This is a genomic window from Streptomyces sp. SID4985, assembly GCF_009863025.1.
GTDB lineage: Bacteria > Actinomycetota > Actinomycetes > Streptomycetales > Streptomycetaceae > Streptomyces.
The window spans coordinates 1-40,575 of sequence record NZ_WWIR01000230.1 but is presented as its reverse complement, the minus strand read 5'-3'; the positions used below and the strand labels follow the sequence as shown (position 1 = coordinate 40,575).

Here is a 40,575-nt window from a genome sequence, read left to right as displayed (position 1 = left end):
AGAGGTCCTAACAGAAGCCGTTGATCATGTGACTTTCGGATTGGCTGGTCGTTGGTCCGATCGTGGGGAAACGTCAGTCGCGGCCCTGGATCGTCTCGGACGAACTGTGGTCGCTCATCGAGCCGTTGCTGCCCGTGCCGGGTCCGAAGCTGGTCGAGGGCAGACCGCGAGTCCCGGACCGGCAGGCGCTGTGCGGGATCCTGTTCGTCCTGCACACGGGCATCCAGTGGGAGTACCTGCCGCAGGAACTGGGCTTCGGCTCGGGCATGACCTGCTGGCGGCGCCTCGCCGCGTGGAACGAGGCCGGCGTGTGGGACGAACTGCACCTGGTGCTCCTGAAGAAGCTGCGGGCGGCGAACAAGCTGGACTGGTCCCGGGCGGTGATCGACTCCTCCCACGTCCGGGCCGCTCGACGGGGCCCAAAAGCGGTCCCAGCCCGGTCGATCGCGCACGGCCGGGCAGCAAGCACCACGTTCTCACCGACGGCCAGGGCATCCCGCTCGCGGTGTCGCTGACCGGTGGAAACCGCAACGACGTCACCCAGCTGATGCCCCTGCTCGACAAGATCCCGGCGGTTGCCGGCGTCGTCGGCCGCCCCAGACATCGACCCGACACGCTGCTTGCCGACCGCGGCTACGACCACGACAAATACCGGCGCCTACTGTGGCAGCGCGGCATCCGCCCGGTCATCGCTGAGCGAGGCGTGCAACACGGCTCTGGCCTGGGCATTTTCCGCTGGGTCGTCGAGCGCACCATCGCCTGGCTGCACGGCTTTCGCCGCCTGCGGATCCGCTGGGAGCGACGCGACGACATCCACGAGGCCTTCCTCGGTCTCGCCACCTGCCTGATCACTCACCGACACATCCAACGCCTTTGTTAGGACCTCTTAGGCATGCACGCTACGGGAGGGCACTGACACACCTGCCAGCACCGCAGTCAGGCCCGTCCGGCGCGGGTGACCGCGGCGACGTTCACAGCGGTGGCCGTCTCAACTCCAGCCGGAGACCGGGGCGGAGACCCCCCCCGGGGGACGTGAGGCTCGGCGGGTGTTCCGCGGCTGGGCCATGCGATGTCGTCCACGGCGAGAAAGGGCTCTTCGGCCACGGTCACGGGGGTCGCCCCGGTGAACGCCATGACGTCACGATGCAGGTGGGACTGGTCGGCGTAGCCCGCGTCGGCCGCGACTCGGGCCGTGCCGTCGCCCGCGACCAGGCGGTGGACGGCATGGTCGAAGCGGACCAGCTTCACGGCGCGCTTGGGCGGCAGGCCGAGCTGGGACCGGAAGCGGGACCAGAGCCGCTTACGGCTCCAGCCGACCTCGGCCGCGAGTGCGTCGACCCGGGTCAGGCCATGGCTGCGGGTGATCCGGTGCCAGGCCCAGGCCACCTCCGGGTCCACCGGTGGCCCCGCCGCGTGCCGACGGAGGAGCAGCGCGTCCGTCCACGCGAAGCGGTCCTGCCACGACGGGACTTCGCCGAGTCGCTCGCGGATGCGTGACGCTTCTCGGCCCCACAGGGCGTCCAGCGATACGACGGTGCCGTCGAGGTCGGCGGGGGAGGTGCCCAGCAGCGCGCGTGCGATCAACGGGGACAGGCGCACCTGGACGCACTCGACGTTCTCGCCCCGCGCCCGGACCGCGCCGCCGGAACCGAACCCGGGCCCGGCGACGACGCTTCCCTGCTGCCGCTGCCCGGCGGCCCAGTCGACGACGGGCGTCCCCGCGCCGAACTCCAGGAGCAGCGTCACGGCCGGGTGCGGGATCATCCGGAGCGCGTCCAGGTCACGGACACCGAATCCGGCCATGGTGACACCGGCAACCCGGCTCGGCCGCTGCGGACACGCGACGTCCCATACAGCCGAACCATGCATGAAAGTCCGCACCGTTCCATGGTAGTTGAGTCGGTTGAGGGGAACATTCATCCAATCCGTGGGTGGCCGACGGAGGCGACAGTGGGCCCATGACTGTCTCCGACGACGGACTCGCGAGCTCCCCGTTCCCGGGAGAGCCCCTGGACGACGCACGCGGTATGGCCCACCACTCGCTCACCCGCGACGATGCCGGGCGGGTGGAGCGCATGAGAAGGAAAGGCACCCCGCGGATTCTCGTCTCCGGCGCCAGCGTCGCGGGCCCGGTGCTTGCCTACTGGCTCACCAGGTACGGCTTCTCCGTCACCGTCGTCGAGCGCGCACCGGCTCTGCGCAAGACCGGTGGCCACGCGGTCGACCTGTTCCGGCCCGCGATGGACATCTCGGAGAAGATGGGTGTGCTCCCACGTGTCGAGGAGCGGGCCACCGCCACGAACTGGATGACCGTCTACCGGGAAGGCGCCCGGCGTCCCGTCCGGGCGGACCTCTCCAAGATCTTCGGCGCCGCCTCCGACCGGCACGTCGAGATCATGCGCGACGATCTGAGCGAGATCTACCACGACGCCACACGCGACGACGTCGAGTACGTCTTCGGCGACTCGATCACCGCCATCTCGCCCGACGGCGAGGTGCGGTTCGAGCAGGCCGCGCCGCGCCGCTTCGACCTCGTCGTCGGCGCGGACGGCCTGCACTCCAACGTGCGCCGCCTGACGTTCGGCGACGAGTCCCGCTTCAGCGCCTTCACCGGGGCCTACCTGGGGGTGCTGACCCTGCCGAACGTCTTCGCCCTCGACCGCGAGCTCCTCATGCACGTCGGCGTCGGCCGCACCGCCGGGATGTACGGCGCGCGGCACCTCGACGACGCGCGCGCGTTGTTCCTGTTCCGCAGCGAGCGCGAACTCGAGTACCACCACCATGACGAGCCCCGGCAGAAGGAGTTGCTGCGCGGTGCTTTCGCCGGCCTGCACGCCCATGTGGACCGCTGGCTGGACGAGCTCGACCGCACCCCGGCGTTCTACTTCGACTCGATCACCCAGCTGCGCATGGACACCTGGTCGCGGGGGAGAGTGACGCTCGTCGGCGACGCGGGCTACTGCCCCGGCCCGGCCGTCGGCGGCAGCACCAGCCTGGCCGTCGTCGGCGCGTACGTCCTCGCCGGGGAACTGGCACGGGCGGACGGCGACCACGAGCGCGCCTTCCCCGCCTACGAGCGCGCGATGGCGGAGCACGTGCGCGGCAGCCACGCGGCCGCACTCAGCGCGGCCAAGACCCTGATCCCCACCTCACGCCTCGGCGTGACGGGCCTGGCCCAGGGTGCCCGCCTGATCTCCGCCCTCCCCGCAGGGCTCAGCCGCCCCCTCCTGCGCCTCATCACCAAGAGCGCACGCCTCTACGACTCCATGACCGTCGACGAATACCCGCCGTCTCCCACGGCTTCGGTCTGACGAGCGGGGCCGGTGTCCGCGATCGTGCTGCGGATCGCGGCGGTTCCGCACGTTCCTCGGCCGAGGCTTTTCCGCAACCTTGATCTCGCGCGGTCGCACATGGGTACGCTGTTCTTGAACACGTTCAATTCTGCGATCGGTGGGATGTCCATGGACTTTCTGATCAGGCCTGCCGCTCCGGCCGCGCGCCGCGCCGGTGCGTCCAGTGCGGCCGGTGCAGCGCCTGGCGCGGATGCGCCCCCAGGCGGCGTAGTACGAGGATGGCAAGGAGTGTTGGCCCGCTGGGCTGTCGCCCTGGTGTGGTTCTACGAGGGCGTGTGGTGCAAGGTCTGGCCGGGGCGGGAGGACCAGCGGGCCATCGTCGGGGACGTTCCCCACATGCCGGCCTGGGCGGTCACGGCCGCGCTGATCGCCCTCGGGATCGCGGAGGCGGCCGTCGGTCTGTGGGTGCTCTCCGAGTGGTGGGCGCGGAGTGCCGCCGCCGTACAGACGGCGCTCGTGGTGGTGTTCAACGCGGGCGGGTTGCTGTTCGGCCTGGATCACATAGCGGAGCCGGGGCGGATGCTCACCCAGAATCTGGCGTTCCTGGCGCTGATCTGGCTGGTGGCGCGGATGTCGCCGAGAGCGGCGGTCCGGTGAGCGGTACACCATGGGCGCGAGGCCGGATCATCAGCGGGTCGGGCGGCCCCCGCATTCTGTTCGGGCGGATGTACGAGGACTACGGGGTCGAACTCCGCGTCCTGCCCGGCTCGGGGGCGCGGGTGCTGTGCATCGCCTCCGCGGGCGACACCGCCGCCGCTCTGTGGCAGGCCGGTCACGACGTGACGGCCGTCGACGTCAATCCGGTACAACTCGCCTACGCGCGTGACCGGCTCGCGGGCGGAGCCATCACGGAAGGCTCCGCGGAGACACTGATGCGGCTGGGCCGTGGAACGGCCGGTGCGCTGCTGCCGGCCTGGCGCGGGCCCGAGCTGCGCGCCTTCCTGGTGCTCGACGACCCGGCGGAACAGGATCGGCACTGGAGTACGGCCCTGGACGGCCTGGGGCTGGCACGGCTGACACGGCTCGCGCTGCGGCCGTGCGGGGTGCTCGCGGTGGCGCTGCGCCCCTCGTTCGCGCACGTCGTCCCGGCACGCTTCGACGAGGTGCTCAGGCGGCGCCTGGGGCGGACCGTCGCCGGGTACGCCAATGTCCGCAACCCCTGGATGTGGCGGCTGCTCGCGGGGGCCGAACTCCCCGGCACGCAACGGTTGTTCGCGCCGGACGTCCGCCTCGTCCACGCCGATGTGGTCGACGCGCTGGAACAGGCGCCGAGGGGCGCCTACGACGCGGTGACCCTCTCGAACGTGCTCGACGGGCCCGGCCCCGCCTTCGCCGCCCGGCTGCGTACGGCCGTGCGTCGTGCCGTGCGCCCCGGCGGCATCGTCGTCCTGCGCAGCTTCCGCGAGCCGACGGCGTCGGGGCCCGGCTGGGCGGCGCAGGACCGATCGGCGCTGTGGGGCGTCGTGCGCGTGGTGCGGCTGGGCGCGGACCCCGCGGGCACCCAGGACCGGAGGATCGACCCGTGAAATATCTGATGCAACGTCACCCCATGGCGATGCGCACGCATTTCGCGCACTCGCTCGTCCTGTCGTACGCCCTGCCCGCCGAGGTGCTGCAGCCGCTGGTGCCACCGGGCCTGGAACTCGACACGTACCGTCGCGATGAAGAGGGCGTGGAATACGGCTTCGTGGCCGCCGCCCTGGTCGACACCCGTGCCCTGCGACCGGCGTTCCTGCCCGCCCGGCTGGGCCGCGACTTCCTGCTGACCGGCTACCGCGTCTTCACCCGCTTCCGCACCCCCGGCGGGCGCACCATGCGGGGGCTGCGCATCCTCCGCAGCGACACCGACACCCGGTTGATGCGGCTGGGCGGCAACCTGTTCACCCGCTACAACTACCGTCTGGCCAACATCAGTTCACGCGGCACGGACGGCACCCTGGAATTCCGGGTCGACAGCGAGGACGGACACGCCGACCTGGAGGTGCGTGCCGACCTGAGCGGCGCCCCGGCACCGCTGCCCCCGCACAGCCCCTTCGCCGACGCCCGAGCCGCCCGCCGCTTCGCCGGGCCCCTGCCCTACACCTTCGAGCACGAACCCCGGACCCGCTCCGTGATCGTGGTCAAGGCGTTCCGTACGCAGTGGGACCCGCAGCCCGTCCGTGTCGATGTGCGTCGGCTGACCTTCTTCGACCACGGCCCGCTCGCCGGAACCCACCCCGTCCTCGCCAACGCCTTCCACGTCGCGGGCGTCGACTACGGCTGGCAACGCGGTGTGCGCCGCGCCGAGAACGGCGGCGAGCGATGACGCCCCGGCACTCCGGCGTCCGCGACGTCATCACCTACAACTGGCCTCAGTACGTGGCGGGTACGGCAACCGCGGCAGCCGCCGCCCTCCTCGCCCCACGCCTGCCCCGCGCACTGCGCCCCCTCGCCCGGGCGGGATCGGCCGCGGCGCTCACTCTCCTGTGCACCGCCACGGCGGCGAGTTGGCACGTCTACGACCGTTCCGGCCTGTACACCTACGACTGGCTGGAGGCGCTGCTGCCACGCATCCCGTCGGAGTACGTGGTGGTGAGCACCGGCCTGGACGAGGTGAGCGCACCGCTTGCCGCACGCTGGCCGAACGCCCGCCAGACCGTCATCGACCTGTACGACCGGACCCTGACGAACGAGGGGTCCGTGCGCCGCGCCCGGCGCCGGGTGCCTCCCCCCGCCCACGCCGTACCGGGCCGCCCGGGGGAGTTGCCGCACCCGGCGAACTCGGCCGACACCGTCCTGCTCGTCTTCGCCGCACACGAGCTGCGCCAACCGCAGGACCGGGAGAGGCTGTTCACCGAATGCGTCCGGCTACTGCGGCCGGGCGGAACGCTTCTCGTCGCCGAGCACCTGCGAGACGCGGCCAACACGGCCGTGTTCGGGCCGGGCGCCTGGCACTTCCTGCCGCGCCGGGAATGGCTGCGGCTCGCCGCCCACGCGGGGCTGGAACGCAGCGCCGAGCGCCGCTTCGCGGGCCTGATCACGGCCTTCACCTTCACCAAGGATCAAGGGTGACCCAACTCCTCAGCCTCACCGGCCAGTTGCGCCTGGTCGGCGTCGCCCTGATCTTCATGGGGCTGGTGCACGTCGCACTCCCGCGCATACTGGGCTGGCCCGCCGACCTGCGCGCCAGCAGCCTGCTCACCCGCCAAGTCTCCTACGCCCACCTGTTCTTCATCGCCCTGACCTGCGCCCTGCTCGGCTCCCTTCCCCTGGCCTTCGCCCCGGCCCTGCTCACCGGCGCACCCCTGCCGACGTTCCTGCTCTGCGGCCAGACCCTGTTCTGGGGCCTGCGCTGGATCATGGAGTTCGCCTACTTCTCCCCGCGAATCTGGCGCGGCGATCGCCTCCGCACCGCCGGTCATGTCGGGCTCGCGGTGCTGTGGACCTGGGTGACGGCGGTGTTCGCGACGGCGACGGTGTGTGGGCTGGGGTGAGGAGGGGCGCGCGGCGTCCGGCTGAAGCTGCTCTCGATTGCCTGTTAGCTTGGCCGCCGTTCGGTCGAACGCTGCTGACCGCAGCGCATGCCGGAACGGCGAATTGTCGGTGTCGCAAGGGGAGACTGAAAATGTCTGACACCACGTCTGCGGAGGTGTTTTCCGGCCACGTGCTTGAGTGGCGCGGCGAGATGGGCTGGGGAGTACTCGCTTCCAATGCCCTCCCGGACAGGGTGTGGGCACACTATTCGGCCATTCAGGCCGAGGGTAATCGGGAGCTTGCCGCTGGTCAGTCCGTCACTTTCTCAGTCGAGCAGGCTGAACAAGACGAGTATGGCTGGCGTGCCGTATCCGTCTGGCCTGGAGCCGTTACGGGCTTGTCGGGCCTGTGATGGTCTTTCCAGGGTGCGGCCTCGGGCTCGTCACGTGGCACGTGGGTGCTCAGCCCAACCCCAGCAGTTCGGCCAGGTTTTCCCCGAGTACCCGCTCCCGCACCTCCCCGCGCGGCGTTACCCGCTCCACCATCGTCCGGGCGACCACCGGATCGCCGTACGGCGCGTCCGAGCCGAAGAACGTGCGCGTCGGGAGCTCCTGGATCGCCAGTCGGACGGCGAAGGCGATCTGTGCGGTGGAGAGTTCGAGATGGAGGTTGGGTGTGTCCCGGGCCAGCTCGATCGCGTCCAGCCAGTTCGCACCGGCCAACTGGCTTATGATCAACGGAACTTGGGGATAGCGGGCCGCCAGCGCGGCCAGAGTGCGTACGTCCGACGCCGTCGTGGGCGCGTACCCGTGGACGACCACCGGCAGACCGGCGTGGCCGCAAGCAGCCTGGAGGACGGGCTCGATGAGGTCCGCGCGGTCCGGGGGAGGGGTCAACTCCCCGATGCCGTACAGGCCGCGTCCGACCACGTCCCGCTCCACGGCGGCCATGGTCTCGTCGAGCGAACGGTCGAGCCGGACGGCTCCGAAGCCGAGGAAGCGGTCGGGGTGCGCGGCGAGCGCCGCGTCGAACTCCCGCCACGCCTCGGCGTATCCGTCCCCCGCCCCACCGCTCAGCGCACCCTCCAGCACGCTCATCTCCCGGCGGAGCGAGGCCGTATCCGTTGCCCGCTCCGGGTGCGGCCGGGTCAGGAAGAGGACGGCGCGGTCCACCCCCGCGTCGTCCAGCGCGGACAACTGCGGGCCGAGCGGGTCGTGTACGTGGCTGTGGGCATCGAGAATCATGGGCACCTTCCTGGAGAGACCGCCGGGGAGCCGCCGGAATACTGGGCGGCCGGACCAGTGTTGGCCCCTGACACCGTTGGAAGGTCAAACGAGAGGAACGTCCCGTGCTGATCGGGGAGTTGTCCCAGCACACCGGCACGAGCGAACGCCTGCTGCGCCACTACGAGCGCGCGGGCCTCCTCCACCCCGACCGGCTGCCCAACGGCTACCGCTCCTACGGCCCCGAGGCCGTCGCCGACGTACACCGCATCCGCGCCCTCCTCGCCGCCGGGCTGCCGACACGCATTATCCGCCAGGTGCTGCCCTGCACCACCGACACGGCCGCCGTACGACCCTGCCCCGGCGTCCTCGACGCCCTGCGCGACCAGCTGCGCACGCTGGACCGGCGAGCCGAGGAGCTGACGGCGGCCCGCAGGATGCTGCGGGAGACCATCGCGGGCGCGGAGAGCCGATAGGCGGCACCGATGAGCGGAGCCGATGAGGGGGCCACCCCAGCCAGCCAGCAGGCCCGCCCGCGCCCCCGTTGTCAGTGGTCCCTGTCACGATCTCCTCATGACGACGGAGACGGTGGACGGCTGGCGGCCCTTCCTCGAGCGCTGGAGCGGGGAATGGGCGGACGCGCAGGCCCCCGACGCGGGGAGCGCCGACCAGGAGGCCGTGCGGGCGCGCTGGCTCGGGTTCCCGCCCGCCTCCGAGGAGCGGATACGCGCCCTGGAGGAGCGGATCGGACACCGCCTGCCGCCCTCGTACCGGACGTTCCTCGCGGTCACCGACGGCTGGCGGCACGCGGGCGGCTTCGTCTGGCTGCTCGCCGGTACGGAGCGGGCCCGGCCGCACGAGGACGCGAGCGGCCTGTCCGAGTACTTCCCCGGCGAGCTGGAGGACGACCCCACGCCCGAGGAGGAACTGCTCGCCGGGATGTGGCACCGCGCGCTGGAGCTGCAGGTGGAGTCGGACGCCGTCTACGTCCTGCTCGACCCCGGGGACACGGACGACGCGGGGGAGTGGGCCCTGTACACCTGGGCGCCGTGGCACGCGGCGCCGCCCGAACGGTACGCGTCGTTCCGCGCGTTCATGGAGGCGATGTACCGCGAGTTCCACCGCCTTGAGGAGTCCCGATCGCTGCGCGAGGGAAGGGAGTTCGTCAACCCGACGACGCGCGCGCTGGACATGTCCGTCGATACCGCCCGTCTCGACGCGCTGAGCGGACGGTACGAGGAGGCGGCCGCCGTGCTGGCGGACGCGGCGGAGTACGGCCGCCCCCGGGCAAAGGGGCTGCACGACCAGCTCCGCCGGCTCCTCGGGGAGACCTACCTGGTGAGCTTCGACGGCCTCGCGTCCGACCAGCTGTACGCGCCGGAGTTCCTGCCCGTGCTCCTGGCCGAAAGTGCGCGGACGCAGCGGAGCAGCGCACTGGTGGGGATACCGGTCGCCACCAGAACAGCGCGGGAGACGGCACAGGATCTGCTGCGGCGGCTGAGCGAGGGCACCTTTCGATACGTCGCCGACGGTCCCTTCGGCGAGGCCGTGGAGCAGGCGCGCGAACAGGCCCGCTGGGGCGACACGGACGCCGCCTGGCACACCCTGCGCACCGCCCTGCCCGAATGGCGCCCGCTCGGCCCCGACCACCTCGCCCCCGTCGGCCTGTGCGCCGACCCGCTTCTCGGTCCCCTGCTCACCCGGGAACGCGGCCGCGAACTGCTGGCCACACCCCGGGCAGGACGGGCAGAACGGGCAGGACAGAAGGACGAACCCCCGGCCCCCACGGCCGACCTCGACCCGCCGGGCCTGGCCTGGCTGGCCGACCAGGGCACCGGCAGGTTCCTCTCCTCGTACCGTTTCGTCCTCGTGGAGGGCGTGGAGCCCGACGCGCTGCCCGCCTTGATCGGAGCGGAGGGCGTCACGGGCCTCAACGATCCGGCGACGCCGTGGGAGGCGCGGCGCATGACCCGTGGCGCGCGGCCGGACACCCCGTGGGCGGACGGGGCGGCGACCGTCGTCGGCCGGGCGGGGCCCGGCTGGAGCTTCGCCCTGGAGCCGAGTCCCGGCGCACACCTCGACGAACGCCGTCTCGTCCCGCCGGGGATCGTCGCGTCCCGGGGCAGGCGGGCGGTGACGGTGTGGGGCGCGGTCGGCGGCGGTGGGCTCTCCTCCGGCGTCTTCCACCTCTCCGTCGCGGAGGACGGCGAGGAGCGGTACGCGTTCACGGTCCGGGGCGCCACGAGGACCAAGCGCGGCCCCGTGCCGTACGACCTGGACCCGGACCGCCTCTTCGCCGATGGCGAGTCCCCGGAGGACCACCTCGGCGAACGCCGGACCCTTGAGGCGCTCGGGGACCGACTCGGCGTCCGCCTGCCCCGGTTCGCTCTGGAACACGGCCGTCTGCACAGCTTCCGTACCCGCCCCTGGAACCGCGCCCCGGGCCCCGGCGAGGGGTATGTGACCTTCCGGACGACCCCGATCCGGCCGTAGGGATCATGCCGGACGGTACGGCCCGCTCAACACCCGCACGTCACGGACCCGACCGGCGCGGTCAGCCGGTCGACCGGGTGCCGTTCGACCCCGGCGGCCGTCTCCACCGGGAACCCCTCGCGGATCCAGTACTCGACGCCCCCGATCATCTCCTTGACCCGGTAGCCGAGTTGGGCGAGAGCGAGCGCCGCGCGGGTGGCACCGTCACAACCGGGCCCCCAGCAGTAGGTGACGACCGGCACCGCGGGGTCCAGCAACTCGGCGGCGCGCGAAGGGATTTCGGCGCCGGGCAGATGCACCGCACCCGGAATCCGCCCCTGCTCCCAGCCCTCCAGGCCACGCGAGTCGACCAGGACGAACCCCGGATCGCCGGATTCGAGCGAGGCGTGCACATCGGAGACGTCCGCCTGGAAGGTCAGACGTGCGGTGAAGAAGGCGGCGGCGTCGGCGGCGGACGCGGGCGGCACCCGGAGAGCCGGGCTCGTGTCGATGTCGGTCATGATGTCGGTCATGGGAAGGACCCTACGGAGCGTCCCACCAGGCCGGAACCGACGATCCACGGCATGGCAGGCCCTTACCCGGGAATCACGTGGCGATAATCGCCCATGACCGTTGAATCCCTCGACGACACCGATCTCCGCATCCTCGCGGCCCTCCAGCGCGACGGACGGGCCAGTTACGCCGAGCTGGCGCGGGCCGTCTCGATGTCCGCCAGCGCCGTCACCGAGCGGGTCCGCAGGCTCGAAGAGACCGGCGTGATCCGTGGCTACTCCGCCGTCGTCGACCCGGAGCGCCTCGGGCTCGGCGTCCTGGCCTTCGTCCGACTGCGCTACCCGACCTCCCACTACAAGCCCTTCGAGGACCTGCTCGCCACGACCCCCGAGATCCTGGAGGCCCACCACGTCACCGGCGAGGACTGCTTCGTCCTGAAGGTCGCCGCCCGCTCCATGCGCGACCTGGAGCGGACCACCGGCCGCATCGCCGGCCTCGGCTCCGTCACCACCAGCGTCGTCTACTCCAGCCCGCTCCCGAACCGCCCGGTCACGGCGGTGAGTTCATAGCGGCACCGCCGCAGCTCTTGGTCCGGTCCTTCTTAAGCGCGGGTTAATCGGCCCTTAAACATCCTTGGACGCGGCACGCAATTGCCCAGGTAACCGCAGCTCAAGGGGATTTGGTCCCCGCGCTCCGGTTGGCCGGGGCAATTGAACGTGCGTATGGTCAGGGCCCACCGGCGGGCGCCCCCGCACACACAAGAGAGCGCTCTCGGGTCCCCGTTGGACCACGCGCCCGGTGTGCACCGGTACGACGCCCGAAGCCGCAAGCACCCCTCAGGGCAGCCCGGACAGGCTTCCCGCACCTGACCCCCGACAAACAAACAACTCCCCCCCAACTTCCCCCAACAGTCCCCACCCGCAACTCCCCCCACAGACAAGGTGTGTCCCCGCCATGGCCGCTCATCGCGCACGCCGATGGTCGTTCGCAGGGCTGGTGTGTCTGAGCACCGCCGCTCTCGCCTCGGCCGTCCTCTACACCACGACCGGTCCCGCCGCGCACAGAGCCGACGCAGCCCCCGCCCTGACCTGGTCCGACGACTTCGACGGCGCCGCGGGCAAGGCGCCCGACTCGTCCAAGTGGACGCTGGAGACGGGCGGCAACGGCAACGGCAACCACGAGTTGCAGTACTACACGAAGAGCACGGACAACGCGGCGCTCGACGGCAAGGGCAACCTCGTCATCACCGCCCGCAAGAACACCGACTCGGGCCTGCAGTGCTGGAACGGCCCCTGCCAGTTCACCTCCGCCCGGCTCAACACCGCGCAGACCTTCACCCAGAAGTACGGCCACTTCGAGTCCCGCATCAAGATCCCGCGCGGCAAGGGCATGTGGCCCGCCTTCTGGATGCTGGGCGACAACCTCGGCAGCGCCGGGTGGCCCAACAGCGGTGAGATCGACATCATGGAGAACGTCGGCAACGAGCCCAACACGGTGCACGGCACCATCCACGGCCCCGGCTACTCCGGCGCGGGCGGCATCGGCGCCCCCTACAACTCGCCCGACGGCAAGGCGTTCGCCGACGACTTCCACGTCTACGCGGTCGACTGGAGCCCCAACTCCATCACCTGGTCCGTCGACGGCCACGCCTACGAGACCCGCACCCCGGCCGACGTGAACGGCAACAAGTGGGTCTACGACCACCCGTTCTTCATGATCCTCAACCTCGCGGTCGGCGGTGACTGGCCCGGCGGCCCCGACGGCAGCACCTCCTTCCCGCAGACGATGACCATCGACTACGTCCACGTCTCCGCCTCCGACCAGCCCGACTCCGGCGGCAGCGGCACCGCCCGCACCGGCGCCATCAAGGGCATCGGCGGCATGTGCGTGGACGTCGCGGGCGCCTCCGACGCCGACGAGACCCCGATCCAGCTGCACAACTGCAACGGCGCCGACGCCCAGAAGTGGACCCTGGGCACCGACGGCACCGTACGCGCCCTCGGCAAGTGCCTCGACGTGAAGGGCGCTTCGACCGACAACGGCGCCGCCGTCCAGCTCTACCGCTGCAACGGCAGCAAGGCCCAGCAATGGGGTTACAGCTCCGCCCGCGACCTGACCAACGTCGGCGCGGACAAGTGCCTGGACGCCAAGGACGGTTCGTCGGCCGACGGCACCCGCCTGCAGATCTGGACGTGCGGCGGCAACGCCAACCAGAAGTGGACCGTGGGCTGAACCGAGCGACCCCGAACAGCGCGCTCGGGGTCCAACCCCCGCCTTTCTGAAGCGACTTCACCTCCCCCACCGGGAACCCGGCCTCCGGGCCGGGCCCCTCACCGCAAGGAGCCCCTCACATGACGCCTCGTCACCAGCGCAACCTGACCCGTCGCAAGCTGATGATCGGCCTCGGCGGCGCCGCCGTCGCCATCCCGGCCGCGGCCGCCATCGCTCCCTTCGCACTCGCGGACCAGCCCGCCAACAAGACCAAGGCGGCCTCCGGCGCGCTCCCGGTGACCGTCGTCAACAACACCGGCTCGTTCGACAACGGCAACATCCACGTCTACGTCGTCGGCAACCAGGACGGCAAGCAGGTCCGCCTCACCCCGGAGGGCACCCTCGCCCCCATCGCCGTCTCCGACAACGGCGCCGATGGCTTCACCGACTACGCGATCTCGCTCTCGGGCACCGAGACCAAGCTGTCCCTGCCCTTCATGTCGGGCCGCATCTACGTCTCGCTCGGCGAGAAGCTCAAGTTCAAGGCCGTGACCGACGGCAACGGCAACGCAGCGCTCCAGTTCCCGGCCGGCTGGGTCAAGTCCGACCCCAACTTCGGGATCCTGCACGACTGCGCCGAGTTCACGTACAACGCCAGCGGCATGTTCTGCAACACCACCATGGTCGACATGTTCAGCGTGCCGATGAACATCCGCCTCACCGGCGAGAAGGACCAGACCACGGGCGCCATCCGCGACGGCGGCCGCGCCGCCGCCTTCGCCGCTGTCAAGCAGATCGAGGACTTCGCCGGTCTGATCGTGGACGACAAGCGCATCATCGCCCCCGGCCACGGTCTCGACGCGGGCATCTTCGCCAAGGACTACTTCGCGCCGTACATCGACGAGGTGTGGAGCACCTTCACCGGCAAGGACCTGAAGATCAGCACCAACGCGGGTACCTTCACCGGCCGGGTGCGCGGCGAGAAGTTCACCTTCGACGGACCGGCCTCGGTGTCGTTCGACAAGCCCTCCACCCGTGACGTGCTCTTCTGCGACGGCAAGCTCGCCGCCCCGAACGACGGCACCACCGGTCCCGTCGCCGCCGTCCTCGGCGCCGGGTTCAACCGGTCCACGCTGCTCACCGACACCGCGCAGCCCAGCACCGACGCCGCCGCCTTCTACAAGGCCGAGCTGACCAACCACTACTCCAAGGCGATCCACGAGGCCACCAAGGACGGCAAGGCCTACGGCTTCGCCTTCGACGACGTCGCCGACTTCGCGTCCTTCATCCAGGACACGTCCCCGTCGGGCTTCACCCTCACGCTGACGGCCTTCTGACAGGCCCCCGCGCCGCAACCGACGGCCGGAACCCCGCACCCGGGGTTCCGGCCGTTCCGTGTGTCACTCGCCCTCGTGCCACAGCCCCCGGGCGAGCGCCACGTCCAGCTCCCGCTGCAACTGGATCGCCTGCACGATGCTCCCGGTCAGCGTCCTGCGCAGGACCGGATCGGTGATCCCCCAGGCGTTCATCGCCTCGTCGGGGGAGAGGGACGCCAGCGCGGAGAACACGGCGGGGGAGAACGGGTCGATGCAGGGCCCCTCGTGGGCGTGATGGGTCTCGACGGGGGACGCCTGGACGGCAGATGCCCGCACATGGGATGCCGCCTGCCGCTCCCCGCGCTCGGCGTCACGCGGTCCGCGCTGCGCGGGGATGATGCCGCTCTCCATCAGCATCCGGCCGTGATCCAGGTTGAGTACGGCCGCCCAGGTCGCCAACTGCGCGGGCAGCGGCAGGGTCTTGCCGTCCAGCGTCCGGCTGATCGTCGTCAGGCTCAGCCCCGTCACGGCCGCCAACTGCGCCCGCCCGCCCTGCCGTCGGCGTACGTCGTACCCGGCCGCCGTCGCGACCGCGGTGAGGTACGCGCCGACGCGCCGCGCCTGGGCCTGACGCCCGCCCCGGCTTCCGTGGAGATCCTCCGTGCTCCGCATGTCGGGAGGGTAGCGCGCGGACGCGTGGGGCCCTGCGAGTTGCATGCGTGCACTTTCGCAGGTCAAGGACCTAGATCGACATTTCCGCAGGCCACACGGTCAATCTCGCATCTGTGTGCGAATCAGAATGCCCTTGCGTCACGTGAGTTGGGCAACTTGCATACGTTGCGTGCGCGGGGGCCAGCCGCGCGGCGCACGTCCCTGAGGGGGTCGTTTGACCATGCTCCGTCTCCATATGACCAGACTCCTCGACAAGGCGGGGGAGTTCGGTGACGCGAGTGTCGCCGACGTGGCACGGCGCACCGGCATCAGCAGGTCGACGCTCCACCGCCTCGCGGCCGGGACCAAGCAGCCGAGCCTGCCGACGCTGTGGACGCTGCGCGGCGTCTACGGCGTCTGCCTGGACACCCTCGTCTACGACGACCCGCACCCGTCGCAGGAGCCCCCCGGCGCACCCCCGGCCGCAGCGGCCGCCCAACTTACAGATCCGGGAGCAGACTTTGACCACTTCCCCCCAGACCGGCCCCGCCCCCGTCTCCCTCACCCCCAAGGAGCCGGCGCTCATCACCCGCGCCCGGCACGGTGATCCGGAGGCGTTCGGCGAGCTGTACCGATCGCACCACGGTGTCGTCGCCGCGTTCATCGGCCGCAGGGTCAGATCCAACCCCGCCCTTGCCGAGGACCTGACCTCCGACGTCTTCGTGAAGGCCTGGTCCAAGATCTCCACGTTCCGCTGGACCGGGACCCCGATCCGCGCCTGGCTGTGCACCATCGCCCATCATGTGGTCGCCGACCACTTCAAGGTGGCCGCGACCCGCCGCCTGACCTTCGTCGACCAGATCACGCACATCGGCGACACCTGGGCCGTCCCGGTCAGCACCGCCGAGGACACCGTCCTGTCCACCCTCGACGTCGACGGCCTCCTCGACGCTCTCGCGGGCATCACGCCCCGCCAACAGGCGGTGATCCGGCTGCGGTTCCTGGACGAGATGTCGATCAGCGAGACGGCCCGCACGCTCGGTACGACGGACGGCGCGGTCAAGACGCTGCAGTGGCGCGCCCTGGGCTCGCTGCGCAAGGCCTACACGGGAGCGGCGGCATGACGGGCGGCTTCGACTTCAGCGGCGAAGATGGTGTCGAGCGGGAGCTCGCGGACCGGCTGGCCCGCGTCGCGCGCGCGTTCGTGGCCGAACTCCGGGCGGAGGGGCGGCTGATGGAGCCCGGTGCCGCGGCACTGGGGGAGGGGCGCCGATTGGAACGGCCGCCCGAGCGGGTTGTTCCCCTGGCACCGCGTCAGGGACCGGCTCATCTTCAACCGGTCCTGTCCGGCGCGGAGTTGGGGGCCGTGGAGCCGGAGGTCCGGCTCGCTTCCGATGTGCCGTCGGCGGGTGCGCCCAAGGTGTTCGCTCAAGAGGCGGATTCCGTCTCCGAGTTGGCGTCACAGGTCGTGTCCGCAGGCCCCGATGCCGTGTTCGTACCGGACCCGGCCATGCCGACGGACTCCGGGGACCGGCCCGTCCACGACACGGCGGTGCCGGTGGGGGTGCCGTACTTCGAGCCCGTTCCCGCCCCGGAACCGGCCGTACCGGTGATGTCCCCGGCGCTCGTCGCGGAGGCCCCTCCTGATCCGGCGGCGAGACTGGAGCCGGTTCCGGCGCCGCCTGCCGGGATGTTGCGCGGTGCGATCACGCTTCCGCACACGCGCCGCCACGCTCCCGCTCCGCCGTCGGAGGACCCGGCGCCGCGACCGCAGGCCGTGTCGGACCACCCGCTGCCCGAGCCGGTCACACTCACCGACGACGAGGTGCTCCCGGTCCCGGAAACCGTGGAGCGGGCCGGGGGACCGGTTCTGCTGGCCGCGCGGCTGAGGGTGGAGAGCGCGGGGCGCCTGGAGGTCACGCAGATCACGGCGGACGCGGACCGGGTGGGCGTGCACATCCACGCACTGGGGCTGGCGGACTGGGAGTACTGGCTGACGGTGATCGGTGTGCCGCCGGACGTGCGGACGCTGCGGGTCGGTGACGCGGAGGTGGTGACGGGCCGTATCGAGGGCACGGAGGTCCGTCTGACGGCACACGAGGTGCCCCGCCTGCTGGACGACGCGTCCCGCACGCTGGTGACCCCGTACCGGCTCGGCGGCCGCGTCTACGACCTGGCGCGCGCCCTGGCCGACCGCCATGGCCGGTCGTGGCGGTACCTCGGCCGTGACGGGGAGGACGGCATGCCGCTGCTGGCCCTGTCGGGTACGGACGGTCCGCCGATGCCGCTGGGCACGCTGGTGGCGACGCACGGCCCGCTGACCTGAGCCCGCCGGAGGGGAGGCCCGGTTCCCGGGCGGTCGCGGGGAACCGGGCCGGGCCCGGGTGGTGGGGCGGCGAGTCGGCGTACGACCGCCAGGTCAGCGAGCCGCCGAAGGCGCCCCTCCCCCGCCGGTTTCGCCGGTCTCACCGGTCTCCTGGTCGAGGCGGTTCATGCGGGCGGTGACGTCATCGACGAGTCGTCCGAGGAGTCGTCCGAGGTCGTCGCGGTCCTGGTCGGACCAGTCGGCGACGGCCTCGGAGAACCAGCCGACCAGGGAGGCGGCGTAACGGCCCGCGGCATCGGCGCCGTCGGGGGTGGGCTCGATGAGGCTGGCGCGCCGGTCGTGGGGATCGGCGATGCGCCGTACCAGGCCACGGCGTTCGAGTTCCTGGACCTGGCGGGTGACATGCGGGCCGACGACCTGCATCCGTTCGGCGATCTCACCGACGCGTAGCGGCCGGTCGGCCATGTGGAGGGTGACGAGCACGCCCATGGCGGGCCGGTCGAGCGAGAACCCGGCGGCCGCGGTCGCGCGCTCGGCGAGGCGGCCGCGGTTGAGGGCATTGCTCAGCTGCGCGAGCCGTGGCATGACGGCGAGCACGTCCGCCGACGGCGTGCCCGAGGGTTCGGCGTTCACATCAACTCCACTTGCATACCTAAGTTAGGTATCTATATGCTCGGGTCCGAAGGTGTCCCGGGGGTACCTGCACCCCCCAAAAGGATACCTAAAGTACGTATCTTTGGTTTGTTCCGGAAGGACCCCCGCAGTGAACCACTCCGCGAACCGCACCGTCCTCGTCTCCGGCGCCAGCATCGCCGGCCCCGCCCTGGCCTACTGGCTCGACCACTACGGCTTCGACGTCACCGTCGTCGAGAAGGCCCCCGCCGTCCGGGGCGGGGGCTACGCCATCGACATCCGCGGCACCGCCCGCGAGGTCGTCTCCCGCATGGGCCTCCTCCCGCGCCTGCGCGAGGCCCACGTCGACACCCGGAAGCTGTCCTTCGTCGACGCCGACGGCGCGCCGATCGCCTCCCTGCGCCCCGAGTCCCTGACCGGCGGCGCGGAGGGCCTGGACCTGGAGGTGCGCCGGGGCGACCTGGCCGACGCGCTGTACACCCCGATACGCGACCGGGTCGAGTTCCTCTTCAACGACTCCATCGCCACCCTGGACGACCGGGGCGACGCCGTGGACGTGGTCCTCGACAGCGGCGGCCGCCGTACCTTCGACCTGGTCGTCGGCGCCGACGGCCTGCACTCCCACACCCGCCGCCTGGTCTTCGGCCCGGAGGAGCGGTTCCACCGCTACCTCGGCTACACCTTCGCCGGTTTCACCCTGCCCAACGACTTCGGCCTGGCACGCGAGGGCGTCATCTGGAACACGCCGGGCCGCGCCGCGGTCCTCTACGCCCACGAGCCCTCGGACCGCCTGCACGGCTTCCTCACGTTCACCCAGGCCGTCCCTCCCTACGACGCGTTCCGCGACCCCGGCGCGCAGCGGGCGCTGGTGGCCCGGACGTTCCCGGAGCGCGTCTGGCATCTGCCCCGGCTGGTCGAGGCGATGGGGGAGGCCGAGGACCTGTTCTTCGACATCGTCAGTCAGATCCACATGCCGTCCTGGTCGCGCGGACGCGTGGCCCTCGCGGGAGACGCGGCCCACGCGACGTCGTTCCTGTCGGGCCAGGGCTCGAGCGTCGCCCTGGTCGGCGCGTACGTCCTGGCGGGCGAACTGGCCCGCCACACCGACCATGTGGCGGCCTTCGCGGCGTACGAGCGGCTCACCCGCGGCTTCGTCGAGCAGAACCAGGCCCTGGCCACGACGGGCGGCTCCTTCGTCGCCCCCAGCACCCCCGAAATGCTAGCCGCCCGCAACGAGGCCTTGCGCGACACCTCGGCCCTGACCGGCGCGGAGGGCCGGACGGCGAGTACGGCGCTGCGGCTGCCGGAGTACGTGGCGGCGGGCTGACGCGGGAGTCCGATGGGCTGCGCGCCTGCCACTGCTGTGTGCGGCAACACCGGCCCCGGCAGGACGGGCGTGCCGTTCTGCCGGGGCCGGTGTTGCCGTGCGGCGGCCCCGGTCACCGCGCCGAGAACTCCACGGCGGGGACCGGCGGCCGGGGGGGGGGGCTCAGCGGACGGTGGTGACCCGCTGCTCCTTCAGGGAGGCGCAGTTGGAGCCGGTGACCTGCACGTAGACGTTGCGGATCTGGCCGCCCCAGTCGACGCAGTGGCCCTTGCCGTAGACGTAGGTGGGCCCGGCGTAGGAGGTGTACTTCCCGTAGTCCTGGTCGTAGACGTCGGTGTCGGGGACGTAGATCCAGGCGGCCATGTCGGTCGCGGTGCCGGGCGTGCTGCGGATGGTGACGACGCAGTTCTTGCCGTTCGCCGAGTTGTAGGTCAGGTAGACCGTGCCGAGGGAGCCGACGGGCGCCGAGTTGACGGTCTTGTAGCTGGAGCCGCAGACCTTCTGCGGGGTGGTGTTGGGCGCGGCCGACGCGGGCGAGGCCAGGGCGGTCGTGGCTCCACCGGCCAGGGCCGCGACGGCGACGGCGGCCAGCGCGGAACGGCTGAATCGCATATTTCCCCCTTGTGTTGGTTGGAGTTCGTTGCTCCTGCCTGGTGTGACTCACAGCACATTCGGATGGTTGTACCGCTCGTGAGGAGTCCCTGGGCCGGGGTGCCCGGGTAGGGAACGCTCGCCGCCGCGCGGTCAGCTGGGCGCGTTTGCGGGCGGCCCGGCTCAGCCGCCGAGCGTGGTGGGCCCGAGGCCGGACGGCAGTCGGCGTACTGCCACGTCCACGGCCTCCCGTGCTGTGACGAACTGCCCGAGGTCCTGGCTGACGAAGCCGTGCCCCACGCCGTATGTGCCGTCGCTGTTGGCGCTCAGGCACGGTCCGACGACGGTCAGACGCGGACGGGTGGTCGTCGAGAACCGCAGTGCCCAGTGGCTCGTGAAGGGGTAGAGCGCGCGCAGCGCGGGTTCGGCGTGCGCCGCCTCGATCAGGTTCCGGTACGCCTCCCGCCAGGCGTATTCCAGCTCGGCCGCCTCCCGGCGCATGCCCTGCCATTCGGATTCCGTCAAGCGTGCGGGATCGCCGTCGGACACCTCGAACCGGCCGGTCAGGCGTACGAAGGGTGCCGCCTCTCGGATGTCGTCCAGGGGCGACCCGTCGGACCAGGCCCGGGCGGCCCTGGCGACCTCCGCCAGGTCGTCCGTGCTGCCCTCGATGAGGGCCATGCCCTGGAACGGCTCCTCGCCGCGGATCGACCACCGCCGTTCATGCGACCAGGCGCTGATCGCCAGCGGCTCGCGGTGCGGCAGAGTACTCGCGACAGCCGCGTGACCCAGCGGAGCGAGTTCCGAGTACGTAAGGGGGAGGGTCCCGAGGCAGCTGTCCGCCTCGGCCAGGAGCGCGGCGGCGAGGCTGCCGCGGGCCGCGATGTCGGGGTACAGGACGGAGAGTTCGGGAGGAGTGGGCACGGCTCGTGATTGTGCCCGAGTCACCTATTCCCGGGGAGGATGTGAAGCGGCAGCCCCGAGCGGTACGACGCCTCCGACCTCAAGCCCCTGCCCAACTGGACGGACAGCAAAGGGCGTTGCGGACCAGCGGGCGACGAAGAACTCAACCGATCCTGCCCCTGCGGCACTCCGGTCGCGACTGCCGCTGCGGACTGTTACGAGCCCTACGAACTGCACCTCGACCCCGTCCGGACGCGCCACCCTCTCCCAGCGGGCCCGTGAACGACCCCGGCCCGCCCGAAGTCGTCGGAAAGCCCATCGCCACAGATGACAGACTCCACCTCGTGGAACTACTCGATGCCCTGACGGAACTCGCTCGGTCGGGACGTCTCGGGCCGGTTGAGAACGGCGCGGCCTGGAACGAGGTCACCGCGGCGCTCGGGGAGCCCCGGGAAGCGTTCGTTGAGAGGCGTCGTCGTCGGTCATGGCCGCGCCTGTTCGCGTACGGCGACCTGGAGCTCAGTGTCTGCCGCTGCCAGAAGATCACCCTGATCTGCCTCCAGACCTGGCGCGACGTCATCGACCTCCCTGTCGCTCTGGTCGGCAGGGAGAAGTTCCCCGGCCAACCCGAGTACGCCGACGTGATCGCCTCCCTGGAGCCCACCAGTTGCGCCTGGCAGCCGTACGCGCCCCTCACCTTCGGCAACCAATGCGCGATTCGGGCCACGTCCTCCGGCGTCGTCTTCGTCTTCGAAATCCCGGACGGGGAAGGCCCGGTCCTGAACGTCGTGGGACCCCCACCTCATCAGCATGAGTGTCCGCCGCCATCGAGGCGGTCGTAAGCCGCTGGACCGGTTTCGGGGGAGCTGCGGTCAGGGGTGACGGCTTGGCGAGGTTACGGCGATCGAGTCCGGGCTGGCGGCTTGCCGCGCCCCGCGACCTCCCGGCGCGCGCACCACGGTCCACCTGGGCATGCCCGACTTCCGTACCACCGCCGACCGACTCACCGAGAAGGCACCCTGCCAGCCGCCCTCGTCGGCTCCCAGCAGAGTCAACGTCGCGCGGATCGTGCCGCGTTCGACTTCCCAGCCCCGCCACTCGCACCAACGTCGGCTCCGGTCCGACATCATCTGCCGAGCGGTCTCGGTGAGCATCTCCCAGAGGTCGACGGACACCGGATGGACATGACGGTGTGCACGTCAGCGAGGTATCGCCCCGCTCCCGTTGGAGTGAAGAACGTGATGTACCGCTGCCGTTCACGCCTCGACACGTCATGGTTCTACTGAGGCAATAAGTACCGAAAGGGGTAGTTCATGCGTATGAGGCTTGTCGGAGCAGCCCTGAGTGCGGCAGCACTCACCGTGCTCACCGTTCCCGCGAACGCTCACGCCGCAGCGATCGCCTGCGGCGGCGGCGTGTCGACCGGTCACGTGGCCGTCAACGGCTGCATCAGCGCCCAACGCGGCAAGGAAGGCAAGGTCTACACCCGCGAGATCACGGCGCACGTCAAGCTGCGCAACGCGGGGACAAGGGCGGTGAACGTCTCCTACGAGGCGTTCTTCCGCGTCGTCTCCGGCGGTCACTGGGTGAAGCTGGGCAGCGGTCGTGCCTACGTCCCGGCGCGTGCGACCGTCGGCCCCACCGAGGTGGGAAGCTCGACCCGGGTGTGCGGCCCCGTGAGGGTCGAGATCCGTGTACACGCCCGTGCCGCCGGGGGCGCCTGGAGCGGCTGGTCCACCGCCGGTACGGCGCAGTGCCAGACCTGAGCGGCTGAGCGCGGGCCCACCAGGTCCGGCCTGTTGCACTGGGCGCGGCCGCCGGATGCCGAGGTCAGCCATCGCCGACCGGCTCACGTTCAACGGCACCGTCATCGAAACCGGCGAAGGCCGGCTGACCTGTCCGTCCGGCCCGGCACCCTCAGCCTTCGGGCGACCTCATCAGGCCGGGCGAGCTCACCGTGTCGAAGCCCGATGCGGGGCGCCGTCCCTCAAGGTCAGCGAGGAGCGAGGAGGCAGAACTCGTTGCCCTCCGGGTCGGCCAGAACCGTCCAGGAGATGGTGGACTGGTCGAAATCGGGGTCGGTGGCGCCCAGGGCGCGCAGTCTGGCTTCTTCGGCTTCCAAGTCGTCGCCGGGGTAGGGGCGGACGTCGAGGTGGACGCGGTTCCACACGCTCTTGGTGTCGGGGGTGCGGACGAACTCCAGGTAGGGGCCGACCCCCTTGGCGGATCGCATGGTCGCGTGGTCGTCAGCGACGTCGTGCAGCGTCCAGTCCATCGCCTCGCCCCAGAACTCGGCCATCCTCCGTGGGTCGGCGCAGTCGACCACCACTGCGGCGATCAGCCCGGTGTCCTGGTAGACCGGACGGGGCTCCAGGACGCAGAACTCGTTGCCCTCCGGGTCGGCCATGACCGTCCAGGGGACGTCGCCCTGACCCACGTCGGCGAGCGTCGCGCCGAGATCCTTCAAGCGTGCGACCAGCTTTTTCTTGTGGGCGATCGAGGTGGTGGCCAGATCAAGGTGCACCCGGTTCTTCACCGTCTTGGGTTCCGGGCGGGCGATGATGTCGATGCAGACGGCCACGGGGTCGGGGTAGGAGAAACCCACGGGTTCGAGGTTGGTGACGCCGGGCCCCTCACTGTCGACACCCCAACCGAGTACCTCCGCCCAGAACCGGCCGAGCGCGGAGTCGTCCTGGGCCTTCATATTGATCTGCACGAGTCTTGTCGCCATGCCGCGGATCTTAATCAACGGCCAACACGATGAGGAGAGTCGTTGGTGGGGGATGAGGTAGCAGGTGATTTACGGAGAAGCCTCGACCACCCACCGGGACGTTCCCGGCCCAGTGCCGTGCCGCGCAGGCGGTGAGACCCCGTTCCGTCAGAGCCCCGACGAGTGGCTGGAAAGCCAGTCGGCATGCCGATCGCGCGTCTGATCCCGTTCCCCGGGCGTAGGGAGGAAGACATCGGCGCCGCCGTCGTAGGGGTGGTAGACGCGCCGCATCCGGGTGTCGGTGACGAGGACTCCCGCCACTTTGGCGTCCGCGATGTCACGGAGCAGCGCGTCGAGGCAGCCGTATCGCCAGGGGCGGCGCGCGGCGAAGAGGTGGCAGTAGGTACGGAACTCCGGGTTCGGATCGTCCTCCACCAGCAGGGTCTGCCAGTAGCGGGCGTCCGGCTGGAACGGCGGAACCTCCAACTCATCCAGGACGGTGTTGTACCGCTCCAGGACGACCGTGTACTCGCTCTCGTCCTCCGCGTATCGCTTCGACTCCGGCAGGCTGTGGAAACGCACCCAACGATCCCTGTACGGGTCGCGGAGCTTGTACCCGACCGGAGGGCAGCCGGGCCTGTGCTGCTCCCACAGCTCGGTCAGAGCCGTTTGTACGCCGCCGGGCAAGTGCAGCACCTGTCCTCTCGCCATGGGCTTCCGTCGTCGTCACCAAGGATTACCTGGCCGCATCACCGAGGATCACCTGGTCGCGCTGCCATTCTGCCTGCTTGAACCCTCCCTGAACGCAGTGCAGGGTGCATCTATGACATGGACAGCACCGCCGGTCGAACGCGCCAAGCAGTTGGGCGCCCTGGGTACCGTAACCGAGCGTCAGATGCTGGAGGGTTGGCTGCGCTGGCACCGGGAAACGTTGCTGGCCAAGTGCGCGGGGCTGGAGCCGGGCCAATTGGCGCGGGCGACGGTGGAGCCGTCGAACCTCACGCTCCTCGGCCTGGTCCGGCACATGGCGGAGGTGGAGCGATGGTGGTTCCGGCGAAGTTTCGCGGGTGAGGCTGTCGGCGATGTCTTCACCGGGCCGTCGGACGGCGACGAGGGGCTCGACGGGGCGCACGCAGCCGATGCGGAGAGGGACTTCGGGTTGTTCCAGGCCGAGGTCACAGCGTGTGACGCGGCAGCGGCCGGGCACGACCTCGACGAGACTTTCCTGTCCTCTCGCGGAGCTGTCCTCAGCCTGCGCTGGGTCTACCTGCTGATGATCCAGGAGTACGCCCGCCACAACGGCCACGCCGACTTCCTGCGGGAGCGCACCGACGGGGCAACGGGTGACTGAGCTTCGCCCGGTTCGGTAACTCCGCGAGGGCCGGTGACAGCTCATTGGATCAGGTCGGTGTGCGGATGCCCGGGGGAGACGGGGCAGACGTAGAGCCGCATGTTGTCGGTGCTGCCGACTTCGACTTTGGTCGGCTGCCCGGGGTTCTGGCCGGCGCGATGGCCTGCGGCACGGGCGGCGGCTTCGTCCTCGTACGGCGCCCAGCCGCGCTTGCCGTAGTCCCATTCGAAGGAGGCGATGGTCAGCAGCGGGACCATCTGTACTGCGCGTAGGGACACCACAGCACTTGGAGCACGTCGGCCTGCCCGGGCGGCCGCAGGAGCGGGACGTCGCGCACGTACAGCTGGGCGACGGGCAGCATGGGGACCGGACTCTCCGCGGGCCAGGGAGGGCCGGCATCGAGTCGCTCCATGAACATGGCTCCTCGGCGGGCCACAGCAATGGGCCGCCCGCGGAACTGTCCCGTGCCGAGGGCGACCCGGCGCGAGGGTGCAGCCGAATCGCCGCTCGCGCCAACGGAGTCAGCTCAGGAAAGACCGCGGTGACCTCGACAGGCCGTGGCGGAGTAGTACGTACGGACACCACGTCGGCGATCTTGCCACCAGCCACTGACAGTCCCCGGGCTGTGGGGCAACTGTCGTGCTTCGGCAAGGGGCAGACCGGCCCCGCACGTGGACCGTCACAGGGCTCCGGCGTCCCGGGCCGTCCAGACGCTCGGGTAGATCGGCCGGAAGCCGAGCTCCCGGCGGATGCGCTGGTTGGACATGATCCCGAACCACGGGTCGGGGTCCGGGAGTTCGTGGAGCCCGGCGGGCACCTCGACGCCGTTGAGCTGGTACAGCTCGACCGTCGTGACGGGGGCGTCGTCGGCGATGTTGTAGATCCGGCCCGCGATACCCGGCGCGTACAGCAGACGCATCAGACCTTGGGCGACGTCCGCGTGGTGGGCCATCTGCAGGCGCTGGTGCGGCGCCCAGCGGGCCGCCCAGTGAAGCGAGTTGGCAAGGTGTGGGTCGCCCTCGCCGTAGACGAAGGGGAGCCGTCCGACGCGGACGTCCAGGCCCTCCAACGCGAGCAGTTCGCGCTCGGCCTCGGCCTTGGACTCGGGGTACGCGCCCCACATCTCGCCGCCCGGCCTGCTCTCGTCCTCCTCGGTCAGCGGGCGGCCCCGTCCGACGCCGTACACGTTGCCGGTGCTGACCTGCACGAACCGCTCCACGTCGGCGGACCGCGCGGCGCGTCCCAGGGCCACCGCGGCGTCCCGGTTGACGGCCCACGCCTCCTCGTCGGGCACCCCGCGGAAGGAGGCGGCGACGTTCACGACGGCGTCCACACCGGCGAGCGCCTTGCCGAGGGTCTCCTCGTCGCGCATGTCCCCTACGGCGACCTGGGCGCCCAGCTCCGCGAAGCGCTCGCCACGGGCCGCGTCCCGCACCAGGACCCGCACCTGCTCGCCCGGCTGCCGCTGGGCCAGCAGCCTCGGCACGAAGCGGCGTCCGACCTGTCCCGTCGTACCGGTCACCAAAGTCAGCATGATGTGCTCCTCACGCACTGTGTCGCTTGTCGCCTGTCGTCGACCACCAGCCTCGGCCGACGCGGGGACGACCGGGAGAGACCTCCTCATCAGGGGATCGGGAGTCCCTGGATAAGGCTGCCGCCGTCCCGCACCCTGGAGGGGTGAACCGTGCCGAACTCGCCGACTTCCTGCGCCGCGGGCGCGCCCGCCTGGCCCCCTCCGACGCGGGCCTCACGGCCGGAGCCCGCCGCCGTACGCCGGGGCTGCGCCGCGAGGAGGTGGCCCAGCTGGCCGGCATGTCCGTGGACTACTACACGCGGCTGGAGCAGTCCCGGGGCCCGCGCCCGTCCCGCCAGATGCTCACCGCGCTGGCCCGCGCCCTGCGCCTGACGGAGGACGAACGCGACCACCTCTTCCACCTCGCCGGTGAGGAGCCGCCGCGCCGGACGGCGACCAGTACGCACGTGCGCCCGGGCCTGCTCCTGGTGCTGGACCGGCTCCACGACACCCCGGCGATGGTGGTGACCGACTGCGGCGAGGTCCTGGCCCAGAACGCGCTGTCACGGGCGCTGACCGGAGACGTCCTCGCCCGCCCGCCCCGGGAACGCAACATGATCCGCCGCTTCTTCCTGGACCCGTCGGCCCAGGAGCTGTTCCCTCCCGAGGACCGCCCGGAGCGCGCCCGCGAGCAGGTGGCCGGTCTGCGAGCGGTGGCCTCGGCCCGCCCCACGGACCCGGAACCCGCCGCCCTCGTCGACGAACTACGCGCCGCGAGCGAGGAGTTCGCCCGCCTCTGGGCCGAACACGAGGTCGCCGTACGCCGCGCCGCCACCAAGCGCTTCCGGCATCCTGCGATCGGCATCCTCGAACTCGACTGCGAGGTCCTCGTCAACACCGACCACAACCAGCGGCTCGTCATCCACACGGCCCGCCCGGGCACGGAGTCGTACGAGCGCTTGCGGTTGCTGCGGGTGGTGGGGCTGCAGGACCTGACGCCGACGAGTTCGGCACGGGATGGCGCCACGAGCGGTTCGGCATCGGGCACGGGAGCAGGCAGGACGGAACGCCCCTAGCAGGCAGGACGGAACGCCCTCCGCCGGAGGCTGAAGCCACCACGGCCAGAGCCTGTTTCCTCGACGGCAGGCTTGTCATTGACGACAGGCCCGTCAATCAGCGGCCCCTCCGCCATCAGTCCCGCGACCAGCGGCTGGAGGGGTGCGCGGCCGTGGACGTTCTCCCTGGGGCCCGAACATGATCAGATACTCGACCGGTCCGTCGGATCCGGCGTTCGCGACTCCGTGGGGGGTGCGGGTGTCGAACTCGGCGACGTCCCCGGCCGTCAGGACGAGATCCTGGCTGCCCAGCGCGAGCCACAACCGCCCGTACAGCACGCACAGCCACTCGTAGCCCTCGTGGGACATCTGCCGGGGCCGCCCGGGCGGCTCCGCGACGGCGGGCAGGACATGTTTGTGGGCGTGCAGCCCGCCGACGTACCGGGTCAGCGGCAGCACCGTCTTGTCGTCGCCGAAGCCGCGCGGCGCCGTGCCGCGGGGCTCGGCCGCGGGGGCGGGTGCGGTGCCGATCAGTTCGTCCAGGGCGACGCCGTATTCCTTCGCCAGTTGCAGCACGACCTCCAGGATGGGCTTGCGTCGGCCGGTCTCGATCCGTGACAGCGTGCTGGGCGAGATGCCGGTCGCGCGGCTGACATCCGTGAGCGTGACGCCACGGCGCTCGCGTACGGCCCGCAGCCGGGGCCCCATCGCCGCCAGCGTCCGGGCCACGTCGTCACCTGTCACTGTCCCCGCTCCTTCCCGCCGTGCCGCTTCACCACCCTGTCCTGCGAGTTTGCCAGAGTGGCAACGCTGATCGCGCCGAGTGGCCGCCGCGCCGCATGATCGATGGGTACGCGTCGGACGCCCGTGAACCGAGGAGAAGCCCATGCAGCCCGAGCCGACCGCCGAGCTCCGCCACCGCACCGTCGACGCCCCGGCCGGGCGCCTGCACCTGGTCGAGCAGGGCACCGGCCCGCTGGTCCTGCTCGTGCACGGCTTCCCCGAGTCCTGGTACTCCTGGCGCCGCCAGCTCCCGGCCCTCGCCGCGGCCGGATACCGGGCAGTGGCGATCGACGTACGCGGCTACGGCCGCTCCTCCAGGCCCGCCGCGACCGACGCCTACCGCATGCTCGACCTGGTGGAGGACAACGTCGCCGTCGTACGCGCCCTCGGTGAGGAGAGCGCGGTGATCGTCGGCCACGACTGGGGCTCCAACATCGCCGCCACCTCCGCCCTGCTCCACCCCGAAGTCTTCCGCGCGGTCGGCTTGCTGAGCGTCCCGTACGCGCCGCCCGGCGGCCCCCGCCCCACCGACATCTTCGGCCGGATCGGCGGCCCCGAGCAGGAGTTCTACGTCTCCTACTTCCAGGAGCCCGGCCGCGCCGAGGCGGAGATCGAGCCCGACGTACGGGGCTGGCTCGCAGGCTTCTACGCGGCCCTGTCCGCCGACACCATGCCTGCCGAGGGCGAGCCCGACCCGCACTTCGTCGCCCACGGCGGCCGGCTGCGCGACCGTTTCCCCGTCGGCCCGCTCCCGGCGTGGCTGAGCGAGGAGGACCTCGACGTCTACGCCGGGGAGTTCGAGCGCACCGGCCTGACCGGCGCCCTCAACCGCTACCGCACCATGGACCGCGACTGGGAAGACCTCGCCCCCCACCGCGGAGCCCCGATCAAGCAGCCCGCCCTGTTCATCGGCGGCGCACGGGACGCCTCCACCACGTGGATGGCCGAAGCCCTCGACGCCTACCCCTCCACCCTCCCCGCCCTGTCCGCCTCCCACCTCCTGGACGGCTGCGGCCACTGGGTGCAACAGGAACGCCCTGACGAGGTCAACCGCCTGCTGACCGACTGGCTCGCCACGATTCGGGGCTGAACCGGGCGGGCTGACTGGGTCGACTGGGTTGCCTGGGCAGCTTGGCGGCGTGTTTCGGGTGGGCGGTGCCGAGGGCGGGCGGTGCCGAGGGCGGGCCGTGCAGAGGGCGGGCTCGCTCACTGTTCGGGGTGTGGGGGCTACAGGTCGAACTCCAGGTGTTCGATGTCGGTGAAGCGGACCTCTTCCAGGCTTCCGGCGCGGCGCCCGCTGTCCTGGAAATAGACCTCCTTGAGCGCTTCGGCCGCGATCTCCTTGAGCGCGCGTTCATCGGCACCGGCCTCTCGGGCGTCGAAGAGGCGGGCGGCGTAGACGGGTGGGAGGGCGATGGTCAGGTGCCGGATGCGGTCCTGGTCGGTCGATCCGATCGGCGCGGTGTAGCCCATGCGGGCGCGGGTGTCGATGACGATGCCGCCCGTGGTCGCCGCCTTCTGGCGGGCCCTGGCCCTGATCTGCGGTTGCCACCGCTTCTTCACCTCGCGTTCCAGGCGGGCGGCGAGGTCCGGGCGCGGTTTCCTGATCTGGTCCTTCACGTACCGTTCGACGGTGCGCTGGGAGATGCGCAGCATCTGGGCGACGGCCCTGGTGCTCCCCAACTGCTTGACCAGGTACCGCATCTGCGGGCCCGCGGTCTTGGGCGCCGGGCGGGTGAACGCCTTCTGCACGGCGGCGTCCAGGCTGTCCCCGAACAGACTCATCGTCACCTTCTCCTACTCTCCGTTGTCGACGCCGGTGACGGTGCCGTCCTTGATGTAGCGGGCGAGGTTGAGGTCCGGGGCGTCGAACCGCTCGCGGACCTCTTCGCCCCACAGGACGGACTGCGTGCCCTCGTGCTTGACGAGGCCGGGGTTGATGCCGAGCTTGAAACCGCCGGGCAGCGGCTTGCCGTCCCGGTAGGGCAGGAAGTCCAGCGGCGAGGGCCCGCCTGCCGCGTAGACGACACAGTCGGACAGGACCGCGACCGGGTACTGCCCGGTGAACGCCGCGTGCCGCACGATCTTGCGGTGCAGGTTGATCCGGGTGCGGGAGATGACGGCCGCGCGGATGTCCGGCCGCCAGGTCGGGCGGGACAGCGCGCGCCACGGCTCGCCGGGCCGCCAGCCCTCGCCGCGCGGCCGCTCGCGCAGCTTGCCGATGCCGCCCTTCACGGTCGCCTTGATCGCGGACACGACGAGTCCCAGCTCCGGGTCACGGCCCTTCCAGCCCTCCATCGCCGTCAGGAAGTCGCCCGGGGCGAGGTCGGGGTGGACGCCGAGGTCGGCCATCGTGGCGAGGTAGGCGTCGCGCAGCCGGTTGTACCAGCCGTCCAGGTAGCGGCCGTTGTCCTGCCGCACCCACGCCTCCACCGGCCGCACCTCGTAGCCGAGTTCCACCGCGTACGCCACGGTGGGCGTCGCGTACCAGGCCGGTCCTTCGGGCCGCTCGCCCTTCGGCGTGAACGGGCTGGGCAGCAGCGAGCCGTCCAGCTCCCCCCACTCCTTGCCGGCCTTCACGCGGGACAGGTCGACATGGGACAGGTCGACCAGCCACGAGCCGGGCAGCTTCGGGTCGAAGACCGGCGCCGTGACGTGCGTCGGGGCGCCGAGACCGACGGCCAGGCCGTTGGCGCCCGCGGCGAAGGCCATGTTGACGTCGATACCGACCAGGTGGCGCAGGGTGCACTCGGCATCGGTCATCGGCCGCGCCCAGTCGTACGCCTCCTCGAACAGCTTCTCCGCCGGACCGCGGACGTGGAAGCGGGGCAGCTCTTTGAGGACCGGGTGGCCGTCGGGGGCCTCGCACGGCGCCGGGTCCACCGGCTCGGTGCCCAGGGAGCCGGGGTTGTGCGCGGAGTGCCGTTTGCCGTCGGCGTCCGGCTCGGAGGCGCGGGTCGGCGGGTGCAGCGCGGTCATCAGCTCCAGGCCGGTCACGGCGGTCGATCCGCGCGGCGTCAGCACGCGGGACGCGTACACGCCGAGCACGCGGGCGAGTTCGGCAGGCGGGAGCTGCCCGGCCTCGCCCCAGTGCCGGGCGTCCAGCGCGTGCCAGGACGGGATGCACAGCTGGACACAGGCCCGCTCCGACCCGGTCGCGGGCCGGTAGATCCGAGCCCACGGCCCGAATCCGCGCTTCGTCAGCTTCCACTCCGCACGCGCGAGCTGCTTGACGACCTTGTGGCCCTCCGGCAGCCGCCCGGCGAGCCGCTCCTCCTCGGTGAGCGTGGTGGGCAGGCCGTAGCGTTCCAGCGCGGCCTCGGTGAGTACGAGCAGCGGGTCGGCGTCCTTGCCGGGGCCGGAGAGCTTCGGCGCCCCGAGCTTCGCCTCCTTGAGCGTCCAGTCCACCAGGGCTGGAATGCTCTTGGCGGGTACGTCCAGGACCAGGCCGCCGGTGCAGTACGCCAGCACCTGCCCGTCCTCGATATCGATGATGGCCAGCGGCCCGTTCTCGAACCGCGGATCGGCGCCGCGTGCCGAGGCACCGACTGGGGTCGCCTTCCGCGTGCCGGGACGACGCGGTGCTGCTGATGTCCTGGTGGTTGGCGCCGGGTACGGCGCGGCCGCCGGAGCGGGGGCAGGGGACCGACTGTTCTCGGCCGCAGGTCCGACCAGAGCCTCGGCGACAGGTCCGTCCGCGGCCTCGGCGGCAGGACCTTCGGCCACCACCTGCGTCCCCAGCGAGTCGGCCGCGCCGACGAACGTGACGGGCGTCGGCGCGGTCGGCTCCGGTGGAGCGGGATAAAGTGCCGCGAGCTGCTTCAACAGCCGGGCGTACGCCTCGCGTTCCGGACCGCGCGGCTCGGTCGGCTTCTTCGCCGACTCCCAGCCGGACACCGTCGCCCGCCGCACCTTCAACGCGGCCGCGACCTCGTCCAGCGTCAGGCCGTGCGCGGTACGCAGCCGCTTGCGCTCCTCCGCCGACGGCAGCGAGGAGCGGGACGCGACCAACGCGTCGACCGCATCGAACAACTCGGACATGGGACACCTCCGGAGTCCCAACCTATCTCAACAGTCGTACGGATGGCGTTCATTTGCCGTACGGAGGGCGTACGTAGAGCGGACGGGTGGGCTATAGGGGGGGCGGTGGTCGAGCCCGAAGCGCGGCAAGCCTTACGAGCGGGGCGTTGCTCCCTCCGGGCTGGCTGCGGTGCTGGGCCGCATGAGTCGCACACACCGAGCTCACCCGCAGGGGGAGTGCCGAGATATGGGTGAGGGGCGGAGATGTCGCCTACGCCGCCCCTGAACTGATCGCTCACTATGTCGAGGCACACGACTATGTGCCCCCAACTGCCTTCATCCAGGCGGTTCTCGCCACAGTGTGAACCCGGCGGCTTCATGGCTGGGTGGGGGGCCGGGTCCGTAGAGGACGATCTCGAGGCCGGGCATGCTGGTGATCACGTCAAAGTGGTGGTGGCCTCGGGGTCGGGTTCGCCGCTGAGGTCGGTGAAGGGGAAAGCACTCTGTAACCGCAGCCCGCCCGGACCGTCGCTCCGCAGACCTAGACCATGGTCAAGAGGTGATCCGTGGGGCCGTAATCGATCTTCCAGTCGGCATAGACCCCGCAGAACCCATCCTGGATGCACCGCAGGCCAACGGTCACCCAGCGGACCGCTCCGTCCGTGCCGAGCGAGAACGCGACCGCAGCCTCGAACTCCTCGCTCCCGCACGGGCAGCCGGCCGCGCCGGGCTCGTCGTCCTCCCAGGACTCCTCGTTCCAGTACTGCCCGCTGTCCGCGATGAACGCACGGCTGTCGCAGCCCGAGCACTCCCGTTCCACGCCGGACGCGTTGACCAGCACGAAGAACACACGCCCGCCGCACCCCTCGCAGACGGAAGGAGCGATCTTTACCGGGCGGCCGTCGACCGCACTCCGCAGGAACACCACGAGCTCCGCGGGGACACCGTCGCCAACCTGATCATCAGCACGCACGGACGCATCGTTCCAGACGCCCCGAACCCACATACGACCAGCTTGGCCGAAGGCGTAGGGGCACCCTTCGGGGTTCTGGTCGGGAAACATGCAGGTGAAAGGGGGTTCCCGGACCGGCCGCACATCATCACCGGGCCTGGCCATGCCGAGGACCACGCGAGGCCCACCCATGACCGTTCCGCCGGATGCTCAGGCTGGTGTTGTGAGGCTCCAGGACGGTGTCGAGGCGCTGGGACTGAGGGTGTGGCGGTGATGGTGGTCATAGGGGGTAGGTCACGTCCTAGGGCGGATCGTAGACGGGCCTGCGTCCTGACCGGCACCGCAGCCGCCAGATCGGCACATTTCGGACATTTCTCCGTGTTGAGGTAGTAGGTCACATGCTTGCGCGACCGTTTGTCCAGGTTTAATCATGTTTCTCGTTGCCGGAGCGACAGGCCGGACCGGGTGATTTCCCGGGTGGGCCTGTTTCTTGTCTGTCCGGCGGCCGCGGGGCCTCGCCCCGACGCCCACAGGTTCATGGCCGTTTCCCGGCCGGTGCCTCAACGACGTCTTCTGGAGAGACCCTTGACCGCGATTTTTGCTGCCCGCCGTTCTGCCCGCCTGCGTAACCTCGTTCTGTCCGGTCTTGCCACCGCGGGTGTCGCGGCCGGTGCGGTGGCGCTGGTGCCGTCGTCCGCCTCCGCCGCCGAGATGCCCCAGGCCGCCCACACCGTTCACGCCGTTTCCCACCGTGCCCCCCAGACCGCGACCGGTGCGTCGGGGAGTCTGGACGGCTGGATCAAGCAGTCGCTGGCCATCATGAAGGCCAAGGGCATCCCGGGCAGCTACGACGGTCTGAAGCGCAACATCATGCGCGAGTCCGGCGGCAACCCCAACGCGCAGAACAACTGGGACGTCAACGCGCAGAAGGGCATTCCCTCCAAGGGGCTGCTGCAGGTGATCGACCCCACGTTCAACACCTACCACGTCGCCGGCACCGCCCACAGCGTGACCGACCCGGTGGCGAACATCACCGCGGCCGCCAACTACGCCGCCCACCGCTACGGCTCGATCGACAACGTCAACTCCGCCTACTGAGCGGAACCCTCGCACCCGCACGCAGTGGCAGTGGCCCCCCGACCAGGCACGGTCGGGGGGCCACTGCCACTGCGTTGCTGCTTGTGCTCGGGCGGCGCGGGTTCGCCGGGTCGGCGGTCCGGGGCCATGGGCTCCTGGTCATGGGCCCTTGGAATGTTGAGCTGTGCGTCCGCTTTGCAGGCGGCGAAGCGGGTGCCGCTGGTGCAGCTTGCCGTCTGTGTTCTGCCACCTCACGGTTGAGTGCACCGGCCTCGGTGACGGCGGACGACGCGGTGGCGGCCTGGCGGCAGCCGACGCCGTCGACCGGCCGGGACGTGACCGCACACCCGTGGACCCGCACCCGGTACTGCCCCGCGCCCACCTCACTGTTCAACCTCGGCGATGCCACCACGCCGAGGTCATCGCCCGGCAGGGCTCGACGGCTCTGGACCGTTCCCCCTTGGCGATCTACCTGGGTACCCGGACTGTGCCCGTCCCGGGGACAGCATCGGACTTCGTGTTTCACGGAGTTCCCCGCCCCGCTGCGCAAGCTCCCGGCCTCGCGTTCCGTCATTTCATGCCTACGCCCCCGTGGTGGAGCCGGGCGGCCCGGTCGGTGGGTGCGTGACAGAGTTGCGGTTCCGGCCGATACGGTCGGGTCTTCTCGGCCTGGGGACTTGGCTCTCCACGCGTGTGCAGCGTGCGCGACCCGGTGATCCGGGCCCATCGGCCCGTTCCGGAGCCTGGGCGGCTGGGTTCGGGCGGGTGGCGGTCAGGGCCGTTCATCCGGGCAGGCTGGCGGCGAGGAGTTCAGGGCGCTCCGGAGCGGACCGGAACCTGCACCTGACCAGCGGTGAGTCCCCCTGTGCGACGACCGCCGCACTCAAGGCCACAGCGACCCCGATATTGCCCACCTGGCCCCGCCCGCCGAAGCGCGGCACTCCGTTGGCAGCGGTTGGCCTGGCTGCGGAGCGGGAGGTGGCCGATCGGAAAGGCGACTCGCGAATCCAGGGCCGCAAGGTGACCTGTCAGCCCTCGTGCGGCGGAGGGCCCCGGCGCCGAAGAAGCCGGTTCCTGGCGCCCCGCAGGAGGAGTGACCGTGGTGGAGACCGTCCGATACTTCACCGTCGCCAAGCTGGCCGCCCTGCATGTCCCGCTGGACGACCCGGACCAGATCGGCTCTGGGACTGACCGGTCGCGAGGCGCCGTGCTGAGCAGACCTCGCCGATCGAAAGGCTGTTGGCCACCCTCGCGCACCTCCGGCATGGTGTTGCCCGTGGGCTGCCAGCTTGCTAGGGCGGTGTCGACCGTTTGCAACGTCACACGGTGACCGGTGAAGTACGGCCCCTGCTCACCGATCGCGGCTGCCCCATCGGACCCCGTATTCGACTGCGCACGCTCCCCGAGGTCATGGACCACCTCAGCCCGCAGCCGGGCCACCACGAATCGCCGATATCGGCTTCGCCGCCTGACACGCCAAGAGGAACCGAACGCCCCACCAGCCGGAAACCCCCGTCACGCGTCAGCGCGCGACGCCCCCGGACTTCCATCCCCAGGCGGTGAGCAGCCCGCCCGACAGCGCGGCACAGTCGTCGCAGTCCAGGTACCGCAGCGCCGCGCCCACTCCGGCATCGTCGATCTGCCCGGTGGCGAGCATCGCCTGTCTGCTGCGTTTCCAAGTATCAGCCCAGAAGCGGCTGATGGGGCTTCCGGGCAGCAGCGGCGGGACATGGATCTCGGCGGCGACGGAGGCCAGACCCGCCCCGCGCAGCAACTCCGGGTATGACGGCACCCAGGACACATCGGTACCGATGGCGGCCCCCAACCCCTGCCACATCGCCCGCATCGCCACGGTGTACGGCGTCACCGGCGCACGGTCGCTCGTCAGATCCACCGCATCGCCGAGCATCAACACCCCACCAGGTCCTACGAGTTCGGCCAATTTCGCGATCAAGCGCTCATGCTCGGGCAGATGCATCAGCACGAAGCGCGCATGCACCAGCCGGAAGCGCCCCGGATCGAAATCCGGATCGGTGATGTCGGCCTCCAGCACCTCAAGCCCCGGCACACCCCGCTCGCCGAGGAAACGCACATCCCGGTCGACAGCGAGCACGCTCGCCACCCCTACCTCCTCCAGCAGCCGACGGGAAACGGTCCCCGTACCAGCCCCCACGTCCAGACAGCGCCAACCGGGCCCCACGCCCAGCGTCCGCAGCCGCGCCAAGGTGAACTCGTCGTATGCCAGGGCGCCGTAGTCGATACGTTCGCCTTCGCCCGACGCCTCGGGCCGGAAGACCACCTCGCCGTAGCGCCCGAAGTCCCCTGCCCCACCCGGTCCGGCGATCACGCCGCCGCTCCCCGCGGGACGCCGTAGCGCCCGAAGACGAACACCATCACGCCGAGCGCTCTCATGACCGAACCTCTCCACACGCCAGGGCAGTCCAAGACGGCGCAAGGCAGCACGCCGCGCGCCGCACTGATCCTCCACCGGCACCCACCCACACAACCGAGGCGCGCCGCGCATCTACCGAACGGCCCAAGGCCGGCGAGGGCACGAACTCAAGACGAACCCGGGCAACGGGGGGCGCAGCTCATCCGCACGCCGATGGTGGATGTCGTTGCGCACCCCCAATGGCTCCGCAGGCGGCGGAACCAGTGCAGGTGGGCGAACGCGCTCTCCACGAACCGGCGTTGGGTGCTCAGGCCGGAGCCGTGTTCGCCGCCGCGGCGGGCGATCAGTGGCTTCGAGGTCACAGACCGAGCCGCCCAGCCTCATGTCCGGGTCAGAAGCCGGGCGGCTCCAAAAGCGGAGTGCGGGATCGCATCGCGCTGCAATACTGCACAGATGATCAACGTGCCTGCCGCTGTGCTGGATTCGCTGCACGGCCTCGCGTTCGGCGACGCCTTCGGCGACCGCTGGTTCGGCATCCTGCGCAGGCACGGTACGGCAGCCCTGGAGGCGCGGACGCTGCCCCCGGAACCGCTGTGGCGATGGAGTGACGACACCGCTCAAGCGCTGGTTCTCGTCCGGGAGCTTGTCGAGGGCGGGGGCATCGTCGACCAGGACCGCCTGGCCCGGCGCCTCGCGGCGGCCTACGCAGAGGACACGTACCGCGGCTATGGAGCCTCGATGCATGACGTGCTGCGCCGGATCGACGCGGGCGAGCCCTGGCGGGAGGTGGTCGTCGGACAGTTCGGCGGCCAGGGCTCCTGGGGCAACGGCGCGGCCATGCGCGCCGCCCCGCTCGGTGCCTGGCACGGCGCCGACCTCGATGTGGTCGCCGAGCAGGCCGCCCGCCAGGGTGCGGTCTCGCACCACCACCCGGAGGCGGTCACCGGTGCGGTGGCGGTCGCTGTGGCCGCGGCGCTGGCGACCAGCAGCCGGGGCGGGCCCACCCCGGTCAGATCGGACTTCCTTCAGGCAGTCGCCGAACGGCTCCCCGACAGCGACGTCCGGTCAGGAGTGCGGATCGCGGCCCGGATGCCGGAGCGCACCTCGGTCCGGCACGCCGCGGAGGTGCTGGGCTCCGGCTACCGGATGTCAGGTCCCGACACCGTCCCGTACGCCCTGTGGTGCGCGGCAGGGCACCTCGACGACCTGCACGAGGGCCTGTGGGTCACGGTCGCCGGGCGCGGCGACATCGACACCACGTGCGCCATCGCGGGCGGCGTCATCGCCGCCCGCACCGGCGTCGCCGCCCTCCCTCCTGCATGGCACGAGGCCCGTGAACCGCTGCCCCCGGTCGTGACGTAGCACGAGCTCCTGCCGGGATGAGTTCAGGCGCCGCCGGCTTTTGAGTGCCTCGTGGAGCTGGGGGCGCCGGGGCGTGGCCTTGCCGTGCGCTGTGCACGCGGCTGCCATGACCGGCACCGGCAATGGCATCGTCGTCAACGGAGGCTGGACTGCTCGCTGAGACGGGCTCCCGGTGATGAGGGGACCGGCTCGGTGTCGGTCACGCCGGGGGAGTGGGGAGACGGTGTCGGTGCCGAACAGGCGTCGGTGTTCCGCGCGCGGGACTGCGCGACGGGCGCCGTCATCGGGCCTTCGTCGGACGCGGAGTGAGCACGCCGCGGGTGCCACAGCGCGTAGGCTGCGCTCGTTCGGCTGCCCTTCGACGAAGAGCTGGGGATGACTGAGAACCCGACCGCGCCCGGACCACGCCGGGACCTGGTGGTGCACAACGACTGGTGGGCTTCGGGCTGGGAGCATGTCCTGCCGCGCCAGGGGTTTCCCCTGATGATGCTGATCGGGACCGCGAGCCAGCCCGGCTTCGCCGGCTCCCTGGACGATCTCCTGCGCGAGATGTTCGACGGCCACTGGCGCATGTTCGGCGGTGGTCTCGACGGCGCGCTCACGTTCTCGTGGCCCGACGAGGAGTGGGACGAGGAGGAGGCGCCCGAAGGCCGCGAGGCGAGCGAGGCGAGCCGCTGGAAGGACTTCGGTGCCCTGCTCACGGCCGCCGGATACCCGGTGCCCGCGACCGTGCGCGACCTGTCCGAGCTCTACCTGGCATGGGGCCTGGCCAGCCGTGAGGAGACACCGGAGGGCACCCGGTGGTCGATGCCCGCCGTACTGCCGCTCCCCGGCGACCTGTTGCCCTTGGACGCAGGACTGACCCGGCGGCTCGACCGGATGCGGTGGAGCATGCGCACCGAACCGCTCGTCACCCAGCTCGTCAACCACCTGGTCGACCAATTGGGTGAACCGCGGGAGATTCTCACCTCCCTGGACCGCCTGGCAGCCGCCACCGGCCAAGACGCCGAAGACCTCCGTCTCGCCGTCGCAGCGCTCGTGGCATCCGGCGACGCCCGGGTGCTGCGCGGACAGGAGCCGGCCGACGCGGAACGCCTCGAAACCCATCAGCGCTTCTGTCTGGTCATGGACTGGAACCACTTCCACGAGACCCACACGAGGCTGAGCAACGTGGACGAAGACGAGTAACCGACCCCGACCCGCATGCCGTCCGGCCCCCTGGAGCCTGTCCTGCGGAAGAAGGCCCCAGGTTGAGTCCCGGCCCCGGCGGCCTGGTCCCGCTGACCTGCAACTGGATCCAGCACCTGTTCACCACCTGGCCTCGGCCTGTCCACGGTGCGACCCCTTGGCTTAACCGGTCCTCTCGCTGGCGACGACGCGATCAGGGCCGATCCCGCACCGGCCACTGCCAGCAGAGAGCAGCCCAGCCATGACTGGGCGGTTCGTCCGGTACGACCCTCTGCATCCGGACCGGATCACCACCCGCACAGCGTCCGGTCACCCGGCGGCCAGGCGGCGCAGGAGCTCCTCCTGCGAGACGTCTTCGATGTGGGTCAGAAAGACCCAGATGTGACCGGAAGGGTCTTTGAGGATGACGGTGCGGTCACCATGGAACATGTCCTTCGGCGGCTGGATGATCTCAGCGCCGGCGGCTTCCGCGCGTTCCGCCAGGGTGTCGACGTCCGGCACGAAGACGTGCAGCGTGACGGTCGTACCTCCGCCGAGTGAGGTCGGCGCGGCGAAGGAGGCGCCCTCCGCCTCGCTCACGCTGGCGTCGCCCAGCATCAGGGTCGACCGTCCGACGGTGATCTCGGCGTGCAGGATTCCGCCGCCTGGAGCGTGGATCCTGAAGTCCTCGTCGGCGCCGAACGCGCGCTGGTAGAAGTCGATCGCCGCTGCGGCGTCGTCGACCATGATGTGCGGGATCACGGCGTAGCGGTAACGGTCGGGGATCTCCGTGCGGGTTGCGTGCTCGGTCACGGCGAACCTCCTTGAAAGGGCACCGCTGGTCGATTCCTGCGGCTCTGGAAGGAACCTAGAAAGTCAAGCTTGGTTGAGGTCAAGCGCCGATGTGCCCGCCCCTTGCAAGTGCCTGCCCGCAGGTTGAACCGTTCCGGGTTCGGTAGAGATCTCAATTGTTGGTTGTGACCTGAGGTTTCGTGCTTGCTCGGTAGTGGTTGTTCTCGTATTCGACGGGTGGGACGTGGCCTATCTCACCGTGGAGTCGTCGGTGGTTGTACCAGTCGACGTACTCGGCGGTGGCGAGTTCGACGTCGGACAGCGTCTTCCATGGCCGTCGGGGCTTGATCAGCTCGGTCTTGAACAGGCCGATCGTGCTCTCCATCAGGGCATTGTCGTAAGCGTCGCCGACCGAGCCGACCGAGCCGA

41 protein-coding genes and 2 pseudogenes are annotated in these 40,575 nt (G+C 70.8%); 24 read left to right on the top strand and 19 right to left on the bottom strand.

Going from position 1 to position 40,575, the window contains the following annotated elements; genetic code table 11:
* Positions 1 to 62: 62 nt before the first annotated feature.
* A protein-coding gene (locus GTW40_RS09635; protein WP_343245599.1) for an IS5 family transposase occupies positions 63 to 880 on the top strand; the annotation gives its coding sequence in 2 pieces (ribosomal slippage) (positions 63 to 399 and positions 399 to 880; 819 coding nt in all).
* 56 nt (positions 881 to 936) lie between these two features.
* Here the strand turns inward: GTW40_RS09635 and GTW40_RS09630 are convergent.
* Positions 937 to 1,881, bottom strand: a complete 945-nt coding sequence (locus GTW40_RS09630; RefSeq protein WP_161179740.1) for an AraC family transcriptional regulator — start codon at positions 1,879 to 1,881, stop codon at positions 937 to 939.
* A gap of 77 nt (positions 1,882 to 1,958) precedes the next feature.
* Between GTW40_RS09630 and GTW40_RS09625 the strand changes: the two genes are divergently transcribed.
* The 7 genes from GTW40_RS09625 (at position 1,959) to GTW40_RS09595 (ending at position 7,218) form a co-directional block, all read left to right on the top strand.
* Positions 1,959 to 3,311: an FAD-dependent monooxygenase gene (locus GTW40_RS09625; protein WP_237525422.1), complete on the top strand. Its 1,353-nt coding sequence runs from the start codon at positions 1,959 to 1,961 to the stop codon at positions 3,309 to 3,311.
* A 273-nt stretch (positions 3,312 to 3,584) separates the two neighbouring features.
* Positions 3,585 to 3,950: a DoxX-like family protein gene (locus tag GTW40_RS09620; RefSeq protein ID WP_202485646.1), complete on the top strand. Its 366-nt coding sequence runs from the start codon at positions 3,585 to 3,587 to the stop codon at positions 3,948 to 3,950.
* A gap of 68 nt (positions 3,951 to 4,018) precedes the next feature.
* The gene (locus GTW40_RS09615) at positions 4,019 to 4,879 is read left to right on the top strand and encodes a hypothetical protein (RefSeq protein WP_202485645.1); all 861 of its coding nucleotides are present in this window, start codon (positions 4,019 to 4,021) and stop codon (positions 4,877 to 4,879) included.
* 23 nt (positions 4,880 to 4,902) lie between these two features.
* The gene (locus tag GTW40_RS09610; RefSeq protein ID WP_202485644.1) at positions 4,903 to 5,658 is read left to right on the top strand and encodes a DUF2071 domain-containing protein; all 756 of its coding nucleotides are present in this window, start codon (positions 4,903 to 4,905) and stop codon (positions 5,656 to 5,658) included.
* A complete protein-coding gene (locus GTW40_RS09605; protein ID WP_161179738.1) occupies positions 5,655 to 6,404 on the top strand; it encodes a methyltransferase domain-containing protein in 750 nt (249 codons plus the stop codon). Before GTW40_RS09610 ends, GTW40_RS09605 begins: the two co-directional genes overlap by 4 nt.
* A complete protein-coding gene (locus GTW40_RS09600) occupies positions 6,401 to 6,826 on the top strand; it encodes a hypothetical protein (protein ID WP_161179737.1) in 426 nt (141 codons plus the stop codon). Before GTW40_RS09605 ends, GTW40_RS09600 begins: the two co-directional genes overlap by 4 nt.
* Before the next feature lie 131 nt (positions 6,827 to 6,957).
* Positions 6,958 to 7,218, top strand: a complete 261-nt coding sequence (locus tag GTW40_RS09595) for a cold shock domain-containing protein (RefSeq protein ID WP_202485643.1) — start codon at positions 6,958 to 6,960, stop codon at positions 7,216 to 7,218.
* A 49-nt stretch (positions 7,219 to 7,267) separates the two neighbouring features.
* Here GTW40_RS09595 and GTW40_RS09590 read toward each other — a convergent pair whose 3' ends face one another.
* Positions 7,268 to 8,050 (bottom strand): amidohydrolase family protein, encoded by a 783-nt coding sequence (locus tag GTW40_RS09590; protein WP_161179736.1) that lies wholly within the window; start codon positions 8,048 to 8,050, stop codon positions 7,268 to 7,270.
* 104 nt (positions 8,051 to 8,154) lie between these two features.
* Between GTW40_RS09590 and GTW40_RS09585 the strand changes: the two genes are divergently transcribed.
* Together GTW40_RS09585 and GTW40_RS09580 are read left to right on the top strand one after the other, a co-directional pair.
* Positions 8,155 to 8,505 (top strand): MerR family transcriptional regulator, encoded by a 351-nt coding sequence (locus GTW40_RS09585; protein ID WP_161179735.1) that lies wholly within the window; start codon positions 8,155 to 8,157, stop codon positions 8,503 to 8,505.
* 97 nt (positions 8,506 to 8,602) lie between these two features.
* A complete protein-coding gene (locus tag GTW40_RS09580) occupies positions 8,603 to 10,522 on the top strand; it encodes an SMI1/KNR4 family protein (RefSeq protein WP_161179734.1) in 1,920 nt (639 codons plus the stop codon).
* Positions 10,523 to 10,548: 26 nt separating this feature from the next.
* Here the strand turns inward: GTW40_RS09580 and GTW40_RS09575 are convergent, their stop codons facing one another.
* Positions 10,549 to 11,034, bottom strand: a complete 486-nt coding sequence (locus GTW40_RS09575) for a rhodanese-like domain-containing protein (RefSeq protein ID WP_237525421.1) — start codon at positions 11,032 to 11,034, stop codon at positions 10,549 to 10,551.
* Positions 11,035 to 11,127: 93 nt separating this feature from the next.
* Here GTW40_RS09575 and GTW40_RS09570 point away from each other — a divergent pair, with 93 nt between their 5' ends.
* The 3 genes from GTW40_RS09570 to GTW40_RS09560 all read left to right on the top strand — a co-directional run bounded on the left by GTW40_RS09570 (position 11,128) and on the right by GTW40_RS09560 (position 14,562).
* Positions 11,128 to 11,583 (top strand): Lrp/AsnC family transcriptional regulator, encoded by a 456-nt coding sequence (locus GTW40_RS09570; protein ID WP_161179733.1) that lies wholly within the window; start codon positions 11,128 to 11,130, stop codon positions 11,581 to 11,583.
* 385 nt (positions 11,584 to 11,968) lie between these two features.
* Positions 11,969 to 13,246 (top strand): glycoside hydrolase family 16 protein, encoded by a 1,278-nt coding sequence (locus tag GTW40_RS09565; protein ID WP_161179732.1) that lies wholly within the window; start codon positions 11,969 to 11,971, stop codon positions 13,244 to 13,246.
* A gap of 119 nt (positions 13,247 to 13,365) precedes the next feature.
* Positions 13,366 to 14,562 (top strand): beta-1,3-glucanase family protein, encoded by a 1,197-nt coding sequence (locus GTW40_RS09560; RefSeq protein ID WP_161179731.1) that lies wholly within the window; start codon positions 13,366 to 13,368, stop codon positions 14,560 to 14,562.
* A 63-nt stretch (positions 14,563 to 14,625) separates the two neighbouring features.
* On the opposite strand, the gene GTW40_RS09555 is transcribed toward GTW40_RS09560, so the two are convergent.
* Positions 14,626 to 15,213 carry a transcriptional regulator gene (locus GTW40_RS09555; RefSeq protein WP_161179730.1) on the bottom strand — a complete coding sequence of 196 codons (588 nt, stop codon included), beginning with the start codon at positions 15,211 to 15,213 and terminating at the stop codon, positions 14,626 to 14,628.
* A 500-nt stretch (positions 15,214 to 15,713) separates the two neighbouring features.
* On the opposite strand from GTW40_RS09555, the gene GTW40_RS09545 reads away from it, so the two are divergent.
* Both GTW40_RS09545 and GTW40_RS09540 read left to right on the top strand, forming a co-directional pair.
* On the top strand, positions 15,714 to 16,316 hold the full coding sequence (locus tag GTW40_RS09545) for a sigma-70 family RNA polymerase sigma factor (protein ID WP_161179728.1): 603 nt from the start codon (positions 15,714 to 15,716) through the stop codon (positions 16,314 to 16,316).
* Complete coding sequence (locus GTW40_RS09540; protein ID WP_161179727.1) at positions 16,313 to 17,518, top strand: BN159_2729 family protein; 1,206 nt, start codon at positions 16,313 to 16,315, stop codon at positions 17,516 to 17,518. The genes GTW40_RS09545 and GTW40_RS09540 overlap by 4 nt, the downstream gene beginning before the upstream one ends.
* A gap of 93 nt (positions 17,519 to 17,611) precedes the next feature.
* On the opposite strand, the gene GTW40_RS09535 is transcribed toward GTW40_RS09540, so the two are convergent.
* A complete protein-coding gene (locus tag GTW40_RS09535) occupies positions 17,612 to 18,103 on the bottom strand; it encodes a MarR family transcriptional regulator (RefSeq protein ID WP_161179744.1) in 492 nt (163 codons plus the stop codon).
* Between the two features lie 178 nt (positions 18,104 to 18,281).
* On the opposite strand from GTW40_RS09535, the gene GTW40_RS09530 reads away from it, so the two are divergent.
* Positions 18,282 to 19,478, top strand: a complete 1,197-nt coding sequence (locus tag GTW40_RS09530; RefSeq protein WP_161179726.1) for an FAD-dependent monooxygenase — start codon at positions 18,282 to 18,284, stop codon at positions 19,476 to 19,478.
* A 162-nt stretch (positions 19,479 to 19,640) separates the two neighbouring features.
* Here GTW40_RS09530 and GTW40_RS09525 read toward each other — a convergent pair whose 3' ends face one another.
* Positions 19,641 to 20,090 (bottom strand): spore-associated protein, encoded by a 450-nt coding sequence (locus GTW40_RS09525; RefSeq protein WP_161179725.1) that lies wholly within the window; start codon positions 20,088 to 20,090, stop codon positions 19,641 to 19,643.
* A gap of 162 nt (positions 20,091 to 20,252) precedes the next feature.
* A complete protein-coding gene (locus GTW40_RS09520; RefSeq protein ID WP_161179724.1) occupies positions 20,253 to 20,993 on the bottom strand; it encodes a DUF6193 family natural product biosynthesis protein in 741 nt (246 codons plus the stop codon).
* 257 nt (positions 20,994 to 21,250) lie between these two features.
* Here GTW40_RS09520 and GTW40_RS09515 point away from each other — a divergent pair, with 257 nt between their 5' ends.
* The gene (locus GTW40_RS09515; protein WP_161179723.1) at positions 21,251 to 21,814 is read left to right on the top strand and encodes a hypothetical protein; all 564 of its coding nucleotides are present in this window, start codon (positions 21,251 to 21,253) and stop codon (positions 21,812 to 21,814) included.
* 471 nt (positions 21,815 to 22,285) lie between these two features.
* Entirely contained in the window at positions 22,286 to 22,738 is a 453-nt protein-coding gene (locus GTW40_RS09510; protein WP_237525420.1) for a hypothetical protein, read from the top strand.
* 227 nt (positions 22,739 to 22,965) lie between these two features.
* Here the strand turns inward: GTW40_RS09510 and GTW40_RS09505 are convergent, their stop codons facing one another.
* Both GTW40_RS09505 and GTW40_RS09500 read right to left on the bottom strand, forming a co-directional pair.
* Positions 22,966 to 23,703: a VOC family protein gene (locus GTW40_RS09505; protein ID WP_161179722.1), complete on the bottom strand. Its 738-nt coding sequence runs from the start codon at positions 23,701 to 23,703 to the stop codon at positions 22,966 to 22,968.
* A gap of 147 nt (positions 23,704 to 23,850) precedes the next feature.
* Positions 23,851 to 24,264: a hypothetical protein gene (locus GTW40_RS09500; RefSeq protein WP_343245647.1), complete on the bottom strand. Its 414-nt coding sequence runs from the start codon at positions 24,262 to 24,264 to the stop codon at positions 23,851 to 23,853.
* Between the two features lie 241 nt (positions 24,265 to 24,505).
* Here GTW40_RS09500 and GTW40_RS09495 point away from each other — a divergent pair, with 241 nt between their 5' ends.
* Positions 24,506 to 25,033, top strand: a complete 528-nt coding sequence (locus tag GTW40_RS09495; RefSeq protein ID WP_202485649.1) for a DinB family protein — start codon at positions 24,506 to 24,508, stop codon at positions 25,031 to 25,033.
* A gap of 41 nt (positions 25,034 to 25,074) precedes the next feature.
* Here the strand turns inward: GTW40_RS09495 and GTW40_RS09490 are convergent.
* Both GTW40_RS09490 and GTW40_RS09485 read right to left on the bottom strand, forming a co-directional pair.
* Positions 25,075 to 25,618, bottom strand: a pseudogene (locus GTW40_RS09490) (hypothetical protein).
* Positions 25,619 to 25,712: 94 nt separating this feature from the next.
* Positions 25,713 to 26,567, bottom strand: a complete 855-nt coding sequence (locus GTW40_RS09485; protein ID WP_161179720.1) for an NAD(P)-dependent oxidoreductase — start codon at positions 26,565 to 26,567, stop codon at positions 25,713 to 25,715.
* Positions 26,568 to 26,710: 143 nt separating this feature from the next.
* Between GTW40_RS09485 and GTW40_RS09480 the strand changes: the two genes are divergently transcribed.
* The gene (locus GTW40_RS09480) at positions 26,711 to 27,622 is read left to right on the top strand and encodes a helix-turn-helix transcriptional regulator (RefSeq protein ID WP_343245646.1); all 912 of its coding nucleotides are present in this window, start codon (positions 26,711 to 26,713) and stop codon (positions 27,620 to 27,622) included.
* Positions 27,623 to 27,715: 93 nt separating this feature from the next.
* Here the strand turns inward: GTW40_RS09480 and GTW40_RS09475 are convergent, their stop codons facing one another.
* A complete protein-coding gene (locus tag GTW40_RS09475; protein WP_161179719.1) occupies positions 27,716 to 28,345 on the bottom strand; it encodes an XRE family transcriptional regulator in 630 nt (209 codons plus the stop codon).
* 142 nt (positions 28,346 to 28,487) lie between these two features.
* On the opposite strand from GTW40_RS09475, the gene GTW40_RS09470 reads away from it, so the two are divergent.
* The gene (locus tag GTW40_RS09470; RefSeq protein ID WP_161179718.1) at positions 28,488 to 29,474 is read left to right on the top strand and encodes an alpha/beta hydrolase; all 987 of its coding nucleotides are present in this window, start codon (positions 28,488 to 28,490) and stop codon (positions 29,472 to 29,474) included.
* A 137-nt stretch (positions 29,475 to 29,611) separates the two neighbouring features.
* Here the strand turns inward: GTW40_RS09470 and GTW40_RS09465 are convergent, their stop codons facing one another.
* The 3 genes from GTW40_RS09465 to GTW40_RS09455 form a co-directional block, all read right to left on the bottom strand.
* Positions 29,612 to 30,169, bottom strand: a complete 558-nt coding sequence (locus GTW40_RS09465; RefSeq protein WP_161179717.1) for an XRE family transcriptional regulator — start codon at positions 30,167 to 30,169, stop codon at positions 29,612 to 29,614.
* Positions 30,170 to 30,181: 12 nt separating this feature from the next.
* Positions 30,182 to 32,425, bottom strand: a complete 2,244-nt coding sequence (locus GTW40_RS09460; RefSeq protein WP_161179716.1) for a helix-turn-helix transcriptional regulator — start codon at positions 32,423 to 32,425, stop codon at positions 30,182 to 30,184.
* A gap of 520 nt (positions 32,426 to 32,945) precedes the next feature.
* Complete coding sequence (locus tag GTW40_RS09455) at positions 32,946 to 33,533, bottom strand: hypothetical protein (protein ID WP_343245645.1); 588 nt, start codon at positions 33,531 to 33,533, stop codon at positions 32,946 to 32,948.
* Positions 33,534 to 33,941: 408 nt separating this feature from the next.
* On the opposite strand from GTW40_RS09455, the gene GTW40_RS09450 reads away from it, so the two are divergent.
* Positions 33,942 to 34,454 (top strand): transglycosylase SLT domain-containing protein, encoded by a 513-nt coding sequence (locus tag GTW40_RS09450; protein ID WP_237525414.1) that lies wholly within the window; start codon positions 33,942 to 33,944, stop codon positions 34,452 to 34,454.
* 1,501 nt (positions 34,455 to 35,955) lie between these two features.
* Here GTW40_RS09450 and GTW40_RS09445 read toward each other — a convergent pair.
* The gene (locus tag GTW40_RS09445) at positions 35,956 to 36,777 is read right to left on the bottom strand and encodes a class I SAM-dependent methyltransferase (protein ID WP_161179662.1); all 822 of its coding nucleotides are present in this window, start codon (positions 36,775 to 36,777) and stop codon (positions 35,956 to 35,958) included.
* A gap of 293 nt (positions 36,778 to 37,070) precedes the next feature.
* Positions 37,071 to 37,178, bottom strand: a pseudogene (locus tag GTW40_RS33060) (IS5/IS1182 family transposase); the annotation flags it as partial.
* A 100-nt stretch (positions 37,179 to 37,278) separates the two neighbouring features.
* Between GTW40_RS33060 and GTW40_RS09440 the strand changes: the two are divergent.
* Positions 37,279 to 38,187, top strand: a complete 909-nt coding sequence (locus GTW40_RS09440) for an ADP-ribosylglycohydrolase family protein (RefSeq protein WP_161179640.1) — start codon at positions 37,279 to 37,281, stop codon at positions 38,185 to 38,187.
* A 375-nt stretch (positions 38,188 to 38,562) separates the two neighbouring features.
* Positions 38,563 to 39,375 (top strand): DUF6042 family protein, encoded by an 813-nt coding sequence (locus GTW40_RS09435; protein WP_161179639.1) that lies wholly within the window; start codon positions 38,563 to 38,565, stop codon positions 39,373 to 39,375.
* A gap of 309 nt (positions 39,376 to 39,684) precedes the next feature.
* Here GTW40_RS09435 and GTW40_RS09430 read toward each other — a convergent pair whose 3' ends face one another.
* Together GTW40_RS09430 and GTW40_RS09425 are read right to left on the bottom strand one after the other, a co-directional pair.
* Positions 39,685 to 40,167 carry a VOC family protein gene (locus GTW40_RS09430; RefSeq protein ID WP_343245640.1) on the bottom strand — a complete coding sequence of 161 codons (483 nt, stop codon included), beginning with the start codon at positions 40,165 to 40,167 and terminating at the stop codon, positions 39,685 to 39,687.
* Positions 40,168 to 40,318: 151 nt separating this feature from the next.
* Positions 40,319 to 40,575 (bottom strand): integrase core domain-containing protein (locus GTW40_RS09425; RefSeq protein ID WP_161179638.1); only part of this gene is annotated, 257 nt, incomplete at its 5' end.

Bases quoted from the DNA above. Each gene is read 5' to 3' on its own strand.
- GTW40_RS09625 (WP_237525422.1), top strand. From the start codon at position 1,959: ATGACTGTCTCCGACGACGGACTCGCGAGCTCCCCGTTCCCGGGAGAG.
- GTW40_RS09615 (WP_202485645.1), top strand. From the start codon at position 4,019: ATGTACGAGGACTACGGGGTCGAACTCCGCGTCCTGCCCGGCTCGGGG.
- GTW40_RS09610 (WP_202485644.1), top strand. From the start codon at position 4,903: ATGGCGATGCGCACGCATTTCGCGCACTCGCTCGTCCTGTCGTACGCC.
- GTW40_RS09605 (WP_161179738.1), top strand. From the start codon at position 5,655: ATGACGCCCCGGCACTCCGGCGTCCGCGACGTCATCACCTACAACTGG.
- GTW40_RS09595 (WP_202485643.1), top strand. From the start codon at position 6,958: ATGTCTGACACCACGTCTGCGGAGGTGTTTTCCGGCCACGTGCTTGAG.
- GTW40_RS09590 (WP_161179736.1), bottom strand. From the start codon at position 8,050: ATGATTCTCGATGCCCACAGCCACGTACACGACCCGCTCGGCCCGCAG.
- GTW40_RS09580 (WP_161179734.1), top strand. From the start codon at position 8,603: ATGACGACGGAGACGGTGGACGGCTGGCGGCCCTTCCTCGAGCGCTGG.
- GTW40_RS09575 (WP_237525421.1), bottom strand. From the start codon at position 11,034: ATGACCGACATCATGACCGACATCGACACGAGCCCGGCTCTCCGGGTG.
- GTW40_RS09570 (WP_161179733.1), top strand. From the start codon at position 11,128: ATGACCGTTGAATCCCTCGACGACACCGATCTCCGCATCCTCGCGGCC.
- GTW40_RS09565 (WP_161179732.1), top strand. From the start codon at position 11,969: ATGGCCGCTCATCGCGCACGCCGATGGTCGTTCGCAGGGCTGGTGTGT.
- GTW40_RS09560 (WP_161179731.1), top strand. From the start codon at position 13,366: ATGACGCCTCGTCACCAGCGCAACCTGACCCGTCGCAAGCTGATGATC.
- GTW40_RS09555 (WP_161179730.1), bottom strand. From the start codon at position 15,213: ATGCGGAGCACGGAGGATCTCCACGGAAGCCGGGGCGGGCGTCAGGCC.
- GTW40_RS09540 (WP_161179727.1), top strand. From the start codon at position 16,313: ATGACGGGCGGCTTCGACTTCAGCGGCGAAGATGGTGTCGAGCGGGAG.
- GTW40_RS09535 (WP_161179744.1), bottom strand. From the start codon at position 18,103: ATGCCACGGCTCGCGCAGCTGAGCAATGCCCTCAACCGCGGCCGCCTC.
- GTW40_RS09525 (WP_161179725.1), bottom strand. From the start codon at position 20,090: ATGCGATTCAGCCGTTCCGCGCTGGCCGCCGTCGCCGTCGCGGCCCTG.
- GTW40_RS09510 (WP_237525420.1), top strand. From the start codon at position 22,286: ATGCGTATGAGGCTTGTCGGAGCAGCCCTGAGTGCGGCAGCACTCACC.
- GTW40_RS09505 (WP_161179722.1), bottom strand. From the start codon at position 23,703: ATGGCGACAAGACTCGTGCAGATCAATATGAAGGCCCAGGACGACTCC.
- GTW40_RS09495 (WP_202485649.1), top strand. From the start codon at position 24,506: ATGACATGGACAGCACCGCCGGTCGAACGCGCCAAGCAGTTGGGCGCC.
- GTW40_RS09485 (WP_161179720.1), bottom strand. From the start codon at position 26,567: ATGCTGACTTTGGTGACCGGTACGACGGGACAGGTCGGACGCCGCTTC.
- GTW40_RS09470 (WP_161179718.1), top strand. From the start codon at position 28,488: ATGCAGCCCGAGCCGACCGCCGAGCTCCGCCACCGCACCGTCGACGCC.
- GTW40_RS09465 (WP_161179717.1), bottom strand. From the start codon at position 30,169: ATGAGTCTGTTCGGGGACAGCCTGGACGCCGCCGTGCAGAAGGCGTTC.
- GTW40_RS09460 (WP_161179716.1), bottom strand. From the start codon at position 32,425: ATGTCCGAGTTGTTCGATGCGGTCGACGCGTTGGTCGCGTCCCGCTCC.
- GTW40_RS09440 (WP_161179640.1), top strand. From the start codon at position 37,279: ATGATCAACGTGCCTGCCGCTGTGCTGGATTCGCTGCACGGCCTCGCG.
- GTW40_RS09435 (WP_161179639.1), top strand. From the start codon at position 38,563: ATGACTGAGAACCCGACCGCGCCCGGACCACGCCGGGACCTGGTGGTG.